The following is a 57,671-nucleotide window of genomic DNA, read 5'->3' on the forward strand; positions in this document are numbered from 1 at the left end:
TATAAATATGTTGAAACAGATTTGCTTATCAAATATTCAAGCTACTTCAATTCCCACTTCCATAGGATATTCAGAATTGTTAATGAAATTAAAGTATAATTTCTCAGATGAACCAAGTCCCGTAGAACGTGCCACAGTTGCAGATTCCTCAAATTCATAATCCCCATCAAGTACTACAACATACCGGTGTTTTCCCAGAAATTCACTGATATCTGGAGATACTATTACCTCACCCGGGGATATTGAATATTCCTCACTGAATATCAATGAGCTTGAAGGATTGAATACCTCAATTGAAATATTGTGTTTCAGATTGTCCTCATTGCTTATCTCAAAAGTCAGTGGGTCGATAGGATACTCTTCATGCCGTTGTTCCTCTTTCTTATAATCGGTCATGTAAACAGCGTAAATCATTTTGTTGTCTACTATATCCCATGAAGGTGCTATTTGATAAGAGTGCGTACCAAGATCAACATAGCATGAAAAAGCATTTTCACCAAAGGAGAATTCAGCCTGATTGGCTGCTACACCATTGGCATATCCACGGTAGTAACCATCCGCTTTGTCAGATTCAAAAATTATAATACTTACATCCTCATCCAATAGCTTGAGACTAAGATTACCATTATCAAGCGCTTGCCTTAGATTGTCGACATTAACTGTTACAGCTTTATACTCATCCCAGTGTGCTTGTGCATCTTCTTCAGCTATAGTATAATCTACATCGTTGATGATTCCATCTTCTCCCAGGAAACTAGCATAGAAAAGCCCCTCAATTGTAAATATGACAAATACAATTGCAATTAAGGAAAGTGCTGTCTTATCAGATGTTATTTTACTCCACTCCACATAAATTTGAAGAAATGTAGTATTCAAAAATATTTAAAACTTTATAGAATAAATTAACTATGTATTATTAATGTTGAAACTATAGACTACTTAAAAAGTAAGAAAAGAAAATGAACTATCCCGCAATTAAGCCGGAAGTTCAAGTTTACCGAAATTCTCTTCGTAACGTGCCTTCATGACATCCCATGTTGGAAGGTCGGTCTGGCATCCGATACTCTGAACAGCAAAAGAAGCAACTGTGGAACCAATCTTACCACAAACTTCCAGTGGGTATCCACGTGTGTAAGCAAGAAGGAAACCGGCTCTGTAAGCGTCACCTGCACCTGTCGGGTCAAGTGCTTTCACGGTAACTACAGGAATTGTTACCTCAGTTCCATTGTTATAAATTTTACTGCCGCTTGCATCGTAAGTTACAATAACTGTTTCGATCATGCTGAGAATATCGTCCATTGATTTCCCGGTCATCTCACAGACACGCTGTATCTCATGCTTGTTTGTAAAGAGAATGTTGGTGTTTTCAAGGATGCTTTCAAGATTTTCCCTAGAATAAGTCACAAGGTCCTGTCCCGGATCAAATGAAACGAACTTTGCCTTTTTAGCAATCCTTGCGTTGTATGTTGAATCTGATGTTGCAAGGTGTACAAAATCAACTTCCGGTGGCTCCAGTTCTTTAAGCTCTATGGATGCTCCCCAGTGGAAATATGTACTCTGGTTGTGCTCCCTGTCAGTGAACACGAAGGCTCTTGTGCTTTTATGCTCAGGGAACCTGTAGAGAAGTGAGAGGTCAACACCGAATTTTTCAAATTCAGCTTCATATCCAGATGAAGCAAAATCTCCTCCCACTGCGGATATAAGCTGAGCATTTCCTCCAAGTATTGCTATTGCAACTGCAATATTGGCAGCTCCACCTCCATAATACTGGTTGTAATCTATTATAGGATGGGATTCATTGTGGACTGCAATATTTTCTACATCAAAAAGGAGATCAATAGCTGCATGCCCTACAACAGTTATTACCCGGTCCATGTTAACACCTTACTCGAATTCCTCTACATCCACAACAGCGAGAGGAACATCTCTTAATGCACGACCAATAACTGATTTTGCAATTCTGGCTGCGTGCTCCGGACTTTCAGCATCAAATACTTTCATTTCAAGAACAAGACCAACAATTGCGGTGTTAGCAGCAATGAAAACACTGGTAATTGGTTCTTCACATGCAGGACAGAAAGTTGTTCCGATGTCTACTTCCACATAATCCAGTTTAGGATTCAGGCGTTTTCCTGCTTCAGAAATTGCAACACCAATTGCATCATCTGCGGATTTTACGTCTCTAACCAACCAGGCGGCTTCAAGTGTAACATGATAATTTGACATTATATCTCTCCAATTTAAACTTCATTTCTTCTTCAATTAAATATAACTTAATAGAACTTATATTTCATATTGTAAACAACACGTCATCGTCGACATCAAACAGGCCAAGTCTTGCTCCTGCGTCAAGCCATGCATGTCCGTAACTGAAACAGACAAGGGCATTGACAGGGTCATCAATTTCAACAAAATGAAGACCATCATTATAGTATGAACTTGCCATATTACGATAATCTCCGGCTACCGTATACATATGAGATTGTGGAATCGGGGCAACTTTGGCCTTTTCCAGAGCTTCCCTTAATAGTCGCTCATATCTCTTAACTTTTTCATTCAGGTCAGCAGCCATATAAGATCACCCTGTTCAACGTAATTCATAGTTATTATCTGTTCGCCCTGAAAAGCTTTTTAAAGAGCTTTCCTCCGCCCTCAGACTCCTCACCGTTTGTGGCTTCAACGCGTGGTGGTCTTGATGGCTGTCTTTTTGGAGGAGGTGTGAAATTTGTGTCCTGAGTCGGAGAATCAACTACCGGAATATCCAGAACATCGTGTTCATGTGATTCCACTGTAGTTGCAGCGGGCACAGGCCTGCGTACCGAAGTTGGAACTACCGGTTCATGACTTTGACCTGCTACTAACTCAGGTGGTGGTGGTGGAGTTGGAGTCCGTGCAGCCTTGAGAACATTGACAGATTCACCACCGTGCTTGGATTTTCTTATTCTGATATCAACAAGCACAGGCCTTTCAATTTCATTGCTAACAAGCATGGCAACACCCGGAGGCAAACGCATGAGTTCTTCCTCAACATAGGAAGTTACACCCTCCAGACCCTTGCTTATAGCCTTAAGGTCGTTGGGGTTTGTGACTTTCATTATAACCTGAGTTCCACACTGAGAGAGAACATTCTTGTCAACTCTTGCAGGTCTCTGGGAAACAACCATCATACCAAGACCGAACTTACGACCTTCTGATGCGATTGTCCTGAGAATGTCAGTACTGGTGGTTTTACTGAAACCTTTTTCAGGAGCATAATTATGTGCTTCCTCAACAACGAGCATACCAGGCGGGATCTGGTTGAGCTTACGTGCCTCAAAAAGACCGGAACAAAGACTGGCAACAATCATGCTCTGAAGTTCGGGAGCAACTCCCTTGAAGTCAATTACTGCAGCTTTTCCTTTCTGGAAAAGTTCGCTTATGGAAGTTGGATTAGGGGATAGGATATTTGTATCCCTTATCTGTTCAAGGGCATTGATAACAATCCACTTTGCCTTGCTTTTATCGTTACCAACCTCAAATATAATATCATCAATCGTGTATGTCTCCATCTCAGCACGTAGTTTCTGAATTGCTTCATATAATATACCAGTGTGTGTGGTTGAGAAATTATCAGGGAAGACCGACGTCAGATCCTTGACAGTAAGATTCATACCATTGAGCCTGAACAACTCATCTGCATCGGGATTGATTGCCTTGCTTGCAGGAGTATATACTGTTACATTTTTCCCGTAACCCTTGGGTTTTACACCAAACCGCTTGAAATCTTCAGGACTGCCTTCACCTTCAACCTTCAAAGATGAATATTCGCTGTGCGGATCTATTATAAGCATTGGAATATTGTGATCAAGCAGCTCTTCCAGCAGCACGGATGCAGTATATGATTTTCCACTTCCGGTTTTTGCCAGGATACTACAGTGTTTCTGAACAAGACTATTGACGCTCAACTGCACTTTAATATTAGTGCCTTCAAGCATACCGATACTCATTTCGTTCCCCGTAAGTCCGAGCACTGATCTTGTAAGTCCCTCGTCTGCTGCAAAAATGGGGCTTCCAGGACTGAAAGGTATCACCGGTGCACGCAGCATTCCGATCTCATCTCTGGAACCGATTATCATTACCTCAGCAACGATCTTGTCATCACTTTTATCTGCACGCTGTCCCTTCATTGCCTCTTCGATAGAAAATGAATCACTGTATCGTTTTATGGCCATTACCTGACCAAGTACCCATGTGTGATCTTTCTCTTCCGACGACGCATCATGCCATACTTTGACGTATGCGCCCCTGTATACTTTGGAACTGTCAAAAACCATTACTTTGAACTCAAAGGTTCCTGTTTCTCCAAAAATAACGCCTACTGAACCTCTTACCATTTTTCATCCCTCAAATTCATGGTCTTCGCTATTATGTTTATTATGTATTATTATATCTTCCCTCAGTCATCAAGCCCTTCAAGGATCTCAGCAGGTGCACCAAGTAGTTCAACAAGGGCTTCTGCTTCGATAAAATGAAGTGATGCGGGAATGACAAGTATATGTAAAGGCTCTCCGAAATCCTCGTCCTTCAATGCATGGGCATATCCTGCCTTTACAACAGGCGCTTCTGAGCCTGCCCTTGCAATACCCACAGCAATGGCATTCTCCATGATACTCTCACCCCTTTTTTCCTCTACCTGAAGAAGCAGGGAAAGAGCCTGGTTCACTGTCATGTAACCTTTATCCTTATCGATGTCGAGGAAAACAAGAGTATGCATATTGTGCTTTTTGTTAAGCTTGATAGTATCATAAGGAGTCTCTGATATTACTGTAACACCGCGACTGCTGGTAAAGGGATGAGGAATTGTCGATGCTTTTCCGAAACGATAGTTCTGAAGGCATGAAAGACCACAGATTGCTGAGGCAATAGATGAGCCGTGTATAAGTTTAGTCTCAATACCCAGGTTCTTTGCACGAAGTCGCAGATCAACGTGGGTTGTGGAAACCATTGTGTCGCCTCCTGTGAGGAAAGCCACGTTCTTATCTTTAGCTTCAGCAAGCCAATCAGGAGATATTTCCACATCTTCCCTTGAAAGAAGGTTTACCTTTTTTCCATAGAGTGATTCAAGTTCTTCCAGTGAACTACCCATCAGTCTTGATGTGTAGAATTCAGCAAATACCATATCAGCATTTTTTATAGCTTCAAGTCCTTTCAGGGAGATATCTTTCTCATCAAAAAGGCCCAGTCCTATGAAAGTAAGCATAGTCCGCAGATATGTCCTAATGGAATAAATGCTTTGAGAATGACATAGAATAATTAAAGAAGCATTAATGTATGTCCAGAGGGACAGCAGAGTGGTTAGTAATGGAAATAAGAGTCGCAATGTTTTTATAGAACCACATACAGTTAGTTTCACTCATACATGGAAATGTAGAATTATACTGATTGAATTTATTTATACTATTGGAGGTCCGAAGTCATGGCAGGATATGGTAATCAACAACAACCAATAATCATCGTTGATCCTAGTAAAGAGCGCACAACAGGAAAAGACGCATTATCAATGAATATCGCTTCTGCAAAAGCAGTTGCAGGTATTGTGAAAACAACCCTTGGTCCAAAAGGCATGGACAAGATGATGGTAAACATCATGGGTGATATCACCCTTACAAACGACGGTGCAACAATTCTTGAGGAAATGGAAATTGAACACCCAACCGCAAGAATGATTGTCGAGGTTGCAAAGACACAGGAAAAGATGGCAGGTGACGGTACCACCAGTGCTGTTGTAATGGCAGGCGCACTGCTTGATAAAGCACAGAAGCTTATTGAGACCGGTGTTCACCCAACGGTCCTTGTAAAAGGTTACGCAATGGCAACCGAGAAAGCTCTTGAGACACTCAAGAATTACGCAGTCACCGTTGAGAAAACTGACAGGGAAATGCTTGAGAAAATTGCAAACACATCCATCACAGGCAAAGCATCTGAAATGGCAAGGGGTCACCTTGCACAGATCTGTGTTGATGCTATCTATGCAATAGAGCATGAAGGAAAGGTCGATGTTGACAAGGACATTGTACTGGCAAAGGAAGTTGGCGGAACTCTTGATGATACCGAGCTTATCAACGGTATTTCAATCAGGAAAGAAGCACTTCACAATGAAATGCCACGCCGCATTGAGAATGCAAAAATAGCTCTTATTGATACTGAACTTGTTTTCGCAAAGACAAACACAACATCCAAGCTCCATGTTGACAGTGCTGAGCAGTTGTTTGACTTCAAGGAACAGGAAAAAGCAAACTTCAGGAAAACCATCCAGAAAATAATTGACACCGGAGCAAATGTTGTATTCTGTTCAAAGAAGATAGAAGATTATGCACTCCACTTCTTCAAGGAAGCTAACATGTATGCAACAAGACGTGTCAAGGATGAGGACATGGAAGTACTTTCATACTCAACCGGTGCAGCTCTTGTAAGGAACGTCAATGAAATCACAGCTGACGACCTTGGATATGCAGAACTCGTTGAGCAGGAAGATGAGCATGAGGAGAAGACCTATATCAAGGGATTCAAAGATGCAAAAACCATGACAATCGTCATAAAAGGCGGTACAGAGCATGTTACTGATAACATTGAGCGTGTATTTGATGATGCCCTCCACGTAGTAAAGTCAGTCTATGAGGACGGTACCATCGTTCCTGGTGGCGGAGCTTCTGAAATAGAGGTTGCACAGGCACTCAGGAAGTATGCAGCTAGTGTTGAAGGCCGTGAACAGCTTGCAATCGGGGCATTCGCTGATGCAATAGAAGAGCTTCCAAAAGCAATTGCTGATAACTGTGGTTTCGACACAATTGATACAATCATTAACCTCCGTGCAAAACACGGAACTGTGAAGAACGCAGGCCTTGATGTGGAGACAGGAGATGTTATTGACATGCTGGAAAAAGGCATTGTTGACCCTCTCAGAGTCAAGACACAGGCGATCAAATCCGCATCAGAAGCAGCACTTATTGTACTTCGTGTTGATGATATGCTTCGTGCAAAGGAACAGGCCATGATGGATGTCAAGCCTGAGCACAACGTACACAACTACGATGCAACAGGTATGCTGTAAAGAGGTTTAACCTCTTTTAATTCTTTTTTGTTTTTTATTCTTTTTTGATTTTAGCTTTATTATCCAGGCATTATTATGCTCTTTTCTGATTAGACCAAATGTCATTTGTAATAAATCGATATGTTGCGGCTAAATTACATATCATCTAAAAAATAGAAATGATTAATCATGATAAATAGCGAAACGTATATATACTATCGATATGTAGTATATCATGATAAATCATGACAGAACACTACTACAACAACAACATAAATCTTAGTAAATTTGCCGGAATGTTGACCGCCTTTGCAGCTGCAATGATGGTATACTATTCACTCATGGCATGATTTATATCCTGCCATGAGAAACTTTTAATTACAATAATTTCTTTCCTCCAAACCCATTTTGGCCAAACTGGGAACTTAAAAAAAACTAATATGTTTTTGTAACTATGTTAATTCATAATCATATCTGATCATCTGAAAGACCATAGAACTTCTTATAATCATCAATTGCTTTTCTAGCTTGCTTCGGATACCTTTCAAGCATACAAGTAAGGAATTCATCCCGTGAAGTGAACTCCTTCATCTGATTGATTATCTTTCTTGCATATTCCTTTGAGATAGGGTTCTGTTTCTGAATCTCAAAAGTTAGACAAAGTGCATCCTGTGGGAAATATTTCCTGCGGATGTATGGTGCTACGGATCCCAGCAGTACATCATGGTCAAGTCTGCTAAAAGCCGGAACACCTATGCTTTTAAGCCGATTGACACCGGTTAAAGCCTCAAGATTTTCTGCAGAGTAGGAATGAATCTCAATGTAGACCTCCGGTTTAAGCTCTTCTACAGCTTCAATGATAGGAATGCCAATTTCTGAAAAATACCTGTCATCCAGTGTTGAGATATAAGTACCATTATTTACAAGCGGAATTACTGCAAGTGTACCTTTTTGCGGAGCTTCTATATTCTCAAGAATATCGGAGGTATCTCTCCATTCCTCACCATGCAGGCCTGCGACAAATAACCTGACAGGTTTTCCTTCTCCAAGTATCCTGTATGACATATTCTCAACTCATTTTTGGCATTTTGGATTATTTTCTAACATTATGTGCGGTTTTCTGTGCGATTATGTATATCTCCTGCCTCTCCGATTCCAGGACATCAAGTATCTTTACGCCAAGAGATTCAACCTTAGCAAGTATGGGTTTACTGTTCTTCTCTTTTCCCATTTTGATGACCTGAAGCAACTTACCGTTGTCCCTGAGCAGCGGTAACACTCTTTCAAGGGCTGCCAGAGAATCCATTGGCTCAAGCGTCATATCACTGAGAATCACATCAACATGCTCAGGTGACATTTCATTAAGAGGAATCTGGAACACATCACCAAACATCACGGTGACATTTTCCTTTTCATTTACAACTTTGCCAAGTTCATAGTCAAAGTCCCTGCTGAACTCCACTCCTTTTACTGATAAGGCTATCTCAGATGCCATCATCAGGAATCCCCCTGCACTGGACCCCAGATCTAGTACACGATCTCCCGGAGATATCACACCTGTTGCATCCTGAATTCTCTTTAGCTTGAAGTAGCCCCGGGGCATATCCAGACCTTCATCGACATCAATCTCAGAATCTGCACTGATGTCCTTTGAGGGTTTTTTGATGACTGTGCCATCAACCCTGACACTCCCGTTGAGTATGGCAGTCTTGGCTCGTCCTCGCGACTTAAAGAGTCCTGTTTCCACAAGATATGTATCCAGTCTCATGGTTCAATTAATAAGGAAACGTACTATTTATATTATAGTTCCACATTGAACGAAAAGTTTCACAAAAGATGCGTTTCTCAGGAACGATACAATGATAAAGAAATTCACCTCCCTCTTCCCGGTATGGGCTATTCTGCTTTCAGTTGTGGCTTTCATCTATCCTTCCATTTTTTCACCATACAAAAGTGCCATAACCCCGCTTCTGGGAGTTGTGATGTTTGGCATGGGCATCACCCTTTCTGCAAATGATTTCCTGCTGGTGCTCAAAAGACCAAAAGTCATTGTGCTCGGAACCGCATTGCAATATATTCTGATGCCACTTCTCGCATTCATAATTTCATACTTACTAAATCTCCCTCTTGAGATTATGGCAGGAATGGTGCTACTTGGAGCCTGCCCCGGTGGAACTGCATCAAATGTGATATGCTATCTTGCAAAAGGAGACGTAGCTCTGTCAATCACACTTACATCGGTTTCCACACTACTTGCATTCATCCTGACACCTGCACTCACATGGCTTTACATCGGACAGGCAGTGCCTGTTGCAGTTGGTAGTATGATGCTGAGTATCGTTAAAATAGTACTTGTGCCCGTGGCACTTGGAATTATCCTGAACACATTCTTTGATAAACATATCGAGCGTTTCAGGCATGCATTCCCTGCATTATCTGTAGCCACAATCGTGTTCATCATTGCAATAATAATCGCCCTGAACAAAGACAGCATCCTCGTTGCCGGAAAACTGGTGATAGTTGCTGTCATCCTTCACAATGGATTCGGGCTTGCCAGTGGTTATGTGCTTTCAAAGAAACTGGGACTTGATGAAAAAGATGCAAGAACAATTGCAATTGAGGTCGGAATGCAGAATTCCGGGCTGAGCGTTGCACTTGCAGTGAAATATTTTTCTGCGCTGGCGGGTCTTCCGGGTGCTCTGTTTAGTATATGGCATAATATATCGGGATCGTTTTTGGCATATAGGTTTAGTAAGTGAGTTTAATTTTTTAAAAACAGGAATTTAAGGATAGGAAACGAACAGTTAAATTCGTTTCCTGAAAATTGAATATCCTACAATTCCACCTATCAGCAAAATAGACAATGATCCAATTGCTATCCAGTTTTTGATAGTACTAGTCTGTTCTGCAGGTACTTCATTTACATCAGAAGTATCATCTATTGTAGATTTTGTTGCTTTTAGTTCATCTTCAACTGTAACTTTCTCAGCAGAAGTACCTACGATTGCAAATGGTGAAAATCCAGGAGTACTTGCCTCAAAATGAACGTATTTATCATCTTCACCTATTTTCTGGGTGTCAAGATAACTCCATTCATCATCAGAATACCTACACAATCTGATAGTAGTCTCAGCAATATCATAATCTTTAATCCACTCTTTCTCAACTTTGAATCCAACAACCGAATTGGCAATATTATCTGAACTTGAAAATCCAGATTTTCCAACCCATATATTGACATTGCAGTAAACTGTATCCGGTGCATTCTCATTCACAAGTGCAGACTTTCCGTTCAGCATCTCAATTGTAGAGAATATCTTGCCCCAGTTCCTTGAAGCCTCGAAATTGATGTATTCGATGGCATTTAACTCATTATTAAATTCATAAGAGGTTACACCACCTTTTGATACAAATTCAGAGAGAACATCCTTGTAAGCAATGTTCTCAAATTCTTCACCGGTGGTTCCACCGCCTCCACCACTGCCGCCGCCTGAAGAACTAGTAGTAGTTGTAGATGAGCCTGCATCTGATTCTTCATCTTCTTCCGGAATGATTACTTCATTGTCTATAGACGAATTTCCCTGTACTATAAAAGGATAATATCTTACAGTACTACTATTAGCTACTCTTAACTTTATATTGTCAGTTATGTTAACTACAGCACCCTTTGATAGGAAAATTGAATCTTCATTTTTCATAACAATTGAATGAGCCGAGTAGCTGGTAATTTCCATATTATTGAAACTACCCCCATCTCTAAATGTTACGAACTGATCCGATATTTGGAACGAACCTTCAACGAAGACACCTTTCTTTTCTCCAGAAACAATGATGTCTTTGAAATGAACTGCTATTAGTGGCACATTTGTATTGTTGCCAATATCGAGTGAATATGTGTAATCGCTAGAGGAGGAAACTATGCCATTATCAAGTTCCTCTCCATCTTTTGTAAGACTTAAAAATATTTCATTGGTGCTTGTATTAATTTCAGTAATATCAAGCACATAGTTTTCCTCAAGAATTAGGGATGAATCAGAATAAATCAAAAAACTATCATCATCGTCTATGAGTAGCTTAGAAAGACAACCGTGTGACAACAAACTTACTTCATCAAGACCATCAATATCTGTGTCATCTGTATAACCTGCAAAGTATTTCTCTGCCATAAAGCCTATTATCTGGAATTCTCCCCAGTCTGAATGTTCGAACTCTATAGATGCGGGTGTACTTGTATAAATGAGGTCACCATCATCGATGTTTCTGCCAGATATATCTGTTAATTCAAGAGTTTCTGTCTGAATACCTTCATCGATATCATAGTAGAAACCTTCGAAGTTAAGAGGAGTCCATGTAAGAAGAGTATCATCCTCAGAAACTGTACCACGGAGTTCGTATGTCTCATTTTCAGATATATTCAATGATGGAGCAAACCTAAGGTCATAATCATCAGCAACTATGAGATATATATTATTCATCAGGTTTATTATACCTCCTCTATATAGAGAGATACTATCCTCATTTTCCATTTCAATCAAGTCAGAACTTATGGAGGTTAATTCCATGTTACCATATGTATTTCCGTCGTAAAGTTCCAAGTAATCTTCAGATATTTGGAATACACCTTCTATAATAACACCGGATAATCCATTATCAGTAAATATTCCATTAAGATGGACAGCAATTGTTGCAACATCGTCAACATCACCAAGGTCAACCTTATAGACATAATCATCATTGCTTGAAACTATGGCACTATCAAGGTTGATATTGCCTTTGGAAAGAACGACATATACACTATTCCCTTTCTCATCGACCTCAACTATATTAAGTGAGTAACCATTTTCAAGTTTAAGAGAAGAAGATTCATTAACAGTTTTCTGTCCATCATTATCAATTAGAATCCTCGATAACTGACCTGATGACAGCATACTTACTTTTTCAACATCATCAATTTCAGTTTCATCGGTGTATCCTGCAAAGTACGTTTCCGCCATGAAAGAGATTAATTGACATGATCCCCAGTCATTATGTTCAAAATCAGTTTCTATAGGTCTAGTCTGGTAAACAATATCCCCCTCTCCAAGAGAACGGTTTATATTGTGAATAGTCATGGTTTCGGAACTGAGTCCTGAGTCAAGATCATAGAAAAAGCCAGAAAAACTTCTTGCATCCCAAGTGTAGATTGTAGATTGTCCAGCGTTTTCATCCCAAATTCTGTTACCAGTGTAATGGGTCTGTGGATAAACTGCGATGGTTGTGACATCAGAATTACCTTCTCCATCACTGTTTGTCACTTTAAGAGTTACATCATAGGAACCGATTGAAGCAAATGTGTATACTGGGTTTTGATCAGTTGAATCAATGATACCGTCATTGTCAAAATCCCAGCACCATGCTGTAGGACTATTTGCTGAAGTATCAGTAAATTCAACAGTGAGAGGAACAGTGCCTTCTACAACATCCGTAGTGAATGAAGCAACAGGAAGATTTGATACTGGTTCATTAACTGTTATGGTCTGAATGGCAATATCGGATTTACTTCCATTAAATACTGTTAAGGAAACACTGTAAGTACCCACATTGGTAAAAACATGAATTGGGTTCTTGTCAGTTGAAATGGATCCATCTCCAAAATCCCATTCATATGCATCAGCATTGATAGAGATGTCAGTGAAAGCTACAGACAAAGGAGTGTAACCGGAAGTTACATTTGAACTGAATGAAGCAACAGGCATCACATCTCCAGTACTCCATGATGCAAGTGGGAGATAATCGATATTATACATGGACCCATATAAAGAATACCTTATATCACAGATACCATCACCGTCCGCATCAGTGCATCTCTGACTGAATCCCTTACCATCAGGCCTTGCCCAGTAGTTGCCTCCAAGATAGGGGCCACCAACGATATTAGTGCCTGCGGTTTTATTAACATTCCATTCATTGATGGTGGGACAATAGGATAAGGGTTCATAAATTCTGTAGTTTGCGGTGTTTTTAAAGAAATTGTTATAGATTATGTTGTCTAGGGAAGAATACACATAGATGCCGTACTCACCGTTGTTTGATACTGAGTTGTCCACTATCTTATTATAAAAGGAACTATACAACTTTATTCCATTGTTTGCATTGTTGGAAGCGATATTTCCTTTCAGCATGTTGTTATTACTGGTATAAAACAGGTATATACCGTCTTCTGAATTGTCTACTGCTCTGTTATTCACAAGTATGTTGTCACTGGAAGAACTTAGCTCGATACCATCAGAATTGTCTTTTGCCGTATTGTTCACAAGTGTGTTATCGTTGGAGTCAACTAGAATTATACCCCAATAACTATTGCTTGTTGCAATGTTGTCTGTTAGTGTGTTGTTAGTAGAATGATAGATACGTATGCCGAACTTGTTGTTTGCTGCTATGTTGTTTGTGAGCGTGATGTTGGTGGAATAGTACGGAATTATACCGTCGTAACTATTGTTCGCTACATTGTTATGTGTCACTATGTTGTTTCTGCAAGAATCCAGATAGATGCCCCATGTATTGTTTACTGCATTGACATTTGTCACCGTGTTGTTGGAGGAATCCAAATATATCCCTGCTTTGGAATGCCCTGTAAACCCACTTACATAAAAACCATCTATTGTCACTCCATCAGCAGTGACATTAAAAACATGATTATCTGCAGATGCAGCAATAACATGCGTAAGCTCGGCTCCGTCTGTTGACATGATATTCAGTTGTTTTGCCACATCAACGTTCTCATGATATGTACCAGGATAAACGAGGATAGTATCACCTGAATTTGCATTGTTAATTGCATCCTGTATTAAAGAATAATTTCCATTTTCAGCACTTACAGTCAAAACAGCTGCATCAACGGGATTTTGCATTAAAATAAAGAAAGTCAAAATAAGAATAGTAACAATTGAGACGTTTTTTAAAAATTTCATTAACTGTACCACCATTACGAAATAGTTTTGCAAAATATAAAAGTACATCGGAATAGATTTTATGCGGTTTGAAATGTTATCCTCAAAATACCCAAAATATATTCATATAACAGATTGTGTGAAATGACAATTGATCGATGACAAAACAAGTTTATACAATGCAAACCGATGCTTCTCCCACATGGTGATGATTTGTTAAAGGCTGTAATATTCGATATGGATGGCGTGCTTGTTGATTCTATGTCAGATCATGCGGAAGCTGTCCAGCATATTTTTGATGAAATTGGCGTTGAAATGGATAAGCAGGATATCTTCGAGAGAGAAGGAGAGAGAACCGTTGACATAGTGAGATTCCTTCTTCAGAAAGGAAGCGCAGACGCATCACAATTTGACATATCGGATATCGTAGAGAGATATATTGAAGAATTTAACAGGATAGCAGAATTCAAGGTTTTTGATGGGATGCCAGAGTGTCTCAGTGGTCTTAAAGATAAATTCAAGCTTGCTGTTGTTTCAGGCTCAGACAGACCAATTGTTCAGGATATTATTCAATCCGAATATCCGGGAATATTCAGGGAACTTGTTACAGCCGATGATGTACAGCGCGGAAAACCAGAACCAGATCCATATCTTAAAGCAATAGAAATGCTCGGGATTTCAAGCCATGAAGCGATCGTAATAGAAAATGCACCAATGGGAGTTGAATCTGCCAAAAAAGCAGGATTATGTTGTATGGCAGTACCCACATACCTTGATGCTGAAAAATTCCATCAGGCAGACATGGTTATTGAAAACCACACCCGCCTTGTAGAGTTCCTGAATGAACTGGAACCGTCTTATGACTGTTCACGGTCGGATTTATCAAAATCGTAATTGCACTTAATTCCACTCTCATCGGAACACAGGTTACATGAAACACATTTTGCGACCTCAATATCACCATTTTTGAACTTTGACACAAGGTCAGGTTCACAAATGAGAGGTCTGCAAAGTGACACCATATCGGCATATCCGTCAGTTAATAGCTGTTCTATGACATACTTTGAGCGTATACCGCCTACAACCATTACAGGAACATCAACCGCTTCCTTTATCATTTTAGAATAGCCCCTGTAATATGCTTCTGCATCAGCAGTGTTTATTTTGGTTCTGAACATCTGCTGCCCGGCTTCTACAATTCCACCGCTGACCTCTATTGCACAGACACCATTTGAGGCAAGGATCTTTGCTATCTCTACACATTCCGGTGCATCAAGAACATTTTTTGTACCCTCAGGGAAACCATCGGTTGCATTAAGCTTGACAAGTATCGGGAACTCATCACCTATCATCTCATGTATCCTGTCAATGATATCAAGGATAACCTGAGTTCTTTTCTCAGTTGAACCTCCCCACCTGTCCTTTCGCCTGTTTGTGTACGGAGAAATAAAATTACTGAGCAGGAAACCATGAGCTGCATGCAACTGAACTCCGTCAAAACCTGCTTCCTTTGCTCTTCTTGCTGCGTTGGCAAAGTCCTCTATGGTCTGAAGCACTTCTTCCTCGGTCATTTCCTCAGGAGTAGTACCATTCCTCTTGTTTGTAACAGCAGATGGTGCCAGTATCACAGGATTGTCGGCGGTCATCATTGTCTGCCTGCCACCGTGAACTATCTGGACAACTATCTTGCTTTCATACTCATGAACTCTTGAGACTATCTTCCTGTAAGGTTCTATGAATTTGTCATCATAGATTCCCTGCTGAAGGTTGTCACTTTTCCCATTAGGATTCACATATGCATATCCGGTTATTATAAGCCCGACTTCTCCACGTGCAAGCTCTTCATACATATCACCAATCCTGTCGGTCGGTGTGCCATCTGACTCTGCCATCCACTCATGGGTAGCGGAACGTACAAAACGATTAGGAACTTCCATATTCCCCAGCATAATAGGTTCGAACAACATGCATTAATATTGATAGCAGGAGCTTATATGCTTTTTCTTAGCTCAGGAACGCTGGTATTTCATTTCTTCAAGCTCTTCCTTCAATGATTCATTGTTGATCCTGTAGATCAGCATTGAAGTAAATATCAAAGCAAAAGCAAGCATGTTAACAGCAAGTGTCAACTGAAGTGAAGTTCCTTCAAGTCCACCGCCACTGCTTCCGTATGAAGAACTTCCGAACATCAGTGGATGTGCTGAACGCCATAACCTGATGGATAAGAAACTCAGTGGAACTGACATAAATCCAATAATTCCAAATACAGCCGCAAGACGTGCTCTCTTTTCAGGTTCCTCAAGTGCCTGACGAAGCATCAGGTAGGCGAGATAGATAAGGAAAAGTGCAAGTGAGGTTGTAAGCCTTGGCTCCCATATCCAGTACCAGCCCCATGTTGCTTTGGCCCATATAGAACCTGTTACAAGTACAAGGAATGCAAAAACCACACCTACCTCGGCGGCAGAATGGGCAACGATGTCCCATTTGCTGCTGTTTCCTTTAAGGTGCATTATACTGGCAATAAAAACAACAGTGAACGCAAGATATGATACCATTGCAATTGGCAGGTGGAAATAGAATATCTTGAAACTGCTGTCAAGTATCTCACCGGCATTCCCTTTCATCTGGGGCACATAGAAAAATATCATCCCGATGGCAATTAACATAACAGGAGCCGTGATAATTGCAAGTATCTTTTCTTTTTTCCCGTCAATGAGCATGATTGTTCCTCTGCCTAATTAAAACTCCTTGTTTAAATGCTTTTCATCCACTTTAAACGATTGTTTGAAACTATTGAAGAGATGAATAAATATAAAAAAATATAAAAAAATGCTATCAGTAAATGGAAGTAATACAAAACATAACAAAAGTATTAAATATAAAGATAATTTATCACAAACAAGTTACTAGATAGAAATAAAATTAAAACTTGTGATACTGCATTTTCAAGAGTCGGGTGTTTAAAATCCAAAAATACGCCGGAGATGCAAATAAACAGGTTGGAGTTAGAAAATATATCAGGAGCATTTATGATGAAAAAATCATTGGGCATTTTACTGGCAGGAATGCTATTAATCGGGGTAGTTGCAATTTCCGGGTGCACAGACACCAATATGGAAGTCGCAGATACAGAAGAAACGACAGCAACAAATGATGAATTGATTGCAGCAGTAGGAACACATGGCGGAGAACCAGAATCTGGTTTTAATCCAATAACAGGCTGGGGTTACAACCATGAACCATTAATCCAGAGCACTCTTTTTAAGAAAGATAGCAATGGAGATCTTATCAACGACCTTGCTACGGATTATACAGTTAGTGATGATGGAATCACATGGATTGTTACAATAAGAGATGATGTAAAATTCCATGATGGTGAAGCACTGACTGCTAAGGATGTTGCATTTACATTTAACACCGCAGCAGATGCCAGTGGAAGTGTGGATCTTTCCATGCTGGAAAAAGCCACAGCCACAGATGATGCTACTATTGAATTCACATTAAGCGACAATCAGGCTACATTTATCAATAAACTTGCAGTTATCGGAATTGTCCCGGAACATGCATACGATGAGAACTATGGTCAGAATCCAATCGGTTCCGGTCCTTACCAGTTCGTACAATGGGATAAAGGACAGCAGGTAATTCTGGAAGCAAATCCTTATTACTACGGAGATGAACCTTACTTCAAAAAACTCACCATTGTGTTCATGGAAGCAGATACTGCTTTTGCAGCTGCTAAATCCGGTCAGATAGACCTGGCAGAAATCCCGGCATCCTATGCAAATCAGGAAGTTGACGGAATGAAAATAGTAGCTCTTGAGTCCATTGACGCTCGTGGAATTAGCTTCCCAACACAGCCAGATACAGGTGAAACATCTGAGGATGGATACGCAATTGGAAACGATGTGACATCTGATGTTGCGATCAGAAAAGCACTGAACATAGGAATTGACAGGCAGACACTGGTAGATGGTGCACTGAACGGACAGGGTGAAGAAGAATTCACAGGTGTTGACAAGCTACCATGGGGAAATGAAGAAGCTATTATTGAAGACGGAAACGTTGAGGAAGCAAAGAAAATATTAAGCGATGCCGGATGGGAAGATACTGACGGTGATGGCATTGTAGAAAAGGACGGCGTTAAGGCTGAATTTACTCTCCTGTACGCTGCCAGTGCACAGGAAAGGCAGGCTCTTGCTGTTGCTGTTTCTGAGGAAGCAAAGGAGCTTGGAATCAATATAATTCCTGAGGGTGCAAGCTGGGACAAAATCGATACCCTTGCTCTTTCAACCCCTGTTGTTTTCGGTTACGGTTCACTTGACCCAACCGACCTGTACCTGAAATACTACAGTGAAAGCTACGACCCTTCAAGTTACAACAACATAATAATGTACAGCAACCCGACCGTAGATTCCTATTTAAGAAACGCAATTACCAGCTCAGACCAGAATATTGCAAATGAGAACTGGCAACTGGCAGCATGGGACGGTGAAACAGGATTCTCTCCAAAAGGCGATGCTACCTGGATGTGGATGGCAACACTTGATTACCTCTATATCATGGATGAGGACCTTGACATAGGAACTCCTAAAATACAGCCACACGGCGCTGATATTTTTGGAAATATCCTGGAATGGAAACGCACGGAAAACTAAATTTGAGGTTTTATGAAACTGAGGATTAATTATCCTCAGTTTAACCTTTTTTAATGATTTAATTGGCTTTTCAAAAATCAAATCCACAATAAATCACACAAAATCACAAACTTGCTGGAATGGATATTGGAGGTTAAAAATTGTGAATTACAAAAAATTAAGTATTTTTATGGGGAAAAAAACCCTCAAATTAGTTTTTCTTTTAATTGTTGTTTGTATGGCCAGTTTCTGGATCGTAGAGCAATCACCCATCGATCCGGTCAGGGCCTATATAGGAGAAATGAGCATTCAGCCGGAACAAAAAGCAAAGCTGGAAGAATATTGGGGTGTAAACACTCCTGCTCATGAAAAGTTCCTTAACTGGGCTGAAAATTTACTAAAAGGAGATCTAGGCACTTCACTGATATACAGGATGCCTGTGACTGAGGTTGTTAAAGAACGGTTTGCTGCTTCTCTTATACTTATGGCTTCTTCATGGCTGCTATCAGGAGTTCTGGGTTTTGCTTTAGGAATACTAGCAGGAATGAAAAACGGAACCCTGATTGACAAAGCAATAAAAGTTTACTGTTATATTCTGCTTGCCGCTCCGACATTCTGGCTGGCATTGATATTCTTACTGATATTTGCTGTGAATTTAGGATGGTTCCCTGTAGGGCTCAGTGTGCCCATAGGTGTTGCAAGTGAAGATGTGACCTTTTTTGACCGCATTCATCATTTGATCCTTCCGACTGTAACCCTGAGCTTACTTGGAGTTGCCTCTATCGCGATGTTCACTCGTGAAAAATTGATAGAGGTCATGGAAAGCGATTATGTGCTATTTGCAAAGGCAAGAGGAGAAACAGGATTTGACCTGATAAAAAGACATGGGATAAGAAATGTTGCACTTCCTGCCATTACATTACAGTTCTTAGGATTCAGCGAATTATTTGGTGGAGCCGTTCTTGTTGAGCAGGTATTCTCATATCCCGGTATCGGTCAGGCTGCTGTTGCAGCAGGTTTAAGATCAGATGTACCTCTACTTTTGGCAATTGTCATCATCAGCGCATTGTTCGTCTATTCAGGAAACCTGATAGCAGATATAATCTATGAATTTGTAGACCCCAGAATAAGACAGCAGGAGAGGAGAACATGAGCACTGCTGTTGCAAATGTTAACAGGGGACTGTTTAAAGGGTTCAACCTGCGCCAGAAAACAATCATGCTGATAAGTTGTCTGTCTTTATTATTACTTTCAATTGTGATTTCCAGTTCATTCATAGACGATAATGCATTGTCAACTGATTTTCAATCAAAGAACCTTGCACCTTCTCTTGAACACCCATTTGGAACTGACTGGATGGGAAGGGATATGTTTGTGCGAACTCTTGGAGGACTGGGATTAAGTATAGTGATAGGAGCCCTGGCTTCATCTATCAGTACTGTTTTCAGTGTGATCTTAGGCTTATTTTCAAGCATAGGTAAAATAGAAGATTCAATTGTATCCTGGCTGGTTGATTTATTCCTTTCAATACCACATCTTCTGTTGATTATTTTGATTTCCATAGGACTTGGAGGAGGAGCAACAGGTGTTATCATAGCTGTTGCATTAACACACTGGACAAGTCTCACACGTGTTGTAAGGGCAGAAATCAAGCAGATAAAAACCCAGGAATACATCCATATATCAAGAAATTTTGGAAAATCCAGATGGTGGATAGCTAAGAAACATATTCTTCCTCACCTGATTCCACAGTTTGTTCTGGGTACAATTGTAATGTTCCCACATGCTATTCTGCACGAGGCTTCAGTGACTTTCCTTGGTTTCGGGCTTTCACCACATCAGCCTGCAATTGGCATTATCCTGTCAGAATCAATGAAATACCTCTCAGCAGGATACTGGTGGCTTGCATTTTTCCCGGGATTATCACTCCTGATCGTCATTCTTGCATTTGACCTGATCGGAGAAAATATGGGAAAGATACTGGATCCTAAAAGAGCACATGAATAAGTGAAAACAAATCGTGAAATGAATCTATCAAATTATTAAAAGAGGTGAAGTATGACAAATACATCTCAAATTCCCGCTGAAAAAAAGGAAAAGCCTGAAGCCCTGTTAAAGGTAAAAGACCTTTCCCTTTCTTTCATTCAATATGCTGCGGGACTAAGGCAAACTGAGCTTAAAGTAATATCCAATTTGAGCATGGAAGCTTACAGTGGTGAGATTCTAGCTGTTGTTGGCTCCAGCGGTTCCGGAAAAAGTCTCCTGGCACATTCTATTTTAGGTATTCTTCCATCAAACGCAAAGCTTAATGGCACTATGGAATATGGCGGCCATGATCTGACCCAAAAAAAGAAAGAGGAAGTCAGAGGTAAGGAAATTGTCCTAATTCCACAATCAACCACATATCTTGATCCTTTGATGAGAATTTCCAGTCAGGTCATTGGTAGTGTTGAAGATAAAAATTCAGATTCCAAAAAGAAGCTTCAGAAAGAGATATTCAAGAAATATGACCTGAAACCTGAAGTAGAAAAGATGTTCCCTCATGAACTTTCAGGAGGAATGATAAGAAGAGTCCTTGTTTCAACTGCTGTGATGAGTTCCTCAAAGATTGTGATAGCAGACGAACCAACACCTGGACTGGATGAAAAGAACCTGAATGAAACTCTGGGATATTTCAAGGATATGGCAAACAAAGGATATGCGGTTATTCTCATAACTCATGATATTGAAGCTGCACTAAAAATCTCAGATAAGATCGCTATTTTTTACGCTGGCACTATCCTGGAGGTTGCAAATGCAGAGGACTTTTCAGGTGAAGGGGAAAAGCTGAGACACCAATACACAAAAGCACTATGGAATGCCCTGCCACAAAACAAATTCCAGGCAATAAAAGGTCATCAGCCGATGCAGGATGAAGTGCTTGAAGGATGTTTCTTTTATGAAAGATGTACTACAAGAGGTGAAATTTGCTCAAAATGTGTTCCTGAGCTAAAGTTGTTCAACGGTGGAATGGTGAGGTGCAATAATGTATCTTAAAGGCAAAAACATCGGTTTTGGCTACAATGAAAACAATCTGATCCTAGAAGATGTGGACATTTCCCTTGGAAGCGGGGACGTTTTAGGACTTGTAGGAGACAGCGGATGTGGCAAATCAACCCTGTGCAGGATACTGGCCGGATATGAGAAGAACTACAAAGGAAAAGTAAGTTTAGACGGAAGCAAAATATCATCAAGCGGATACAATCCCGTACAATTGATCTTTCAGCACCCTGAAAAGGCTGTAAATCCAAAATGGAAAATGAAGGATATCCTGAAAGAAGGCCATGATGTTTCTCAGGATATTCTGGAAGCTTTTGGAATTAAGGAGAACTGGCTGAACAGGTGGCCTAATGAACTTTCAGGAGGAGAGCTTCAGAGATTTGCTCTTGCAAGGGCTCTTGGACCAAAAACAAAATTCCTGATCGCTGATGAGATCACAACCATGGTGGATGCAATCACCCAGGCTCAAATATGGGAGAGCATTTTAGGTATCGTTGAAGAACTGGATATCGGGGTTCTTGTTGTGAGCCACGATAAAAGTCTTATCAACAGATTATGTCATGATGTTTTGTACATGTCAGATCTGAATGGATGCTGAATTTTATTTTATTTTATTTTATTTTATTGTGTGATAGGAATCAATTCTGATAATTCAGAATTCCTAATCCATCACAGTATATTCAAACACAAGTTGTCCAACAACAAAAAATACCAAGTCATACACAACCAGCAACCTGAGCTCCGAAGAAATACTACCAATTCCACCGTCTGCGAGTATCGTCCCGGTTGCCATAACAGCAGGAATTATCACAGGAATAATTAACGGCAGTAGAAGCACCGGAAGCATGATCTCCCTAGCTCTTGTACTTGCTGAAAGTGCTGAAAGCAAGGTTCCAACACTGACAAAACCGAAAGTTCCCAGGAAGATTACAAGTGCAAGTCCCGGAATACCACTGATGTTGTAGTTGAACAAAACGATGAAGATTGGTATCGTAAGCAATTCCACAATGAACATCAGGACAGCATTTGATATTGTTTTCCCGATGTAGATTGAGCTTCTGTCGATAGGTGAGAGTTTCAGTCCTTCAAGACAACCGTTTTCCATCTCACCTGCAAAGGAACGTGAAAGTCCAAGGGTTCCTGCAAAGGTGAAAGCCACCCAGAGAACGCCGGGAGCAAGTTTTCCAACAAGTTCTGTCTGGCTTAGAACATCACCGAATGAGATGCTGAAAATAACGATAACGATAAGCGAGAAGATGAGCATGGAATTGAGCATCTGTTTTGTGCGAAACTCCGACCTGAGATCCTTTGCTGCAATGTAGAGGCTTTTCTTCATAATCTCACCACAGGTACTTTAGACGTTACTAATGCCCTCTGCATCGGTATCCTTTTCCACTATGGAAAGGTATTGTTCTTTGAACTTTTCCAAGCTTTTAATTTCAGTTTTTAGTTTATCGAAGCAAATATCTCCCCTATCCATTATGAGCATGCGGTCGCATAGTTCAAAAGCACGCTCGATGTTGTGGGTTATCATAATCCTTGTAACATCAGAATCTCCGGTACCCATGAGCACACGCTCAAAATTAGCAGCAGCATGCTGGTCGAGTCCAGTATATGGCTCATCCATGAGTAAAATTTCAGGCTGGTGCAAAAGTGCCCTTGCAATTGAAAGCCTCTGTTTCATTCCTCTTGAAAATGAACCGGCACGCTCATCTGAACGCTGAAGGAGATTTACACTTTTCAGAATGGAATCAACTCTTGCATCGATGTTATTATTCTCAATTCCGTACATCCGGGCAAAAAAAACAAGGTTCTCCCTTGCTGTCAGTTCATCATAAAGATAAGTCTCATGAGATATGGCACCTATCATTCCCCTTATCTTTTCAGGATGCTTTTTGGCATCAATTCCATTAACAAGAATACTTCCCCTGGAAGGATTGATGATAGTGGACATTATCTTCAGAAGAGTGGTCTTTCCGGCTCCGTTGGGACCGAATATTGTAACAAACTCACCTTTTTTGATCTCAAGGTTGATATTGCTCAATGCTTTCCTTCGCCCGAAGCTCTTTGAAAGACCGTTAATTGAGATGATACTGTCCATTGGAGCCATTTGAGCTATATTTACAGCTTCAGGTTATATAAATTAACGTTCCGGCCTGCAAATTATCTTTCAAATGCAGGTCCACCAACATCTGCGTTGTTGTTGTAGCCGGCAGTTTCCCAGTATCCTTTGTAAGGCTCATCGGTAACCTCTATTGAAGTAATCCATTTTGCCCATTTGTAGCCGTATTTACTCTCAGCTACAAGCTGTAGTGGAAATCCCCTGTCTGCGGGCAGAGTGATATCATTAAGCTCATAGGCAAGCATTATGTCATTTTCAACAATGTAGTCATAATCAAGGCTCGTGGAATAGCCATCAGCTGAGTAGAATATGACCGTAGTTGCACTGTTGTTTACACCGGTCTCATTAAACAATGTGTCCATGGTTAAACCGGTCCATTTTGCATCAAATCCCCAGCCTTCGACACAGTCCATGCGCACAAATCTTGAAACCGAAGGATATGCAAGCAACTGTTCATAGGTAAAACTCATGGGCTTATCTACCATTCTTCCATAAATCCTGAGTTCGTATGTGTCCTTATCTATGTACTGGGTTCCTTTAATCCCATTATTTCGTTGTTCTGAAATGGGAGTCAGTTCCTTTCCGTCAAAAACAGTAGCTTCATCTGATGTATTGGTTTCTTGCTGCTTCTGCTGTGAATCTTCAGTACATCCACTAACTGAAAGAACCAGAATCAATATACAACTGACTAAAAGTTTAAATTGTCTGAGTTGAACCATGATTTACCCCCTGGCTCAGATACATTCGAGAAGTTCTATTCCTTTGTCACTCAAGGAATATTTGTCCTCTATAAGATTCAGGAATTCCCCATTAATAAGAAACTCTGTGTGATACTTGAACACCTTTTCATCAAGCTCCGTACTTTCCAGTATCTCACCCCTTGTAGCTCCGAACACACCAATTGCCCTGATAAGTTGACGCCTTATGGGATGTGAAGCTGCCTTGTGAGCAAGTTCATGTTCGGCTTTGACCCTTTCTCTTTCTGAAGGCTTTGTATCAAGAAGACTATCGAGATCGTCATCCAGCATTTCCTACTCCTCCTATTTTCATTATGAAATTATAATGTAAAAAGTGTTGTGCAGGAAATACGTATACTCTTTGGTAAAAATCATAAAAGAAAATAAAAAACTTAGAAACTAAGACCCGGAATAGTTAAGAGAAAGAATAATTAAGAGAAAAGAACTCAGATGCTTGCTTTCGCACTTCATTTATATTTAGGAGAATATAAATGCTGGCGGTTGAAAGCAAACAATTTAGTTAATGCAAGAGGGTGCATTTATCTGAGGGGATCGTTGGTGCCAGCATTTATATTAATGTGATATAGCCACTGCTTTTTCTGTTGTGCAGACATGTTTTATCTCCATTTCAGATGTTTTTTGTGACTTTTTTGCGACGATTCCCGGGTCAGCAGGCAGAAATGTAAGACTTCCATTTTTGTATCTCATGGGAGATCCGATTGCCTTGTAATATTCGTTCTTAAGGCTCTGTATTGCCGCTACCACGGTTTCGTTATCATACTTCGAATTGCCAAGGTTTGCAAATGCTACGCCAAGCAGCAGATTATTTGCATGCAAAGCAAGGTGCAATTGCCATGTGTCCTTGTCAACGAACTCATGAATTTTAATATCCATAACCAAATTGCTCTCATTTTCCCTCAATGTCACAATCTCCTTGTAATTGACTGCAATCACTACATTATATGAACTCATATAAAAGTAGTTTGTTATTATATTTAGAATGATGTACATGAATAAAATTAGCATGTACTTAATACTGAACATCATGTTCACAGAATCACTCAAACATGCCCACTGGCAGTGGTTTGTTATACTGAACATTCCTTTTCAGATAAACATCATAATTTTCGCTATCAGTATAGAATACAAAAATATATTCAGTCTTAAAATAAGCCCAGTACTGAGCAAAAGGATTACGTGCATCACTTAGAACTACAGTGACATTGGAATCATAAGTGGAAACATTATACACCGGGTAGTCTACATCTCCCGGAAGACTTGAATTATACAGTAACTGCGCTCTTGTTATGTACGTAGCAGAGGAATCCTGATCACAATAACACTTGTCCACAAATCTTTCTTTATCCACACCAGACCAGTAATTTGAAATGAGTATTTTATATGTGGTCTCATTGAACTCATAAGCTGAAAGAAAGATTCCAGGAGAAATAGGATAAGAATCCTGATAGCTGATTTCGTGACCTTCTGTCTTTTCAAGATCTGAAACCAAAACTGCTTTTGCAAGCGGATTGAAAACGCACCATATGACAAATATTGTCAGTAATTTCCTGTAAAGCGACCTGTGTTCACCTTTTGAACTACCATTAAACCAGCCACCATTTACCTGAAGAAGCGAGCGTATATGAGAATTTACTTTTGAAGATGAATTATTTCTATTACCAAAAACACCATTGTTTTTGTTTGCACGGACACGACCCAGCATAATATAGAACAGCGGTATAAATGATATGACCGTGATCAGGGGATCGAAGAAATCAATTGCACCTATTGTTGACGTTTCTTTTATGAAAGGAAAAAGTGGCCTCATTTTCCAGCTTGTAACATAATCCAGATATATATGGCTCAGTATGGCAGCACCTGAAGCGATAATAAGCATCCGGTCTTTTTCCCGATACCATATATAAATTGTTACAAACAAGGCAAAAATAAGGGAATGCATGAACTCCCTGTGACCCATCATATAGTAGAGAACGTTATACACCTGGTGATTAAGGTGTCCGTCTATTGCAAGGAATAATACATTCAATATGAAATCCAGATCAGGCAGTATTGACATGAAAGCAACTATTTTTATCTGCCTTTTATTTAGTCCTGCAACTGATGCTATCAGTAACCCGATTCCCAGATGTGACAGTGTATTTACCATCCTGTCATCTTCACCCAATATAAAATATGTTACTATTTCTTTTTATATTTTTGGAGGATGCTGGATAATTAAATGTCCAAATGCCAGATTTAACCAATATAAGATCTGACAAACTAGTATTTGCCTAATATTTACCTAAAACTTGCCTAAGGTTTTAGCCATAAGTCTGTGAAACCCATGAATACTTGCTCCGCTTCCAAGATACATCATAGGACATCTTCCGGTGATTATCCTGAGATTTGGATCATATTCCAGGTGATTAACATCACAGGTATCAGTCTTCCAGTGAACCCAGAAATCAATAATTCCCTTTTCAGCCAGCTTCTCAATAACTCTTGCAGGTTCTCGTTTTGTAATGCCTATAACCACACTCCTGACACCATCAGGAACCTCTGGTATATTCTGGATTGAACCTTCAACTGGCTTATCAGAGTAATCAAGCACTGTAACTGCTCTCCCTCTTTTTTTAAGTTCATCAATTGTCCATTTAATGGCAGGTTTTGTACCATCTGTAATAATCAGGAAATTATCCCTTTCCCAGAACTCTTCCTGCTTTGTAAGCATGCTATACTTCCTCTTTTTACTTCCTTGAAAGAAGTTAGATGTCATGATATAAGAGTTCTTGCGAAAAAGCACTAAGGAGATGCTTCAGAATGATAAAAAGGAATAAAGAGCAAAAAATTGAAAAATATATGGCGAAGTTATTATTCGCCAATTAATGTTTACTCTCTTTTGAATACGAAAGCAAGTCCAATAATTGCAGCTATTGGCAGAGCAATTGTTGGGAATTCTGGTATTTCCTCTGTGTTTGGAACATCTGCTGTGACCTTGATGTCAAGGAAACTTGCTGTTCCGCGGTCTCTTCCCTTAATTGCGATAAGGTTTGTACCCTCCAACAGTATGCTGTCATCTACTTCAAACACAAAACTGCCCAAACTTGGACATCCTTCATGTGTCTGCATACCATTTGATACATCCACACCGTTGACAAAAATCTGAACATCGTTGTCAATGGCAACAGAAATCTTCATATTACTTGTGCCTGCAGGAAGATTGAGTTCCTTTCTTACAGCAATATATGTGTTAACTGGCCATTCCGTCTTTACATACTGTTCATCTGTGAGAACACAACCAGAATAGATTGAACCAAAACCTGCAATTCCTGAAGCAAATTCGGAATCATCAAAATTAAAGGTTGTAAAGTCATCTGATTCATCTTTGTCAATGATCTTGTATTTGTAACCAGAATCACCATAAGGGATGACAACTGTGTCTTCAGTAGCCATTGCTGTCATCGACAGTGTTGCTGTGAGAAGAAAAATACTTGCGAGTGAGAGAGCGAAGACTCTCTTTACATTGAAATTCGTTTTTGTTTTCATGCGTACCACCATTCGGACCAGACACCGAAAGAACATGACAGAACTCCATATTGCTTTATGTGCAGATATGCAATATGTCAGAAATTTCTTTCAGCATTGAACCGATCTTGTTGGCTTTAAAATGCGTGAGAAGTATATAACAGTTGTGATATTGTGCACCATATAAAATTACTACAAGAGATATAATAAGAGAAGTTTATCCCAGCACGATTTTATAAATCATACCAATGAGATATATTTAGTATGCAATAGCAGATTTCAACTAAAAATGAATTCAAAATAAAAAGATTGCTTTTTGTGCGAAAGCAGAAAATGGAAGAAAAATTAACTGAATATTTCATCCAGGTCTTTAAGGCAAATATCAACATCGAACTCTTTCAGTTTGTAGAATTTCTTGGCACGGTTATCATTATCCTCAAGTCTCAGGTCACTTTCAACAAAACCGGCTTTTTCCAGCCTTTTCAGGTGAAGCTGGATGACCTGACGTGACAGATCAAGATCCTTTGCCAGATCATATATGTATCTCTCCCTTTCTGAGAGCAGATACAGGAGTTTTAACCTGACCGGATGAGAAATAGCTTCTCCGATAGTTATTATTTGCTGAAGTGTTTTTGTCATCTGAGAACCTGCCGTACTTAGTTCTGTAATCTTAAATAAGAGAACGGATAATTGATCTAAATATCATCAAGTTTATCCTTTATATCCTGAACCATTTTTTTGACGTCCTCTACATCCTTTTCAACCCTGGCAAGACGTTCATTGTTTTCTGAGCCGCCTGAACCGGACTTATTCAGAAGTGTAACTGTCACCCAGACAACTAAAAAGATAATTAATATGTTCAAAAGCAGACCCCATATTCCAAAACCATACATGCCAGTGCCCATCATATCATACATAATTAGTTTCACCCTTAAAAATTTAAAAATTATATTTCTAATAAGGAATATATGGAAAGATGAGTATTACTACTTTTCTACCTTCCACACTTGTTTATTGAATCCTAAAGACACTTATCAGTACCTATAGCCGCAGCCGCCGGAACCACCGTAGCTTCCACCACGCATGCCACGTCCACCCTGATAGTACTGGCCCTGATATGTGGCATCTGCATAGAAGTCTTCGATTACTTCGCCAGTGTAGGCATCTATACGACCCTGTTTTACAGTATCATCTTCTGTGTAAGTAAATACCCACCATCTTCCCATCTGATAGACATTTGATTCTGATATATCCTGTCCGGTTACATCTTCTGCAATAGTAATAGCATCATCTATATTGTCTACTTCAATATCAGCTGCTGCTCCATCAGTTACATATGATCCATAAACCGGGCAGTCTGCATATCCATAACCGTTCATGTATCCATTTGCATATCCGACACATTGTCCAGCCCATCTGGACATCTGTGCGAAGAAAGTAGTGTCATCAGTATCATCTGTTGCTGCGCTTGCCATCCCAATCCCTGCAATTGCCATAATAAGCATTCCAGCAAGGAGGATTGTTGTAGTTTTTTTCATTTTTTACACCTTCCTGTATCGCAGGAATATATCATCCTGCATATGTAGCCTTAACACTACATATGTATGATATACCAGTATTTAAGGATTGTGTTTAACTGCGAACATAAACAGCTTTTTAGCAGTTCTGAAAAGCTCTGGAAAAAACAGAGAAGAAATAAGAGTATACACATTAAATATTATCAAGAAATTAAGATATATGATAAAATTTATTACGACCTATTGTCTATTAACTTGAAAATAATTTAACTTTTTCTAAAATAAAGAAAATGAGCGTTTTAAGAATGGATGAAGAAGAAACCATAGAAGCGTATGCAGTCACAGACTCAAACATTGTCAACAGACTTACTTCATTTTTAGGAATACCATTTATTATTGTATTCGGATGGCTGAATAACAAATATGTAAGCGTTTTTTCAGTGGAACATAACGACCACAGGCTTGTTGTTCTATATTCAGGAATCTGCCCGGTTATAAAAAATGACAGACTTCGAATTACAGGCAAAATGAGTCATGGAGGGAAAATCGGAGTATATGGCATGATAATGACGGCCTATAATATCGAAAATCTGGACACCGGAGACATATACGAAAAAATATGAACCTTATAGGTAAATTAATGTAGAAAAATCCTGCTTTAAATTTCAGAACAACTTTACCTTCTTCCCAATTCCCAGCTCCAGAGCTTTTGTATATACCATATTAGCAGTCACAAGATCCTGTACTGCAAGCCCGGTGGAATCAAATATTGTAATATTATCGTCAGACAGGCGACCTTTTTTAACACCTGCGACAATTTCTCCAAGTTCTGCATGGATGTCTGATTCTGAGATTACTCCCTGCGACAGTGGCACATTCACCTCTCCGGAATGTGATGCCTGTACGATATCATCTACAATTATCCTTGCCTTTTTCATGATAGAGGACTCCAGTTCCTGTTTACCCACAGCATCAGCACCGATGGCATTAATATGTGTGCCTTCATGTATCCATTCAGCTTTTACAACCGGCTCTCTTACAGGTGTTGTTGTAACAAGGACATCGCAGTCACATACATCCTTAATACTCTGCTTTCGCTTAAAGTCGCAGCTGACTACTTTTTTCATATCCTTTTCAAAGGAATCACAATGACCAGTATTTCTGCATGTAATCTTAACTTCCTCGATATCCATTACTTCTGACAATGCAAGCAATTGAGTTCGTGCCTGACCTCCTGTGCCAACCATTCCAACCACATGGGAATCTTTACGTGCAAGATACTTTGCAGCAACTCCGCCTGCAGCACCTGTCCTCATGTCAGTTACATGCGTTCCATCCATTATAGCAAGAGGAGCACCGGTTTCTGTGGAATTGAGGACTATGACGGCCATCACAGTTGGAAGTCCTTTTTCACGGTTATCAGGGTGCACATTGACTATTTTTACACCTGCAATATCCTTTTCTTCCATAAACGATGGCATGGTACGCAGGTCTCCATTGTGATTTTCAAAATAGAGATAGGACTTTGGAGGCATCTGTACCTTTTTAAGTCCATGTTCCCTGAAACCATTTTCCACAGCAGACAGGGTAAGAGGCATATCTATTACATTTTTAACATCAGACTGATCAAGCCACAGAACATCCATTTCTACAACACTCCTTCTATCCAAAATATATGAAATATGTTGGTACGATAGAATAAAATACTGTTCATCCTAATTTTAGTGAATATATATTATATATTATAAGAAATGTAATATAATACGTGATGGAAAAGAATCCAAATGACATTTCAAGGAAAGACATTTCAGAACTTGTGAGTAAAGGAGAAAAACTACTGGAACTGCTGGAAGAAATGCCTGCGAATAACGAGCATGAATACCAGAAAAACCGGAATATTTTCACTTCTGAATATGTAAAATGGTACGCAAAATGTCTTCCACTCATTCGGAGTATGGTACCTGACAAAGCTACCAGATTTGAAAGCCTGTATCACACTAACAAACGTACGGGAATGAACGAATACACATACACTGTACAGGATTATATTCATGGCATCTATTTTAAGGACAGGCCAAAAAGCTATACCGATTCAATTATCACTAAAAGGTTGAAAGAACAGATGTCTATTTTGGAGACATCTGTGGCAAGAAGCAGCGATTTTACATTTGAAATGGAAAGTTTTGTCAAAATAAACCCTATAAATAGAGTGGATTCCTCTTCTATTGTAAAACGAAATAAGTTAATAGACATCGATTTTTTCGATGAGCATTACAATTCCATACGCACGGAAATAAATAGCTGTTTTAAACAGGGTTTTTACATGGCAAGTCTTGAACTATCAAAAAGACTCATAAACAGCCTCCTTGTAGATCTTATAAGAAGCAATTTTCCCCTTGCCGGAGAAGGACACAGATCCCTTTATTATGATTATCTGAAAGAGGACTTCAGGGATACAAATGAATTGATAAAAGCACTTTCTGATAAAAAACAGGATTTCAATATAAACCCTGAAGCTATTGACTATTTGATAGAACTTGTCGCTCCGATGGAACCAAAGAAAAAACCCGAATCTCATAGTTTCGGAGCTAGCCCTAAAAGAGAAAATATTCAGGCTCTTAAAATTGAGGAAACTATGGAACTTATAATCGAAATTATTGATTTTATCAAGAAATAATTCATCCATTTTATTCCAGGAATAGTTATGACAGAGGATAACTTATCGTTAATGGAACTTGAAAATGAGAATCTCGAACTTAAAAAGCGAATTAAAGAGCTGGAACTCTCTTTTGATTCTTTTAAAAAAGACAAAGAAGATGAATTAATCAGGAAAAATGTGCTTCTTGAAGGCTTGCTTAACTCTGTACCTGAGTATGTATACCTGAAAGATGAAAACGGGAAATATATTCTTTGTAATTCAGGAGCTGCAAAATTCTTTGGAAAAACCATTGAAGAGATTATTGGAAAAACAGATTATGATATTGCCAGTAAGAAAGAAGCTGACGTATTCAGGGAAAATGATGAAAAAGTAATCAATAGCAGGAAACAAAACAGAAATGAAGAATGGATAGCTTTTACTGATGGAACAAAAAAACTCTTTGAAACTTACAAAGCCCCTTTGTATACAGATAAAGGTGACTTTATAGGCATCATGGGAATCAGCAGGGACATTACCCTGCAAAGAAAAGAAGATGATGAACTTACCAGAGCGCATGAACAGCTTCTTTCAGTAATGGAAGCGTTTGACGACCCTGCATATGTTGCTGACCCTGTTTCATACGAACTTCTTTTTGCCAACAGGGCAATCAAAAATCAAATGGGAAAAGATATAGTAGGTAAAAAATGCTATAATATACTCCAGAACTCCGATTCTCCATGCTCTTTTTGCACAAACACCCTGATATTTGGCGAGAATATTGGAAAAACCCACATATGGGAAACACAAAATATTAAAACCAAACGCTGGTACCGTTGTATTGATAAAGCAATTGAATGGCCCGACGGACGTATGGTACGATTTGAAGTTGCTGTTGACATACATAAAGAAAAGATTGCACAAGAAGCACTTCAGGAAAGTGAGGAAAAGTACAGAACATACATCAATACTTCACCAAATCCTATTTTTGTTCTTGACTTTAAAGGAAACTTTATAGATGTGAATCCGGCAGCCTGTGAAGTAACAGGCTATTCCGGAGAAGAATTGCTTAACATGAACTATTATAATATGTTCTCTGAAGAGCAAAGAATTCAACGTGAAAATAATTTCAAAAATCTTCAACTTAAAGGAAAGATGTCAGGTGAATACCCATACGTGAATAAGAATGGAGTTGAGTTTTACCTTTCAATAGAAGTTGTAAAAATACCTGATAATCGATTTCTTGCAATGTGCACTGATGTAACAGAAAGGAAAAAAACAGAAGAAGAAATACTTCAGGCAAAGATTAATGCGGAAGCTTCAAACAGGACTAAGACCGAGTTCCTTGCCAATATGAGTCATGAGTTGCGTACGCCGCTAAATTCTGTGATTGGATTTGCAGACATGATGAGAAGTCAGGTGGCAGGAGATATTAACGAAAAGCAGGCAGGATATCTGTCAAACATTTCCCAGAGTGGAAAACACCTGCTTAACATCATAAACGAGATTCTGGATATTTCAAAGATAGAATCCGGGAAAATGAAACTATATAAAGAAGATGTATTGCTTGTAGAAACCTATGCAGAAATCATCGCCACGCTTCAGCATATTGCAAGCAGAAAAGAAATAAAACTTGATGTTTCACCCTGGCCTGAAAATGAATACGCATATGCTGACAGGGCAAAACTAAAACAGATACTCTATAACCTTGTAGGCAATGCTATCAAATTCACCAATGAAGGAGGGTCGGTGATAATAGGAACAAGAAATGATGGGAAATTTATCCACATATCTGTTTCAGACACTGGAATTGGAATTGCACCTGATGGGTTAGAGAGATTGTTCAAACCATTTACACAGCTTGAATCCTTTGAATCTAGAACCTATGAAGGAACAGGACTTGGCCTTGCACTTTCAAAAGAACTTGTAGAGCTACACGGCGGAAAGATTACTGCTGAAAGTGAACCTGGCAAAGGAAGCACTTTTATTTTTACATTGCCATCTGCAAAAACAGCGGATTAATCATAAATATTTATAAACTTTTTTAAGCTCTTTGAAGCTTACATTAAGTTCAAACTGATTCGAAGTTTAAGTAAATGTTTTATCTGTTTAGATTCATTAGACTTATGGGGGCGTGAGGAGTCTATGAAAAATAACAACACATTTGTAGGTATATTAGTACTGTTAACAATCATACTGGTTACTATTGCCACTTTTACACTGGGATGTGCCGAACCACCGGAAATCCCTGACAATGAGTCAGTTCTTACTGAAGAAAACAGCAGTGAGTACATTTACGGGGATGCAACCGTAGAAAACATACAGATATTGATACTTGAATCATTTCCTGTCCAGGTGCATGTGACTGCAACAGGATACCTGCCTGATGGATGCACATCCATAAATGAGAAAACAGTCTCATATGATGAAGAAACAAAGAGTTTTACAGTTGAAATAACAACCATAAGACCGGCAGATGAAATGTGCACTGAAGCACTTGTTCCATTTGAAGAAACAATTGCTCTTGAGGTGTACGGTCTGGAAAAGGGTACCTATACAGTGGATGTAAATGGAATTACCGATGAATTCGAACTTCAGATGGATAATATTCCACAGGAATGAGTACTTCAGCTCATTCCTTTTCTGCCTTTGATGAAAGATTTTCCACATTCCTGATGCAAGAAAGAAGATCCTGCTTTTTGAATATTCCTTTCTGCATTATAAAAGACACATTCTTATCAAGTTCGTCTTTCTCATGAACATCAAGATCCTTTGCAGTACAGACTATTATAGGAATATCAATGGTACTTGGATGCTTCTTTAATTCTTTGATAACATCAAAACCATCTATTACCGGCATCATGAGATCAAGTATAATAACATCAGGAGAGGATTTAAGCGCCTTTTCAATACCTTCTTTGCCGCTTGAAGCCACAATCACGTTGTAGCCTTCCGTTGAAAGCATGGAATCCATGAGTTCCAGCACAGAAGGTTCATCGTCTATGGCAAGTACATTCACCTTTTCAAATGACTTAAGTGTCTTTAGTCTGTCAAGTGATGAAAGAAGTCCTTCCCTGTCAATTGGTTTTACGAAATAATCAAAGGCTCCCCATATCACACCCAGATCCCTTTCATCCACTATGGAAACAATAACGACTGGAATATCCTCGGTTCCTTTTTCTTTTTTAAGATTCCTGAGAACATCCCATCCATCCATTTCAGGCATCATTATATCAAGGGTGATTGCGAAAGGATGAAGTTCCTTTGCAAGTTCAAGAGCCTCTTTTCCATTATCTGCAAAACTGACATTGTAACCTGCATCCCTTAATGTAAAAGAAAGAATTTCCTGAGATTTTTTATCATCTTCAACCACAAGAATGAGTGGACGATAGTTATCTTCATTTTCAATACTTTTGATTCCAGATGTTATTGGACAGACTGCCCCACTTACCTCATACTCTTCAGTAGTTTCACCATTGGATTCAGAGACACAGACAGGAGAACTTGCATCAAAATCAATCGGTATCTCAAAGATGAAAGAAGAACCAGAACCTATCTCACTCTCAACCCATATATTTCCATGATGCTGTTCTATGAAATTTTTAACAAGGACAAGACCAAGTCCCGTACCCTCATAAACCCTGCAGCTTGATGAATCTATCTGGGTGAATGCCTTGAAGAGTTTTTCCTGATTCTCTTTTGATATACCTATTCCATTATCCTTTATTTCGACACGTACACAATCACCCTGCAAAGTTACGTAGATAAAAACAGAGCCTTCGTTGTCTGTAAACTTGATAGCATTACTCAAAAGATTATAGATAATCTGTTTGAATTTTCCTTTGTCTGCATTTATTGTAATTGCATCAGGAACCATGTTGATTTCAAGATTGATATCCTTTTTATGAGCCAGTGGAGAAATAATTGATTTAATCTCATCCAGTGAATCACCTATTTCGAATTTTTCCGGATGAAGTGTCATCTTTCCGGCTTCAATCTTGGAAAGATCAAGAATATCATTGATAAGACTGAGCAAATGCCTTCCACTCTTGGATATATTGCCAACATAGCGTTGTTGTTTATTATTAAGAGAACCAAACGTTTCTTCTGCCAATATATCTGCAAATCCAATAACTGAATTTAGAGGAGTACGCAGCTCATGGCTCATATTAGCAAGGAACTCGCTCTTGGTACGGCTTGCTTCTTCAGCTGTTTTTTTTGCAGCCAGCAGGGCTGCTTCAGCTTCTTTCCTTTCAGATATATCCACTAGAACACCGGCAATATGAAGTGGCTCTCCTTCCTCAGAATACTCAACGACCTTACCTTTGTTGGAGACCCATCTATATTTGCCATCCTTTCCACGTATGCGATATTCACATTCAGCCACATCGGTTGTTTTATTAATAATATTTTCAATTGCTGATGCTGCACATCCCAGATCAGCAGAATGAATTTGCTGTTTCATCCAGTCAAAACTACTACCTATCTCTTCCTCATCAAATCCAATTATGTCTGCATATCTTTTGTTAAAAATAAGATAATCTTCCTTAAGGTTTACATCCCATGAACCCTCATTGCTGCCTTCAAGAACTCTTTTAAGGTGCTGTTCACTTTCCCGGAGAGACTTTTCCATATATCTCCTTTTAAGCACCATTGCCATGAGTGTTGAGTACATATTCAGGGTATCAAAATCATCATCATGCCACTGCCGTGTTCCTTCAACTTCATCCAGACCTACAAATCCTATAAGTTTGCCTTCTGTGAATACCGGGAGAACAAGAACTGATTTTATGTCCTGCATCTCAAGTATTTCTTTTTCAGCAGAAGCTTCGGGAGGTAATGATGAAATATCATTTATGTTTATCATTTCATCATTCTTCAGCCTGGACATCCACCATGGGAACATATCAGCGGGTAAATCCTGTAATTCATCTTTCTGGGCTTCTATACCTTCTGAACACCATTCATGAGTATTGCTCATTGTTCCATCATTTTCATTGAAAACAAAAAGGTAGACACGATTTGCTCCGCAAAGAGTTCCAATTTCCATCAAAGATATGTCTATTGCCACATCAACATCCCCGGGATATGTGAACATTGAAGAAACAGTAAGCATTGTCTTTTCAATGGAATGTTTTCTTTTCAGTAGCTCTTCAGCTTCATTCTTGGAAACGATTTCATTTTGAAGCTTGGAATTCAGGTTATTAACATAGAACACACTTGCAGTTGCAATTATAAGCAAAAACAGTACACCTGCCAGGAAATATTTCATTCTATCAAGTGTTGCCATAAGGTCTATTTGACCCTGATAAGGGCCTTCATTTATTTCCCTCAGGCACTGAAGTACTGAACTGTAATCCTGTGGCACTGTCCAGCCGGCAACATCACCGATCTTGCTGTCAGGCGAGATGGAAGAAGGCATGCTGAGTAATGAAACAGAAACTCTTTCTGAAATCGATTTTGACGTATGGGGACATTTTGCAATTACCCATCCAGGATACAGTCTTGTGCTTACTAAAAAAGGATAATCATCATAATTCTGCGGGTGAACAACTTTGAGCTCATCAAAATCAATTTTATCTTCCATGTACATTCTTTCAAGAATACCGGAAGGAACTATCCCTACATCATAATCCCCATTTAATACTGAATAAACTATTTCCTCCGGGTTATTATTAAAGTCTAAAGATGCAAAATCATTTTCCGGAAAAATACGATGTTCTGTAAATTCCCTTTTTGCAAGCCACCATCCTTCTTTGGAAGGAGTTTCTACCACAAGAAAAGAAAGCCCTGTGGTGTCAGGCAAATTTTCAATATCTTCCCGATCATTCTCAGTAATAATTACACTACCCAGAAAAGATGTTAAGTCCTGTACCACATAATCCGGTGGCAGATATGCAACGGTTTCCATAGTTGCAATATTACTAATTCCATTAGAATACTCAAGAGTAACATATGTTGCCGGATCAACAATTACAAAATCAATTTCATCAGATGAAATTCCTTCCTGCATGGAATCAAAATCCATAGGAACCACATTGAATGTGAACTCCGGCATTTCAGATGACAGGTATGCATCAGTGCCATTAAGTCTTGCAAAAGGCTTGACATGTAACTCGTCTGACAGCACAGCAATAGTGATTGTATCTTCTTCAGCTAAAACTCCCGGACTAATAGTAGTCAAAAGTATGATAGATAAGAAAATGGAAAATGAAATCAGTTTTTTCAACTTTTTCAAGTTCATCTTCACATTCCTCCCTTACAAGAACCAGAAGAGTTAGCTTCACCGGATGGCTTTTCAAGTTTTCCAAGAATACCAAGAAGATCCTCTTTTGAGAATGCACCCTTTTGAAGTATGGTAAAAGCATTGTTGTTAAGATAGTCCGCTTCATCAGATTCTATATCCTTAGCAGTGCACACGATCAATGGTATATTTATTGTCCTTGAATCAGATTTTAATGTTGATATCACATCAAAACCGTTTACATCAGGCATCATCAAATCAACTATCAGGACATCTGGATGAGTTTCAAATGCCTTGTTGATACCTTCCTGACCACCACCGGCAGTAATCACATCATATCCGAATGAACGTATCATCTCGGAAAGCATTTCAACCACCATTGGATCATCATCGATAACCAGAGCCTTAAACGATGTTTTTCCGGACTTTGTAACAAGATCAGAAAGAAGTCCCAGCAAGCGGTCAGAATCGACAGGTTTTGTCAGGTGATCCACAATACCAACAATCATGCCGATATCCTTTTCACCAAGTGATGAAAGAACCACCACTGGAATTGAAGACGTGCAATCGTCTTTTTTCAGGTTTTCCAGTATTTCGGTACCATCCATACCAGGGAGATTCAGATCAAGAGTGATGGCAAAAGGATGTACTTCTTTTGCAATTTCAAGTGCTTCTGCACCATCTTCTGCCAGAATTAACCTGAAACCTGCATCATTTAGCATAAAACTCAGAAGTTCTCTGGAATTCGGATCATCTTCCACCACAAGGATAAGTGGTTCCGAGCCATCTGAATTTTCCGGTTCAAGAATTACCAGATCATCTGCCGAACTTATTGTTGACGTTTGGACGATATCTTCTGAGTTCTCATCTGTAATCAATCTGGCATTTAGATCTTTTTCTTTGAGATTCAGAGGTACTTCAATATAGAATGTCGAACCTTTGCCCTGCTCACTTTCAACATCAATTGTACCACCATGAAGTTTAAGAAGGTTCTTTACAAGAGCAAGGCCAAGACCTGTACCCTCAAACTTCCGTGTACTTGCCGAGTCAAGTTGTACAAATGGATGGAAGAGTTTTTCCTGGTCATCACTGGATATACCAATACCGTTATCTTTGACACTCAGCAAAAGTATCTGGTCTTTCATTGAAATATCTACATGAACTTTACCATTATCAGGAGTAAATTTTATTGCATTGCCAATTATATTGTACATTATTTGTTTCAGTTTGCTCCTGTCGGCGTTTATGAAAATACTCCTGGGTCTCATGTTGAATTCAAGATTAATATTTTTCTTTGATGAGAGTGGTTTCATCATTAGATGGATATCAGATACCAGATCAGAAAAATCAAATATTTCATAGAAAAGTTCCATCTTTCCTGCTTCTATTTTTGAAATATCCAGAATATCATTAATCAGATTCAACAGGTGTTTTCCACTATGGGATATGTTTGCCATAAACCTGCCTTGCTTGTCATTAAGTTCTCCAAAACTTCCGTCAAGCAACAGATCAGAGAAGCCTATGACTGAATTCAGGGGAGTGCGCAGCTCATGGCTCATGGTTGCGAGAAATTCGCTCTTAGTCCTGTTTGCAGCCTCTGCGTTAATCTTTGCATCAATCAGCTCATTTTCAGTTTTCTTTATGTCGGTAATATCTATGAAACTTTCAATGAAGAGTTCACGGCCAGATAGATTAACAATTTCCACAGATTTCAGAATAGGGACTTTTGTACCATCTGAACGTATAATCACACGTTCTGATGTGTCAATGGACTGACCAAGATCAGTAATCGGACAACTACCAATTTGACTGGGACAAATGAATTTATGACACAGACTGCCTATCAGGTCTTCTTTTTTATGCTGAACTATTTCCAGAGCAGTGATGTTAACATCTACTATCTCATGAGTATTGGCATCGATGACAACTACTCCACAATTTATATTGTCTATAATAAGACTCATCCTTTCCTGATTTTCATGTTCCAGTCTTTCTATTTCTTTTCTTTCGGTAATATCACGAATGATAAGCTGGACTATCAAGTCTTTTTTATCCACAAGAGTAGCACTTACTTCAGCATCTATCTGTTCTCCATTTGCTTTTTTTATCTGAATCTCAGCTTTACTGAAGTTATATTTTATTGAATCCCTTATAATTGTATGTAGCAATTCCAGCTGGTCATTATTTACCAGATCATTTAATTCTATGCCAACAATGGCATGATCTGTTACACATGCAAAAGTGCACGCTTTTTCATTAAGATCCTGAATCATTCCATCTTTCACGATAAAAATTGCATCATTGGAATGTTCAAAGAGTAACCTGAACCTGCGTTCTTTATCGCGAAGAAGATCTTCGGATTTCTTGCTCTCAGTAATGTCCCTGAAACTAAGAATTCGGCCAATGACTTTGTCTTTTCCAAATAAGGGGAATGTAGAAACTTCAAAATAAGTATCATTGGTGAATTGTACAATAACAACATTCGTTACTGCAGTCATGTGATATTTTTGCAGCATGGAAAACAGATGATCATAATTGACAATTCTGTCTTTAAGATGATTAAATAGCTTAAGGCCATCTTTCTCAGCAAGTGTGTGTTCCGGAATATCCCATAGTTCAATAAACTTAGATTTGAAATGAGTCATTTTGTAGTTTTCATCTATGACAATGACACCTTCAGAAACAGATTCTATAATTGAAGAAAGAAGACTTTCTCTTGCATTGAGAGTTTCAGCCAGATTATCTATGCTTGAAGCAAGTGATGATATTTCATCATTTCCCGGAATATCTGTACTTTCATAAGATGACAGATCAGTCTCTGCTGAATCTACATTGTTCTTTAGGATGATTAAACGGGAAAGGATGCCATTTTCCAGAAACACAGTTCCCGCTGTTCCATAAAGAATACCTGCAAAAATGATTGCATAAAGAAGATAAGCAAATGTGGCCTTAGCCTTCTGGTGTATTATACGCGGACTGGATATTTCAAGAAGAAGGGCGGGTTCCCCATAAATGTCATTAATCACAGTATATCCAAGAACAGTATTCTCGCTAATTGGTTCAATGTGAATCTTTTCAGGAGTAGTTGTTGACAAATCTATTTTATTAAGAGTACTTTCATCTAAACTGGAACCTTGCAGGACTTTATAGTTCAATGGAGTATTGTGTACATCTGTAAAGAAGTCGGCCATTTCAGGAGTAAAATAATATCCGGTTATAAGCGTACCCATAGAACTGGAATTACTTAATGAATCCTTGATAGGACGTGATGAAAAAATAAGAGGACCTTCAGGCAATATTATAATACCAGAGGGGGCATAGTTGTTAGATTCTGATGGTAATAAGGGATTTTCCCCCGAAAGTATTGAAAGCAATTCTGAGGAAAATTCGGTTTCTGTTTCCTGATAAGAATCATATGTTTTTTTGAAAAGAATATTGTTGGAATTATCAAGAAAGACTATCACATTAAGATGCATTGCTTTCATGTCTTCATTTTCCAGATTAGACTCGACATAAGTAGAATCATTTGTTGACATGAATTCACTTGTAGCCACACTAGAAGCCATTCCCTGAGTCAGCATTTCAAGGTTAAAACTTGCCTGTTCAAAAAACTCTGTAGCTTTATCCATGTTATCCGTAACAGTCTGACGTTCAAGATCGTCAAAACTATGGAAAATAATCGAACCTGCACTGATATACAAAGTAAGAATCAGGAAAAATAGAGTCAAACTGAAAATTATCAATGTCTTAGAGCGTAATTTCATGGCTCAACCTCAAGAACTATTACGCAAAAAGAGGATCAGTTTGAAGTTTCAAGGTGATATTGGATCTTTTCCTTAAAACTGTGGATATCTATTGGTTTGGAAATGTAATCGATGCATCCGGCAGCAATAAAACGCTCATCGTCACCGCGCATGGAATGTGCAGTCAAAGCTATTACCGGAATATCTTTTGTAGCTTCATCTTCCTTTAATCGTGAAAGAACTTCAAGTCCGTCCATTTTAGGCAACTGAATGTCCAGAAGGATCAGGTCAAACTCTTTCTCTTTTACCTTTTCCAGGGCTATGAACCCATCCTCTGCAGGAGTTACTTCATATCCATAGGACTCCAGCAGATCCACAGTGAGTTCCATGTTTACAGGATTGTCCTCAATTACAAGTATGTTGCACATTTTTTCCCTCGAAATATTAGCTCCCGCTTTGCTTTTAATCTTAAAACATCAGCAATATTCAGGGAGAATATTGAAATGTATTTAGGATCTGATACGGGTGATAAATATAATAAATGGATGATAATATTATGTAGTTGGTTACTCTATAAAAGCATATCGCACACCAATATTCACAATTAACATTTTCCAAATGTTGAACTATTTCTTACAAAAAATAACAGAACTGGATGGTGAGAAAATTAATCAGCAATGACGGAGTTTTACATAAGAACCATACAAGAGCTAATTCATATCCAGGTTAAAGATCAATTGAGGCATACTGAATGAAAGATAAAATTACGGACATACACCAGTCACCTTTCAGGATGGTGCTTGCAATAACCGGAGGAGGAACTGAAGCTATCGGAGAACTTCTACGCCATGGCAGAGGTTCGGACACTCTTCTTGAAGCCATTGTGCCTTACAGTAAGGAATCTTTACATGAACTGATAGGGAAAAAACCGGATAGTTATGTTTCTGCTGAAACCGCAAAGGATATGGCAATGTCAGCATATCGCCGTGCATTGCTGCTGGATTCCAGAACTGAAAAAGCAGAACCATTGAACCTGATAGGAATTGGCGTCACATGTAAACTTGCAAAGCAGGGAGATGAGCGTGAAGGCAGGCAACATGAAGTATATTTTGCAAGTCAGTCATACCACAAAACTACTGTATCAGGTGTTTCTTTTGAAAAGAAAGGAAGCAGGGAAGAACAGGAAAGTATTACAGCAAATTTCATCTTAAACAGAATAGCATCCCTGTGTAAACCGGAAAAATATGCAAAAGACGCCAACCTGGAAGATAATACGAAAGATAGAACACTTATTATCGATAAAGAAACTGAAGCCGATGGTGAGACCTCAAAGCTGCTTCTAAATACACTGGAAAGTATTAATTCCGGGAAGAATTCACCACAAAAAGTAAATCTGGGAAAAAATTCCAACAAGCCATGCATTATTATGTCAGGTTCTTTTAACCCATGCCACAAGAACCATATTGAAATGGCAATGATAGCTTCTGAAAAATATGGCATGCCTGTGGATTTTGAAATATCCCTTGCCAATGTTGACAAGCCACCTATTGACTACATATCCCTGAAGGAAAGAGTGGATTCTGTCAGGGTTTGTATACAGGATATGGGAAAGGGGTCGGCAGGAAATATATATCTGAGTAACTCTCCACTTTTTGCTGATAAGGCTATTCTGTTCCCGGATTCTGTTTTTATAATAGGGACTGACACCCTGAACAGGCTCTTTAATGTCAATTATTACAGAGAAGGTGAAGACATGCAGAGTCTTATCGATCATTTCAGGAAGTATAATATAAGGTTCCTGGTTTTCAGGAGAAAGGATGCGCAAATCTGCATTGAGATTGATATCCCGGATATCTGCGATATAGTCTCCTATGATTGCTACAATGATGACGGTACATCATCAACAAAGATACGAAATGAAAGAAATGCAGTTTCAAATAATTCTACAGGCATCGTATATTGAAGGGCACCCTCTCATGTCATTCGTTTTTATAATATCTGCATTCACTGCTTTTGCAAGTTTATGAACAATGGCCTTTGATTTTGCTACACATTCAGCGTCCATATCATTCCAGTTACCGGATGATATGTTGTCAAGTGTCTTCTTCAGCATTAAAATTTCATCTTTTGATACGCATTCATTACTGTCTACACAGTAGTCATTTTCTTTACTCAGGTTCTTTAAATTACAGAGTATGGCATCCAGCCTGGAGCTTGTGAGCTCTTCATTAAACCTGTGCTCAGACGGATTTACATTTTCTCTCTGATAATGAACTTCCGCCAGGAACAGGAACCTGTCACATTCGTAGAACCAGTCTCTAACGTCATATAATAAATTCATACCCACACTGTGTAATGTATTGACATCCATAATATAAAAGAGTATGGAAGTAACAATGTTACTTATTTAATGACATGTTAGCAACATATAAACAGAAAAATATAATTCCTGAAAACTATCTCTAAAGTATATAAGAACATTAGCTAAATTCTGATAATTAAAGGTCTTCACTATTTATCAGGAAATATGAGCACCAGAGTTTCTCATCCCTGTAACTGAGCATACTTATTCTTTCCCTTGTCATTATATCAAATAATTTTTCTATACCCGGCGGATAGGATCCCATTGGATTAAGGGGCACAAGAGGTTCACCGTCAACCATTTCCACATAATACAGATCAGAACTAAAATTCCGTATAAAACTAATGTCATAAGCAATAAAAACAGCAATTATGTCCTGCATTAAAACAGGAGGAGTAAAATGTTCCAGATCCCTTTCTGTCAGCTCTGTGAGAGTGTTGTCCATGAATATGAATAAACCATATGCAATAAAAGTAATTTGTTACGGCTAATGCAAATATACATAGCTCTGTTGGAATAGTCTGAAAGTTACAACGTGAATAATACAATCAAAAACCGAATTATTGTAACTATACGTTTTGTTGTATATTTCAAATTTGAAATATCAAATAGCACGCACTTAAATAAACCATAAGAAAAAAACATAAAATGATTACACATGATTAGTCCTAATTTGTAAGCCATACATAAGTATGAACAGTCACACATTTCAAGAATAAGAGTATGAATATGTAATCATAAACTCAAAGTTCAACTAACATCAGTTGAATTGGCAATAATACAAAAACATACCAGTATGAAAAAAGAAAATCAGTAGGTGTTGCGGTTGCGACCCTGTTCTATAGACATTTTCAGGACTTCTGGTTCCCGGGACCCCAGCATAAGGCGCTTCCCATTTCTAAATTCAATCATCAGACCCTTGTTACCACTTATATTGTAGGCTTTGCCGTTTCGACCATACCTTATACCCCACCCACCATAATCCCTGAGTGGTCTATATCTCACAGCTTCAGCGGACAGTATATCGCTGAAAGGAAAATGCCTGAATGAAAGATGGAATGGGAAAAACTTCACGTAAAGACCGCTGTTGCGCACAACAACCACAAGACGGATGGACAGCATGAAAATAGGGAAAATAACTCCCATACCAATAAGGATTGCTATCATTCCTTCATCAGATGCAGGATTGCTGCCAAAAGGGCGGCCATACACAAGCTGTTCTATAGCGCCGTACCATGTCATCCCTGTGGTCACAAGTAATAATGCCAGTAACCATATTTGCCTGAATTTCTGTACTTCCCTGAATATGACAGAGTCTGCAGAACCATCGTAAGTCATCAACAAAAATAAGAAACTGAAAATATATAATCATTGTTAATATTCTGACCCGTGAGGAGAGCAAAATGTATTCTATCATCTACACCACAACTTCAAGCAAAGAGGAAGCAAAAAATATTGCCAGGGAACTTGTGGAAAACAAACTTGCGGCCTGTGTCAATATACACGCCATTGATTCTGTTTATGCATGGGAAGACAACGTTGAAGAGGATATGGAGTTTGCACTCTCAATAAAGACTTTAACTTCAAAAACACAGGATATAACCAATCATATCAGAAAGCTGCATAGCTATGAACTTCCTGCAATCATCTCATGGAAAATAAACGGGGAAGCTGAATACCTGAGATGGATATCCGAGAGCGTTGTGTAAGACGATTAAAGAAAAAAATGGAAAATATGAAAAACAAAATACATGAAAATGAATCAATGCAGAGAAACTGCATCAATTCAAAAAACTAAGTTCTTTTTATTCCGTTTTCTGCTGGATGATAGTCCTTACAGGGAATGGAATCTCAATACCTTCTTTTTCAAATTCAGCATTGATTTTAGTGTTGACTTCGTTTATTACAGTAAATTTTTCTCCGGGATGAGTTACCCACATTATCATGGCAAAGTCAAGGCTGAAATCGCCGTGATTATCGAACCTGACATAAGGTGCAGGATCATCCAGCACAAAATTGACATCTTTTGCAATGCCAGTCAGAATTTCCCTGACTTTCTCTACATCAGAACCATAAGCAACACCTATTGTCACTTTGACCATCATTGTCTCTTCAGGAGAAGTGTAATTTGTTATTTTGCTGTTGGCAATTATGTTGTTAGGGATTACAATCATGTTGTTATAGAGGTTCTTGATTCTGGTACTGCGTATACCTATTTCCTGTACTATGCCTATCTCACCGTCATCAATTTCTATCCTGTCCCCGGGCTTGAATGGCTGGTCAAAGTAAATCGAAAGACCACCGAAAAACTGGGAAATTGTATCCTGTGCTGCAAAAGCAACTGCCAGACCCACAATACCTGCTGATGCAAAAAGTGGAAGAATGTCCGCATCCCACACACCTTTCAATATTGCAAGGACTCCGAAGAAGACAATTAGCACATCAAGTATATTCTTGAATAGGGGAAGAAGCTCATCATCCATCCGGGTGTCTGTTTTTCTGACAAGATGAGAGAATACATACTTGAAGAGTATTTTATCTATTTTTAGCAGGGCAAAAATCCATAAAATACCCAGGACTGTTAGCAGAAGACCCATAATAATTTCTATGGCGGCATTTCCAGGGAGCACAATTTCTGCAGCTATGAAAGCTCCCACAAATGCAACTGTATAGAATATCGGTTTTTTAAGAGCATCAACAATTAGGTCGTCACAATCATAACTAGTCTTTGCAGCGTAATGAAGGAAGACCTTTTCAAATAAAAGATCTGCAATAAAAGCCAGTATTACAGATGCAACTATTACAATTGTTGCAGCCGCAATATCCGAACCAAAAATACCGGATTGTGACTGCACGAATTGATTAATGTAAACAGGGATTGTGTTGTTCAGAAACATGCTGCTTGGTTTGAATAAAATATATATAAACTTTTTTAAACATACAACAGGTTTAGAGAGTGGAATACCAGCAAGAAGGATAATATAGGGAACTGCAAATAATGCGGATAATGAAAGAACGCAATTCTGATGTCGCAGTCACGTGGATAGAGAAAGGGCTTAGTGAGAAGGACCCTGAAAAGAAACTACATTATTTTGGTCTGGCACTTGAGCTTGATCCGAAAAACCCGGTGGCACTCAACAACAAGGGCATGCTACTGTATAAGAAAGGGAAATTTCACGAAGCTATTGAGTGTTATGATAAAATACTCAAACAGTACAACATGTCCAGGTATCTTCCTGCTCTTTATAACAAAGCCCTGGCATTAAAGAAAATGGAACGTTTTGAGGCTGCACTTACTTTTATGAACAGGGCACTGAAACAGCAGCCAGACAATGATAAGATTAAACTGCATGTCGAAAACCTTACACTAATTGTTGAAGGAAAAGAAGAAATAAAACCACGTAAAGAAACTCAGATTTCAATAGAGAAACTTGCTGTTAACCAGGTTTACGTCCAATGGGAACCTCCTGCAGTAAGTACACTGCTTGCATATGAAATGAAATGCAGCCAGAAGGATATAAAATACTACAAAGGATTCGGGGAAGATCTTGTAAAGGAAAAGATTATTCAGGACAAACTCAACAGAAGAGCATATTGCTGTGGAACATGCCGATACCATAAAAATGAACTCTGCCAGCACAAGGACACTAAAGCAATGTCGATTTCTCTAAATGCCATATGCAGGAACTTCAGGCCAGAATAAGAATGGATAAAAAATAGAAAATTAAAAGCAAAAATAAATTGAAAAGGGTATCATAGGACACCCAGATCTGTCAGACGCTCAGGAAGATACCTGTCCGTCACAAAATCCAGACCTTTTCCTGCAAAGGCCTGCTGTTCGGCTTTTTTGTTAATTTCAAGCTGGAGACTTATCTGCTCTTTCCAGTAATCGCTGGCAAACCTTGGATCTGTAAGCTCACTTCTCAGGGCTGCAACGTCCTTGTCTGTAAGCTTATCAGTGGACAGTTCATATTCCACAATATCAGAAGGTTGAACACCAACAAACTGAGCACCCGGTGTTGCCATATGCTCTGAAAGATGAGCACTTTTAATAGCACCATAAGCCACCGATGCAAAGATACGATATGACCATGGGTCACCATCAGTAAAGACTACTACAGGAATATTCATCTCCTCATTCATCCTCTTGATGATACGACGCGTGGAACGTGCAGGTTGCCCTTTCAGGTGCACAAGAATGGCATCATTTCTTTCATCAAAACCATTCTCAATAAGCCTGGCATACATACCACCAGTCTCAACGGCAATGATGAATTTTGCATCCGTATCAAGGAATTCGATATTTTCAACGTTGAACGGAATCTGATAACCACTTTCACCTATGTCTTCCTGACAATGAATCACACGGTCTCCACGCTTCGTTTCTTCACGCAGACGGATAGGACCGAACATTGTTGCACCGTCTTCCTCAGGACGCATGTGGAAATATTCCCTCTGAAGACCGGAAATAATCTCAAGATCCTCGATGAGCCTGTCACTTTCAGGCTGTTCACGGAATTTTGCTATATCCCAGTTCTCTGAGATATAATACAACTCTCTTAAAGTAGACCCTCTATTCTGCCCCAGGTGGTTTTTCACCAGGAAATCTATAACATGGCTGGTTTTCAATAACTGGAAAGCACCTTTTACAGTCTTTGCGCTTCTTTCGGTTTCCCTGTCACCATAAACCCATACATCACTATCTTCACTGTATTCTATGTTGGCTTTTGTACGACTGGGAAGAGATACACTCGGAACTACCTCATCAGTAAATTGATCATACAGTTCACCTGCAAGACCGAGTAAACGGCCTCTTGCAATCTCATCATGTTCTTTTTTCTGCGTAGAAAGATTATCTGCCATTTATTTACCCCCTGATAGCTTTTGCACCGGTAACAACTTCTTCATCAAGACCCTCCACTATCAAAGTGGGTAATTTTGCTATCTCAGCTTCACTGAGTGTTGCTACAGAGTAACTGAGGACTTTAGACGCACCTGGTGAAACACTTAGCTTCCATATATAATCAAAATCACTACCCATGCTTATCACCTTGGGCTGCGGCACTGCATTTTCGATTTCAAAAGGCACCATATCATGTACATTGAAATTTTGTTTTTTACTGGTGTAATTCTTAGCCCTGATAGAGATCTTTGCACCACCATTACCATCAGGTTCTACTATCCTGTCTACCAGAAGATTGCCCATGACCTTTGCAACCACAGGATTTATGTCAGGAACATCGCGTTCAAGAGTTTCAGCAAGTTTGCTGGCCATTTTTGGCAGCACCTTTGTGATAATAACCTCTTTTTCACGCCTCTTTTTGAGATCATTACGTTTGTTAAGATACCTGTTCATCTTTCTGGCTACTTCTTTAATGGCAAGCTCTATCTCATCCCTTATTTCAGGAATTTCTGCCACAGCATCCTTGGATTCGGAAGTGAAAGGAACATTGGTTGATGCTACGTGAACTAAAATAACCACAGGACCTGTTGGAAGTCCTCCGCCTGGCTGGCTCAGACCATACTGCTTCCACTTAACAGACTCAATCGCATGAGTGATAACACATCCACCTTGCTGATACAGGAGCGGAACCCTGTTGGCAAAACGCATGATATCCACACGGTCGTCTTTTTGGAGTTCACCACCAAAGGCGATACCAACTTCAACAATAAAAGGATTACCTGAGAATACAGATGCGGTTCTGGTGGTTGTGGCTATGAAATCAACACTGAACTCCTTCTCAAGTCCTTTGTAGATAAGTTCCTCACCAATAGGAGAAAGACAATCTGTAGGTGGAGCCATTATCTTTACCCTGGAGAATGCATCCAGCAATTTACGGGACTGGTCCCTTGTCATCTCATGCGGATCAAGTTCCGGGTCAAGTCCGGAGGCCTTGCATATTTCTTCTGCGGCAAGATGACCAATCTTTGAGAATGAGTAACGCAGGAAGGGGGAAAGCTTCTGTCTTTCAGTATACCTCAGCATTTTCATCAGAGTACCAAGCTCAATACCATGCGGATGAGGCAGTATCTCTTTTGCAGGAACCGGAAGTTTGTCCGTGGCCCTTTCAAAAGTTTCCTGGTTTCCATCCGGTTCAATCAGGGTAATTCTTGCATGAGGATTCACGATTGCAGTGGCTTTCAGATACTCATAGATGGACTGGCGTCTTCCCTTTACATAGGAAGCTTCCATTTCCATTTCAATGCGAGTACCATGTGGCCTGTCCCAGTCTACCACATCATCCCTGATAATCTCAGGATCGTTGGTACTGGTGTTTATCATTAACTCGTAATAGTGTGCAGGTTTTCCATGACCTATTTTAGACGTAATCTTTGTATGGTGACCTGATGTCAGTTGTGAATAAAGCACCGATGCCGATATACCTATACCCTGCTGTCCACGACTTTGTTTTAGAGCGTGGAACCTTGAGCCGTAGAGGAGTTTTGCAAAGACCTTTGGAATCTGCTCCTTGATGATACCAGGCCCGTTGTCTTCCACGATGATTACCACGTTGTCTTTGCCCGAGCGTTCTATATGAAGGAAAATGTCAGGAAGTATTTCTGATTCCTCACATGCATCAAGGGAGTTATCCACTGCTTCCTTGACCGTTGTTATTAGACTGCGCGGGGCTGAATCAAAACCCAGAATTTGCCTGTTCTTTTCAAAGAACTCTGCAACGCTTATTGATTTCTGGTTTTTGGCAAGTTCTTCTGCAATTGGATTATCCATAAAAGTATCTTCCTCGTCCGTTATTGGTCACTATCCCTTGTGACCAGAAAACAATAACCACGAATATATAAAAATGTTTTTTCAGGATCATGGATACGTCTTTTCCATGATCCCAGGTTTTGAGCAAATTATGCTACTTACAGTGATTGCATATAAATTAAAAGTGAAGTGAAATCTATTTCAGCTCTGCACCCACAATTGTCTGGGTTGCGGTTACTGATTCTGTTTCACGTATAAGATCGACTATGCTGTTAAGATTGCCAAGGTCATCAACCTCAATAATCACAACAAAGTCATATTCTCCAAAAACGTGATAGATGTCCTTTATACCTTCTATTCTGTTGAGTTCGTTAAAAGCTGTCCTTTCACTACCTGGCAGCACATTAACCATAGTTACGCCTATTACCATTTTATCACTTAGACAGAAGTAGGATACAAAGTATTTAGAAGTTTTCAATAATTCATTTGAGCCTCAGAAAAGCAGAAAATATCTAATAAATATAATCGACATCAAGAGCCATGTTTCAAAAATCACCTCATCATAATGATGAGTATGAGAATAATCTTTATATACTAAGAATATCATACTAGGAATTGATGAGCGGGTTATCCTCTTTTTGACAATAACCCCCACTCCCCAACCCGCTCATACTCCACTCCACTTTTCTGATACATAATATTAAAAATCAATCAGCTTGGGCTTTGTTTTTAAATATCCTCCAACCATTAGGGAAAAATCAATAATTATGACCGGATTTGTATGAACAAGCATACATATGAATACTGCTGATTTATAAAAATAACAGAGTACTTTTTTCTTTAATGTTGCACAATTCATACAGAATAATACAACAATCCAAACAAAAGTAAATGATGATATTTCATCCATGCAGCAAATTTCATTTGAAAACAGACATTACAAATCAATCGTTTATCTTATGGGGAATAATACATCTAGAGCTTTAGAATATGAAGCCTGTAAAATACAAATCAATAAACGACACCATCCAACTTTACATAAAATAGTATTCAATTATAAATACAGAAATGATAAGATATAATTTAAAGTTGATTATTACATACGAATAATATAAAACATACATTAGAGAATATACCATAAAATATATTCAATTGATAGCAAATCCGCAGCCACGTGATAATCAACAGAAATATCAAAGATACAATCAGTCAATCAATCACGATTAAACCCAAAAAACTCAGAAATCAAATAATGTTTTTTGTGGTTTTGCTGCGACTTCCTTTTTGGCCGGTGCTGTTACTTCATCCTTCTTAGAGGAGTCATTCCCAAAAGCAGAATCTAATGAAGTATTATTAGAAGCTGGCAACTTATCAAAACTAAGTTGAGAAGGATCTTTCTTTGGTGCAGATTTTTGAACAAAAAATTCAGGTTCATCTGTGGGAATGAAAGCCTGACGCTTATACTGTGCATCATCATACAATGCCTGAAGCTTTTTTGTGACCTTCTTTGCCCCCAGCAGATGGAGCATTTCATCCATATCCAGCCCAAGAACAGCCACAACATCAGCAGCATATTCATCTTCCAGAATAAGACGTGAATACATACCTGCCACCTCAAGACGTGAATAACGCATTGATTCATTGCAATGAGAACCAATTTTAACAGCAATATTGTTCCTCATATTGCGCCTGGAACGCATTTGTCCCATCTTACGCCACAAAGATGGTGGCTGATATTTTACAAAACCTCCACGCACCCTGGTTTTAGAAACCACAGTCCCACCAGTCATAAGCATGCCTGCATAACGCCACATGCGATAGTTCTGGCGCCTGCGTACGCGTCCGAGGAAACGATCCGAGCGGGAAAGATAGGAATACACGGCAATAATATCAGGAGTGAGAGATTCCTCACCTTTGCCGGTGTATTGGTATGGAAGATTTTCATCAACCCAGTGAATAAGATCCTCAGGAGTTTCATCGAGGTTATATGTTGCCTCCAGTGCGGAGGAAACATCCTTGCCTTTGAATATCCTTCCAACCACTTTGAATATGGACTCTTTGTTATCACGTTCAGACGTGGAAATATCCTCAATATTGATCTCGGTACGCCCCATTGCAATGGCCTGGAGATCATTGACAGCACTTCTGAAATCACCATCCGCAGATTCAGCTATTTTCTCAATAACACCCACACCGCACATGATACCTTCCTGCGATGCAATTTTCTTTAATGCCGGAACCATAGAACGGGATTGTACAGATCCAAATTTAAGTTCAAGACATAAAGAACGTACAGTAGATGAAAGACCGTAAACATCATTGGCTATCAGGATAATAGGCTGACTGGCTTTCTTTATAACATCAACTATTGCACGTGCCCCGCCGCGGTCACTGTTACCGTGCAGATTATCAGCTTCATCAAGAATTATGAGTCTCTTATCAGACGTACCTGTAAGTGTTTTCATCGTAGATGCAGAACCTGCAACCTTTTCAATAACACCTGCAGTTCTCTGGTCACTGGCATTAAGCTCAATGACTTCCCAGTTCATATCCCTGGCAAGAGCATGTGCAGACGAGGTTTTACCAATACCGGCCTGACCGTGCAATATTACTGCTCTTTTTTCAGGAGTGCCATATTCCCACTGCTCTCCCCAGTTCCTGAGATCATCTATCACTTTCTTGTGGCCAACTACATCGCCCAGTGAGACTGGCCTGTACTTCTCTGCCCATTCCATCTGCACAGTCATGTTATTACCCAATATTCAGGAAAAGTAATTAATGTTTGCACCACTTTGTTGTTCTGATTGATATTATTGATGGTAGAGGTATCATCCATGGGATCGAAAAGTACAGAAAATCTCCTGGGCCTTATAGAAAAAAGGGCATTAAAGAATCGGGCAAGAGTTGCCATAGGAGTACGCAACCCAAATCCCAAAATGCTGAAGAGTGCCAGGGATGCACACGTTGCAGGGTACGCACATGTGATGCTGGTGGGCAACAAAAAAGAAATCGAAGAGATAGGAACCGATCTTGAGATAGTTGGAACAAACGATCCAGAAAGAACCATCGGAGACCTGCTTAAATCCAGATATGTGGATGCTGCAGTTAGAGGTACGGCAGGAGCATCGCAAACATTATCACACCTCAAAAAGATACTGAATCAGGAAAACCTTCACAGAATCGCATTGTTACAGACAAATGAAGGAACACCTTTTTTCATAGCGCCTGTAGGAATAGATGAAGGAAATGAACTGGCTGACAAAATTGATTTTATCAAACTTGGCGTGGAGTACATAAGAAGATTCAACATTGAGCCAGTCGTAGGAATCCTTTCCGGCGGGAGACTTGGAGATCTTGGACGTAACAGCCGTGTTGACCAGACGCTTGCTGAAGGAGACTTCATTGTAAATAGAATAAGAGAACAGGGAATAGAGGCAAAGCATTATACTATTCTAATTGAAGATGCAATTAAGGAGGCAAACTTCATACTGGCCCCTGACGGGATTTCAGGAAACCTGATATTCAGAACTCTTGTATTTCTGGGCGGAGGATACGGGTTTGGAGCACCGGTACTAATGGATGATTATGTATTTGTTGACACATCCAGAGTAGGCGGTCACTACACTAAGGCAATAATGCTTGCCAGTGCACTGGTTGATAAAGAAGATACGAATACTAATGACCAGTGACAACAATAATTTATACAGGATGCATACAATCTAATTTATTAAATACTTATTAAATTCATTTTATTCCATAGCAATAGTATTGCAACAATTAATAGTGCATAGGGAATGAGAGATATGGAAGCTGTACTGATAAAAGGAAAAACAATTGCTTCTGCATGGTCTCAGCTGATCCGCGAGATCTATGAGAAGGGAGAGGAACATAAGCCGGACTATAAGACAATGACAAAGAGAGTTCATGCCACCATATGTATTGAAGACGTGAACAATAATCAGGTTAGTCCTGCTGTACCCTTTGGAGAGAATCTTATAGCTAAATACAAGGAAGAACTTACAGAAGAATACGCAGACTGGTACAGTTCTCTTGAAGACGATGATAAGAGAAAATTTGACTACTGCTATGCCAAACAGTTATTCAGATACGGACAGGCAGCATATGACAGTGTAAATGCAAATGTAAGCAACCTGCGCCCAGGATCAAGGAGACATGTGGGCGTACTCTGGGAAAATGAAACACATATTCCTAAATTTGAAGACCAGCCCTGCTGGATTGCCTACAAGCTGGAACTATTGAATGACACGCAGGTGAGAATATACCTGCTTTACAGATCATGGGACGCTTTCGGAGGATTCCCGGCAAACATCCCGGCTATTGTCGAAGGATTTAAAAAAGTGTTCAAAGAACATGAACTTGACATCGAAATCGAATCACTTATTGCAACAGGATGGGATACACACATCTACGACACTGACTTACAGGCAGTGGAAAAAATATTCAAAACAAATGAATTATGCCCATTATGTAAGTGCATAACTCCAAAACATTCATTCATCCAAACCACTAAAGGTAAGGCTTGCCCGGAATGTAAGAAATCCATGTAATCTTACATTCATATTCTTTTTTAATGATCAAACATCCATCCTGATATCTCAATAACATGTTCATTGCTTTAGTGTAACGTCTTTTGATCTCGTATTTATATAACAATCATACACAATAAGCAACAATCATAATTTTTAAAATATATATTAGTTAATTATATATGTATGAAATATGCATACATTAATGTGATTCCACTAATCCGAGTTTCAGGGAGAGACATATCATGAAAAGACTTACTATCAGCATGTCCGATGAGCTTTTTGACAAACTGGACGTAATTGAAAACAAAAGCCTGTTCATCAGAAAGCTTATAGAAAGAGAACTTGACGCAGTGGATAATTTCTCTTCTGAAGAAGTTATTCCCTGGAGCGAAGGATTCAGTATTCTCAAAAAAGATGTTAATACAATATTCAGCCGACTTGAACAAATGGAAAACAAACTTGCAGGAATAAGCCCTGCACAAGAGAATGAACCTTTGATTCAGGAATCTTTAAACCCTCTTTTACAGGAAACTTCTGAACAAATACATGAACCACAGGATAATCTTGCACAGAATATTATCAGTCATGAAATTCCGGAACCTGTTGAACAAGTACTCGCTGAGGACATCGGCACTCAGAACATAAATGAAAATATTGGTGAAAATCATCCGGATATACCTGCCCCGGTTATGAATGGTACCGATATCAACATGGAAGATATGCGTGAAAATACCGGCAATGAACTTGAGATGGAGAGTTTCAAAACTGAAGATATGGGAATGATTGAAACAGAAATCCCTGAACCAGCAGTAGCAACAAATATCCAGGAAACTGCCAACAATGCACCATCGATTGAAACCACTGAGCAGAACTTCAATCCGATGGAAAATATCAGCGTAGAGGAACAGATAACTCCGAAAGAAAGTACAGTTTTAGTTGAAAATACGGAAGAAACATTTAACCCATCTATACCTGAAATGAAGAGGGAAAGTTCAGTAGATGCTGAAATTCCACACGAGCATAAACTCTCAGAACTGGTTGCAGAAAAAATACATAAGGAAACAGAAGTTGAAAACACTTCTTTAAAAGAAGCTGAAAAAAATCCTTTATTCATGCCCCCTGAAGGAGAAATGCAACAAACAGAGTTCCAGATGCCAGAATTGAAGCCACCGGAGCAAGAAATGACACAACAGGAATTCCAGATGCCTGAATTGAAACCACTGGAGCAAGAAATGACACAACAGGAATTCCAGATGCCTGAATTGAAACCACCGGAGCAAGAAATAGCACAATCAGAGTTCCAGATGCCAGAATTGAAGCTGCCGGAGCAAGAAACGACACAACAGGAATTCCAGATGCCAGAATTGAAACCGCCGGAGCAAGAAGCAGAACAACCGGAGTTCCAGATGCCAGAATTGAAACCGCCGGGGCAAGAAGCAGAACAACCGGAGTTCCAGATGCCAGAGTTTAAGCCACCGGAACAAGAAGCAGAACAACCGGAGTTCCAGATGCCAGAATTGAAACCGCCGGGGCAAGAGGCAGAACAACAGGAATTCCAGATGCCAGAATTGAAACCACCGGAGCAAGAAGCAGAACAACCGGAGTTCCAGATGCCAGAGTTTAAGCCACCGGAACAGGAGCTGGGACAAACGGCATTTGCGATGCCGGAGCTAGAAACATCAGGATCACCAGCAATGCCAGATACAAATGAAGCTGAGTTGGTTATGCCGGAAATGAAAGCACCTGAAATGCCGCCTATTGCCGGAGAATCGATGCCACCATTTAATACAGGAACAGAAGCTGCACCTGAAATACAAACTGAAACAGCTCAGATGCAAGCATCAAAAGTTTCA

53 protein-coding genes (1 of these 53 only partly in view) are annotated in these 57,671 nt (G+C 39.3%); 18 read left to right on the top strand and 35 right to left on the bottom strand.

The annotated features are described in order from the left end of the window. Positions 1 to 36: 36 nt before the first annotated feature. The 6 genes from METTI_RS01790 to dph5 form a co-directional block, all read right to left on the bottom strand. Positions 37 to 849, bottom strand: coding sequence for a hypothetical protein (locus METTI_RS01790; protein WP_023844098.1), 813 nt, complete (start codon positions 847 to 849; stop codon positions 37 to 39). A gap of 126 nt (positions 850 to 975) precedes the next feature. Next, a complete protein-coding gene (locus METTI_RS01795; RefSeq protein WP_023844099.1) occupies positions 976 to 1,875 on the bottom strand; it encodes a carbohydrate kinase family protein in 900 nt (299 codons plus the stop codon). 9 nt (positions 1,876 to 1,884) lie between these two features. Further along, complete coding sequence (locus METTI_RS01800) at positions 1,885 to 2,226, bottom strand: DUF555 domain-containing protein (protein ID WP_023844100.1); 342 nt, start codon at positions 2,224 to 2,226, stop codon at positions 1,885 to 1,887. Between the two features lie 64 nt (positions 2,227 to 2,290). Next, entirely contained in the window at positions 2,291 to 2,572 is a 282-nt protein-coding gene (locus METTI_RS01805) for a DUF357 domain-containing protein (protein WP_023844101.1), read from the bottom strand. A 34-nt stretch (positions 2,573 to 2,606) separates the two neighbouring features. Then, positions 2,607 to 4,373, bottom strand: a complete 1,767-nt coding sequence (locus METTI_RS01810; protein WP_023844102.1) for an ATP-binding protein — start codon at positions 4,371 to 4,373, stop codon at positions 2,607 to 2,609. A gap of 62 nt (positions 4,374 to 4,435) precedes the next feature. Further along, positions 4,436 to 5,239 (bottom strand): diphthine synthase, encoded by an 804-nt coding sequence (gene dph5 / locus METTI_RS01815; RefSeq protein ID WP_023844103.1) that lies wholly within the window; start codon positions 5,237 to 5,239, stop codon positions 4,436 to 4,438. Positions 5,240 to 5,455: 216 nt separating this feature from the next. Here dph5 and thsA point away from each other — a divergent pair, with 216 nt between their 5' ends. Next, positions 5,456 to 7,090, top strand: a complete 1,635-nt coding sequence (gene thsA, locus METTI_RS01820) for a thermosome subunit alpha (protein WP_023844105.1) — start codon at positions 5,456 to 5,458, stop codon at positions 7,088 to 7,090. A 447-nt stretch (positions 7,091 to 7,537) separates the two neighbouring features. Here thsA and METTI_RS01825 read toward each other — a convergent pair whose 3' ends face one another. Further along, positions 7,538 to 8,134 (bottom strand): DUF2119 domain-containing protein, encoded by a 597-nt coding sequence (locus METTI_RS01825; protein ID WP_023844106.1) that lies wholly within the window; start codon positions 8,132 to 8,134, stop codon positions 7,538 to 7,540. A gap of 28 nt (positions 8,135 to 8,162) precedes the next feature. Further along, positions 8,163 to 8,837, bottom strand: coding sequence for an SAM-dependent methyltransferase (locus tag METTI_RS01830; RefSeq protein WP_023844107.1), 675 nt, complete (start codon positions 8,835 to 8,837; stop codon positions 8,163 to 8,165). A gap of 91 nt (positions 8,838 to 8,928) precedes the next feature. On the opposite strand from METTI_RS01830, the gene METTI_RS01835 reads away from it, so the two are divergent. Next, positions 8,929 to 9,828: a bile acid:sodium symporter family protein gene (locus METTI_RS01835; RefSeq protein ID WP_023844108.1), complete on the top strand. Its 900-nt coding sequence runs from the start codon at positions 8,929 to 8,931 to the stop codon at positions 9,826 to 9,828. 45 nt (positions 9,829 to 9,873) lie between these two features. Here the strand turns inward: METTI_RS01835 and METTI_RS14955 are convergent, their stop codons facing one another. Beyond that, positions 9,874 to 14,019, bottom strand: a complete 4,146-nt coding sequence (locus METTI_RS14955) for an S-layer protein domain-containing protein (RefSeq protein WP_023844109.1) — start codon at positions 14,017 to 14,019, stop codon at positions 9,874 to 9,876. Positions 14,020 to 14,187: 168 nt separating this feature from the next. Between METTI_RS14955 and METTI_RS01845 the strand changes: the two genes are divergently transcribed. After that, positions 14,188 to 14,892: an HAD family hydrolase gene (locus METTI_RS01845; protein ID WP_023844110.1), complete on the top strand. Its 705-nt coding sequence runs from the start codon at positions 14,188 to 14,190 to the stop codon at positions 14,890 to 14,892. Here METTI_RS01845 and METTI_RS01850 read toward each other — a convergent pair. Together METTI_RS01850 and METTI_RS01855 are read right to left on the bottom strand one after the other, a co-directional pair. Then, positions 14,856 to 15,965, bottom strand: a complete 1,110-nt coding sequence (locus tag METTI_RS01850; protein ID WP_023844111.1) for an NADH:flavin oxidoreductase — start codon at positions 15,963 to 15,965, stop codon at positions 14,856 to 14,858. The two genes, METTI_RS01845 and METTI_RS01850, sit on opposite strands and share 37 nt — an antisense overlap. Before the next feature lie 42 nt (positions 15,966 to 16,007). Continuing rightward, positions 16,008 to 16,718 (bottom strand): cytochrome c biogenesis protein, encoded by a 711-nt coding sequence (locus METTI_RS01855; RefSeq protein WP_023844112.1) that lies wholly within the window; start codon positions 16,716 to 16,718, stop codon positions 16,008 to 16,010. A 312-nt stretch (positions 16,719 to 17,030) separates the two neighbouring features. Between METTI_RS01855 and METTI_RS01860 the strand changes: the two genes are divergently transcribed. The 5 genes from METTI_RS01860 (at position 17,031) to METTI_RS01880 (ending at position 22,272) form a co-directional block, all read left to right on the top strand. Next, the gene (locus METTI_RS01860) at positions 17,031 to 18,656 is read left to right on the top strand and encodes an ABC transporter substrate-binding protein (protein WP_156916301.1); all 1,626 of its coding nucleotides are present in this window, start codon (positions 17,031 to 17,033) and stop codon (positions 18,654 to 18,656) included. 217 nt (positions 18,657 to 18,873) lie between these two features. After that, positions 18,874 to 19,788: an ABC transporter permease gene (locus tag METTI_RS01865; protein WP_245596056.1), complete on the top strand. Its 915-nt coding sequence runs from the start codon at positions 18,874 to 18,876 to the stop codon at positions 19,786 to 19,788. After that, entirely contained in the window at positions 19,785 to 20,642 is an 858-nt protein-coding gene (locus tag METTI_RS01870) for an ABC transporter permease (protein ID WP_023844115.1), read from the top strand. Before METTI_RS01865 ends, METTI_RS01870 begins: the two co-directional genes overlap by 4 nt. Before the next feature lie 51 nt (positions 20,643 to 20,693). Continuing rightward, positions 20,694 to 21,671, top strand: a complete 978-nt coding sequence (locus tag METTI_RS01875; RefSeq protein WP_023844116.1) for an oligopeptide/dipeptide ABC transporter ATP-binding protein — start codon at positions 20,694 to 20,696, stop codon at positions 21,669 to 21,671. Next, positions 21,661 to 22,272, top strand: coding sequence for an ABC transporter ATP-binding protein (locus METTI_RS01880; RefSeq protein WP_023844117.1), 612 nt, complete (start codon positions 21,661 to 21,663; stop codon positions 22,270 to 22,272). The genes METTI_RS01875 and METTI_RS01880 overlap by 11 nt, the downstream gene beginning before the upstream one ends. Before the next feature lie 63 nt (positions 22,273 to 22,335). Here METTI_RS01880 and METTI_RS01885 read toward each other — a convergent pair whose 3' ends face one another. The 11 genes from METTI_RS01885 to METTI_RS01935 all read right to left on the bottom strand — a co-directional run bounded on the left by METTI_RS01885 (position 22,336) and on the right by METTI_RS01935 (position 29,596). Further along, a complete protein-coding gene (locus METTI_RS01885) occupies positions 22,336 to 23,010 on the bottom strand; it encodes a heme exporter protein CcmB (RefSeq protein ID WP_023844118.1) in 675 nt (224 codons plus the stop codon). Positions 23,011 to 23,028: 18 nt separating this feature from the next. Then, entirely contained in the window at positions 23,029 to 23,784 is a 756-nt protein-coding gene (locus tag METTI_RS01890; RefSeq protein ID WP_023844119.1) for an ABC transporter ATP-binding protein, read from the bottom strand. A gap of 53 nt (positions 23,785 to 23,837) precedes the next feature. After that, entirely contained in the window at positions 23,838 to 24,515 is a 678-nt protein-coding gene (locus tag METTI_RS01895) for a molybdopterin-dependent oxidoreductase (RefSeq protein ID WP_023844120.1), read from the bottom strand. 15 nt (positions 24,516 to 24,530) lie between these two features. Continuing rightward, positions 24,531 to 24,824 carry a hypothetical protein gene (locus METTI_RS01900; RefSeq protein WP_023844121.1) on the bottom strand — a complete coding sequence of 98 codons (294 nt, stop codon included), beginning with the start codon at positions 24,822 to 24,824 and terminating at the stop codon, positions 24,531 to 24,533. A gap of 282 nt (positions 24,825 to 25,106) precedes the next feature. Further along, positions 25,107 to 25,505 (bottom strand): hypothetical protein, encoded by a 399-nt coding sequence (locus METTI_RS01905; RefSeq protein WP_156916231.1) that lies wholly within the window; start codon positions 25,503 to 25,505, stop codon positions 25,107 to 25,109. An 85-nt stretch (positions 25,506 to 25,590) separates the two neighbouring features. Then, complete coding sequence (locus METTI_RS01910; RefSeq protein WP_023844123.1) at positions 25,591 to 26,718, bottom strand: metal-dependent hydrolase; 1,128 nt, start codon at positions 26,716 to 26,718, stop codon at positions 25,591 to 25,593. A 117-nt stretch (positions 26,719 to 26,835) separates the two neighbouring features. Next, positions 26,836 to 27,264, bottom strand: coding sequence for a hypothetical protein (locus tag METTI_RS01915; RefSeq protein WP_023844124.1), 429 nt, complete (start codon positions 27,262 to 27,264; stop codon positions 26,836 to 26,838). Between the two features lie 158 nt (positions 27,265 to 27,422). Next, complete coding sequence (locus METTI_RS16045; protein WP_048135037.1) at positions 27,423 to 28,079, bottom strand: PEF-CTERM sorting domain-containing protein; 657 nt, start codon at positions 28,077 to 28,079, stop codon at positions 27,423 to 27,425. Positions 28,080 to 28,403: 324 nt separating this feature from the next. Then, positions 28,404 to 28,697, bottom strand: coding sequence for an ArsR/SmtB family transcription factor (locus tag METTI_RS01925; RefSeq protein ID WP_023844126.1), 294 nt, complete (start codon positions 28,695 to 28,697; stop codon positions 28,404 to 28,406). Between the two features lie 56 nt (positions 28,698 to 28,753). Further along, on the bottom strand, positions 28,754 to 28,975 hold the full coding sequence (locus tag METTI_RS01930) for a hypothetical protein (protein WP_023844127.1): 222 nt from the start codon (positions 28,973 to 28,975) through the stop codon (positions 28,754 to 28,756). A gap of 117 nt (positions 28,976 to 29,092) precedes the next feature. Next, positions 29,093 to 29,596 (bottom strand): PepSY domain-containing protein, encoded by a 504-nt coding sequence (locus METTI_RS01935; RefSeq protein ID WP_023844128.1) that lies wholly within the window; start codon positions 29,594 to 29,596, stop codon positions 29,093 to 29,095. Positions 29,597 to 29,865: 269 nt separating this feature from the next. On the opposite strand from METTI_RS01935, the gene METTI_RS01940 reads away from it, so the two are divergent. Then, positions 29,866 to 30,198: a hypothetical protein gene (locus METTI_RS01940; protein WP_048135039.1), complete on the top strand. Its 333-nt coding sequence runs from the start codon at positions 29,866 to 29,868 to the stop codon at positions 30,196 to 30,198. A gap of 42 nt (positions 30,199 to 30,240) precedes the next feature. Here METTI_RS01940 and ala read toward each other — a convergent pair whose 3' ends face one another. After that, positions 30,241 to 31,221, bottom strand: coding sequence for an alanine dehydrogenase (gene ala, locus METTI_RS01945; RefSeq protein WP_023844130.1), 981 nt, complete (start codon positions 31,219 to 31,221; stop codon positions 30,241 to 30,243). Between the two features lie 122 nt (positions 31,222 to 31,343). Between ala and METTI_RS01950 the strand changes: the two genes are divergently transcribed. The 3 genes from METTI_RS01950 (at position 31,344) to METTI_RS01960 (ending at position 34,832) form a co-directional block, all read left to right on the top strand. Then, positions 31,344 to 32,252 carry a hypothetical protein gene (locus tag METTI_RS01950; RefSeq protein ID WP_023844131.1) on the top strand — a complete coding sequence of 303 codons (909 nt, stop codon included), beginning with the start codon at positions 31,344 to 31,346 and terminating at the stop codon, positions 32,250 to 32,252. 27 nt (positions 32,253 to 32,279) lie between these two features. Beyond that, on the top strand, positions 32,280 to 34,232 hold the full coding sequence (locus tag METTI_RS14960; protein WP_023844132.1) for a PAS domain S-box protein: 1,953 nt from the start codon (positions 32,280 to 32,282) through the stop codon (positions 34,230 to 34,232). Between the two features lie 123 nt (positions 34,233 to 34,355). Beyond that, positions 34,356 to 34,832 carry a hypothetical protein gene (locus METTI_RS01960; protein ID WP_023844133.1) on the top strand — a complete coding sequence of 159 codons (477 nt, stop codon included), beginning with the start codon at positions 34,356 to 34,358 and terminating at the stop codon, positions 34,830 to 34,832. A gap of 10 nt (positions 34,833 to 34,842) precedes the next feature. Here the strand turns inward: METTI_RS01960 and METTI_RS14965 are convergent, their stop codons facing one another. The 3 genes from METTI_RS14965 to METTI_RS01975 are packed head-to-tail and all read right to left on the bottom strand — an operon-like array spanning position 34,843 to position 42,625. Further along, on the bottom strand, positions 34,843 to 38,454 hold the full coding sequence (locus METTI_RS14965) for a response regulator (RefSeq protein ID WP_023844134.1): 3,612 nt from the start codon (positions 38,452 to 38,454) through the stop codon (positions 34,843 to 34,845). 2 nt (positions 38,455 to 38,456) lie between these two features. Then, a complete protein-coding gene (locus METTI_RS14970) occupies positions 38,457 to 42,218 on the bottom strand; it encodes a response regulator (RefSeq protein WP_023844135.1) in 3,762 nt (1,253 codons plus the stop codon). 35 nt (positions 42,219 to 42,253) lie between these two features. After that, on the bottom strand, positions 42,254 to 42,625 hold the full coding sequence (locus tag METTI_RS01975) for a response regulator (RefSeq protein ID WP_023844136.1): 372 nt from the start codon (positions 42,623 to 42,625) through the stop codon (positions 42,254 to 42,256). A gap of 323 nt (positions 42,626 to 42,948) precedes the next feature. On the opposite strand from METTI_RS01975, the gene METTI_RS01980 reads away from it, so the two are divergent. Next, a complete protein-coding gene (locus tag METTI_RS01980) occupies positions 42,949 to 44,160 on the top strand; it encodes a nucleotidyl transferase family protein (RefSeq protein ID WP_023844137.1) in 1,212 nt (403 codons plus the stop codon). Here METTI_RS01980 and METTI_RS01985 read toward each other — a convergent pair. From METTI_RS01985 to METTI_RS01995, 3 genes are all read right to left on the bottom strand, one after another. Next, positions 44,131 to 44,568 carry a hypothetical protein gene (locus METTI_RS01985; RefSeq protein ID WP_023844138.1) on the bottom strand — a complete coding sequence of 146 codons (438 nt, stop codon included), beginning with the start codon at positions 44,566 to 44,568 and terminating at the stop codon, positions 44,131 to 44,133. The two genes, METTI_RS01980 and METTI_RS01985, sit on opposite strands and share 30 nt — an antisense overlap. A gap of 127 nt (positions 44,569 to 44,695) precedes the next feature. After that, complete coding sequence (locus tag METTI_RS01990) at positions 44,696 to 45,004, bottom strand: hypothetical protein (protein ID WP_023844139.1); 309 nt, start codon at positions 45,002 to 45,004, stop codon at positions 44,696 to 44,698. Between the two features lie 365 nt (positions 45,005 to 45,369). Continuing rightward, positions 45,370 to 45,897: a DUF6141 family protein gene (locus tag METTI_RS01995; protein ID WP_023844140.1), complete on the bottom strand. Its 528-nt coding sequence runs from the start codon at positions 45,895 to 45,897 to the stop codon at positions 45,370 to 45,372. A 65-nt stretch (positions 45,898 to 45,962) separates the two neighbouring features. On the opposite strand from METTI_RS01995, the gene cutA reads away from it, so the two are divergent. Continuing rightward, entirely contained in the window at positions 45,963 to 46,268 is a 306-nt protein-coding gene (gene cutA, locus METTI_RS02000) for a divalent-cation tolerance protein CutA (RefSeq protein ID WP_023844141.1), read from the top strand. Between the two features lie 96 nt (positions 46,269 to 46,364). Here the strand turns inward: cutA and METTI_RS02005 are convergent, their stop codons facing one another. After that, the gene (locus tag METTI_RS02005; protein ID WP_023844142.1) at positions 46,365 to 47,456 is read right to left on the bottom strand and encodes a mechanosensitive ion channel family protein; all 1,092 of its coding nucleotides are present in this window, start codon (positions 47,454 to 47,456) and stop codon (positions 46,365 to 46,367) included. A gap of 110 nt (positions 47,457 to 47,566) precedes the next feature. Between METTI_RS02005 and METTI_RS14975 the strand changes: the two genes are divergently transcribed. Continuing rightward, positions 47,567 to 48,262, top strand: a complete 696-nt coding sequence (locus METTI_RS14975; RefSeq protein WP_169729092.1) for a tetratricopeptide repeat protein — start codon at positions 47,567 to 47,569, stop codon at positions 48,260 to 48,262. A gap of 50 nt (positions 48,263 to 48,312) precedes the next feature. On the opposite strand, the gene METTI_RS02015 is transcribed toward METTI_RS14975, so the two are convergent. From METTI_RS02015 to METTI_RS02035, 5 genes are all read right to left on the bottom strand, one after another. Further along, entirely contained in the window at positions 48,313 to 49,422 is a 1,110-nt protein-coding gene (locus tag METTI_RS02015; protein WP_023844144.1) for a DNA topoisomerase IV subunit A, read from the bottom strand. Positions 49,423 to 49,426: 4 nt separating this feature from the next. Continuing rightward, entirely contained in the window at positions 49,427 to 51,289 is a 1,863-nt protein-coding gene (locus METTI_RS02020) for a DNA topoisomerase VI subunit B (protein WP_023844145.1), read from the bottom strand. A 175-nt stretch (positions 51,290 to 51,464) separates the two neighbouring features. Continuing rightward, the gene (locus METTI_RS02025; protein WP_023844146.1) at positions 51,465 to 51,698 is read right to left on the bottom strand and encodes an Lrp/AsnC ligand binding domain-containing protein; all 234 of its coding nucleotides are present in this window, start codon (positions 51,696 to 51,698) and stop codon (positions 51,465 to 51,467) included. Between the two features lie 270 nt (positions 51,699 to 51,968). Further along, the gene (locus METTI_RS15990; protein ID WP_048135044.1) at positions 51,969 to 52,178 is read right to left on the bottom strand and encodes a hypothetical protein; all 210 of its coding nucleotides are present in this window, start codon (positions 52,176 to 52,178) and stop codon (positions 51,969 to 51,971) included. A 328-nt stretch (positions 52,179 to 52,506) separates the two neighbouring features. Beyond that, the gene (locus METTI_RS02035; RefSeq protein WP_023844147.1) at positions 52,507 to 54,015 is read right to left on the bottom strand and encodes a replication factor C large subunit; all 1,509 of its coding nucleotides are present in this window, start codon (positions 54,013 to 54,015) and stop codon (positions 52,507 to 52,509) included. Positions 54,016 to 54,102: 87 nt separating this feature from the next. On the opposite strand from METTI_RS02035, the gene mtxX reads away from it, so the two are divergent. The 3 genes from mtxX to METTI_RS02050 form a co-directional block, all read left to right on the top strand. Continuing rightward, complete coding sequence (gene mtxX / locus METTI_RS02040; protein ID WP_023844148.1) at positions 54,103 to 54,957, top strand: methanogenesis marker protein Mmp4/MtxX; 855 nt, start codon at positions 54,103 to 54,105, stop codon at positions 54,955 to 54,957. 105 nt (positions 54,958 to 55,062) lie between these two features. Further along, entirely contained in the window at positions 55,063 to 55,836 is a 774-nt protein-coding gene (locus METTI_RS02045) for a thymidylate synthase (RefSeq protein WP_048135046.1), read from the top strand. A gap of 224 nt (positions 55,837 to 56,060) precedes the next feature. Further along, positions 56,061 to 57,671, top strand: the 5' portion of a protein-coding gene (locus METTI_RS02050) for a hypothetical protein (RefSeq protein ID WP_048135048.1). It continues 225 nt past the right edge of the window; only the first 1,611 of its 1,836 coding nucleotides appear in the window; its start codon is at positions 56,061 to 56,063; its stop codon lies beyond the right edge, outside the window.

The organism is Methanolobus tindarius DSM 2278, from assembly GCF_000504205.1.
GTDB classification, from domain to species: domain Archaea; phylum Halobacteriota; class Methanosarcinia; order Methanosarcinales; family Methanosarcinaceae; genus Methanolobus; species Methanolobus tindarius.

What these genes read in the sequence shown, in the direction of transcription:
- METTI_RS01795 (WP_023844099.1), bottom strand. Translation starts at nt 1,875, where the DNA reads ATGGACCGGGTAATAACTGTTGTAGGGCATGCAGCTATTGATCTCCTT.
- METTI_RS01800 (WP_023844100.1), bottom strand. Translation starts at nt 2,226, where the DNA reads ATGTCAAATTATCATGTTACACTTGAAGCCGCCTGGTTGGTTAGAGAC.
- METTI_RS01805 (WP_023844101.1), bottom strand. Translation starts at nt 2,572, where the DNA reads ATGGCTGCTGACCTGAATGAAAAAGTTAAGAGATATGAGCGACTATTA.
- METTI_RS01810 (WP_023844102.1), bottom strand. Translation starts at nt 4,373, where the DNA reads ATGGTAAGAGGTTCAGTAGGCGTTATTTTTGGAGAAACAGGAACCTTT.
- dph5 (WP_023844103.1), bottom strand. Translation starts at nt 5,239, where the DNA reads ATGCTTACTTTCATAGGACTGGGCCTTTTTGATGAGAAAGATATCTCC.
- thsA (WP_023844105.1), top strand. Translation starts at nt 5,456, where the DNA reads ATGGCAGGATATGGTAATCAACAACAACCAATAATCATCGTTGATCCT.
- METTI_RS01825 (WP_023844106.1), bottom strand. Translation starts at nt 8,134, where the DNA reads ATGTCATACAGGATACTTGGAGAAGGAAAACCTGTCAGGTTATTTGTC.
- METTI_RS01830 (WP_023844107.1), bottom strand. Translation starts at nt 8,837, where the DNA reads ATGAGACTGGATACATATCTTGTGGAAACAGGACTCTTTAAGTCGCGA.
- METTI_RS01835 (WP_023844108.1), top strand. Translation starts at nt 8,929, where the DNA reads ATGATAAAGAAATTCACCTCCCTCTTCCCGGTATGGGCTATTCTGCTT.
- METTI_RS14955 (WP_023844109.1), bottom strand. Translation starts at nt 14,019, where the DNA reads ATGAAATTTTTAAAAAACGTCTCAATTGTTACTATTCTTATTTTGACT.
- METTI_RS01845 (WP_023844110.1), top strand. Translation starts at nt 14,188, where the DNA reads ATGCTTCTCCCACATGGTGATGATTTGTTAAAGGCTGTAATATTCGAT.
- METTI_RS01850 (WP_023844111.1), bottom strand. Translation starts at nt 15,965, where the DNA reads ATGTTGTTCGAACCTATTATGCTGGGGAATATGGAAGTTCCTAATCGT.
- METTI_RS01855 (WP_023844112.1), bottom strand. Translation starts at nt 16,718, where the DNA reads ATGCTCATTGACGGGAAAAAAGAAAAGATACTTGCAATTATCACGGCT.
- METTI_RS01860 (WP_156916301.1), top strand. Translation starts at nt 17,031, where the DNA reads ATGAAAAAATCATTGGGCATTTTACTGGCAGGAATGCTATTAATCGGG.
- METTI_RS01865 (WP_245596056.1), top strand. Translation starts at nt 18,874, where the DNA reads ATGGCCAGTTTCTGGATCGTAGAGCAATCACCCATCGATCCGGTCAGG.
- METTI_RS01870 (WP_023844115.1), top strand. Translation starts at nt 19,785, where the DNA reads ATGAGCACTGCTGTTGCAAATGTTAACAGGGGACTGTTTAAAGGGTTC.
- METTI_RS01875 (WP_023844116.1), top strand. Translation starts at nt 20,694, where the DNA reads ATGACAAATACATCTCAAATTCCCGCTGAAAAAAAGGAAAAGCCTGAA.
- METTI_RS01880 (WP_023844117.1), top strand. Translation starts at nt 21,661, where the DNA reads ATGTATCTTAAAGGCAAAAACATCGGTTTTGGCTACAATGAAAACAAT.
- METTI_RS01885 (WP_023844118.1), bottom strand. Translation starts at nt 23,010, where the DNA reads ATGAAGAAAAGCCTCTACATTGCAGCAAAGGATCTCAGGTCGGAGTTT.
- METTI_RS01890 (WP_023844119.1), bottom strand. Translation starts at nt 23,784, where the DNA reads ATGGCTCCAATGGACAGTATCATCTCAATTAACGGTCTTTCAAAGAGC.
- METTI_RS01895 (WP_023844120.1), bottom strand. Translation starts at nt 24,515, where the DNA reads ATGGTTCAACTCAGACAATTTAAACTTTTAGTCAGTTGTATATTGATT.
- METTI_RS01900 (WP_023844121.1), bottom strand. Translation starts at nt 24,824, where the DNA reads ATGCTGGATGACGATCTCGATAGTCTTCTTGATACAAAGCCTTCAGAA.
- METTI_RS01905 (WP_156916231.1), bottom strand. Translation starts at nt 25,505, where the DNA reads ATGAGTTCATATAATGTAGTGATTGCAGTCAATTACAAGGAGATTGTG.
- METTI_RS01915 (WP_023844124.1), bottom strand. Translation starts at nt 27,264, where the DNA reads ATGCTTACAAAGCAGGAAGAGTTCTGGGAAAGGGATAATTTCCTGATT.
- METTI_RS16045 (WP_048135037.1), bottom strand. Translation starts at nt 28,079, where the DNA reads ATGAAAACAAAAACGAATTTCAATGTAAAGAGAGTCTTCGCTCTCTCA.
- METTI_RS01925 (WP_023844126.1), bottom strand. Translation starts at nt 28,697, where the DNA reads ATGACAAAAACACTTCAGCAAATAATAACTATCGGAGAAGCTATTTCT.
- METTI_RS01930 (WP_023844127.1), bottom strand. Translation starts at nt 28,975, where the DNA reads ATGTATGATATGATGGGCACTGGCATGTATGGTTTTGGAATATGGGGT.
- METTI_RS01935 (WP_023844128.1), bottom strand. Translation starts at nt 29,596, where the DNA reads ATGAAAAAAACTACAACAATCCTCCTTGCTGGAATGCTTATTATGGCA.
- METTI_RS01940 (WP_048135039.1), top strand. Translation starts at nt 29,866, where the DNA reads ATGAGCGTTTTAAGAATGGATGAAGAAGAAACCATAGAAGCGTATGCA.
- ala (WP_023844130.1), bottom strand. Translation starts at nt 31,221, where the DNA reads ATGGATGTTCTGTGGCTTGATCAGTCTGATGTTAAAAATGTAATAGAT.
- METTI_RS01950 (WP_023844131.1), top strand. Translation starts at nt 31,344, where the DNA reads ATGGAAAAGAATCCAAATGACATTTCAAGGAAAGACATTTCAGAACTT.
- METTI_RS14960 (WP_023844132.1), top strand. Translation starts at nt 32,280, where the DNA reads ATGACAGAGGATAACTTATCGTTAATGGAACTTGAAAATGAGAATCTC.
- METTI_RS01960 (WP_023844133.1), top strand. Translation starts at nt 34,356, where the DNA reads ATGAAAAATAACAACACATTTGTAGGTATATTAGTACTGTTAACAATC.
- METTI_RS14965 (WP_023844134.1), bottom strand. Translation starts at nt 38,454, where the DNA reads ATGAACTTGAAAAAGTTGAAAAAACTGATTTCATTTTCCATTTTCTTA.
- METTI_RS14970 (WP_023844135.1), bottom strand. Translation starts at nt 42,218, where the DNA reads ATGAAATTACGCTCTAAGACATTGATAATTTTCAGTTTGACTCTATTT.
- METTI_RS01975 (WP_023844136.1), bottom strand. Translation starts at nt 42,625, where the DNA reads ATGTGCAACATACTTGTAATTGAGGACAATCCTGTAAACATGGAACTC.
- METTI_RS01980 (WP_023844137.1), top strand. Translation starts at nt 42,949, where the DNA reads ATGAAAGATAAAATTACGGACATACACCAGTCACCTTTCAGGATGGTG.
- METTI_RS01985 (WP_023844138.1), bottom strand. Translation starts at nt 44,568, where the DNA reads ATGGATGTCAATACATTACACAGTGTGGGTATGAATTTATTATATGAC.
- METTI_RS01990 (WP_023844139.1), bottom strand. Translation starts at nt 45,004, where the DNA reads ATGGACAACACTCTCACAGAGCTGACAGAAAGGGATCTGGAACATTTT.
- METTI_RS01995 (WP_023844140.1), bottom strand. Translation starts at nt 45,897, where the DNA reads ATGACTTACGATGGTTCTGCAGACTCTGTCATATTCAGGGAAGTACAG.
- cutA (WP_023844141.1), top strand. Translation starts at nt 45,963, where the DNA reads ATGTATTCTATCATCTACACCACAACTTCAAGCAAAGAGGAAGCAAAA.
- METTI_RS02005 (WP_023844142.1), bottom strand. Translation starts at nt 47,456, where the DNA reads ATGTTTCTGAACAACACAATCCCTGTTTACATTAATCAATTCGTGCAG.
- METTI_RS14975 (WP_169729092.1), top strand. Translation starts at nt 47,567, where the DNA reads ATGAAAGAACGCAATTCTGATGTCGCAGTCACGTGGATAGAGAAAGGG.
- METTI_RS02015 (WP_023844144.1), bottom strand. Translation starts at nt 49,422, where the DNA reads ATGGCAGATAATCTTTCTACGCAGAAAAAAGAACATGATGAGATTGCA.
- METTI_RS02020 (WP_023844145.1), bottom strand. Translation starts at nt 51,289, where the DNA reads ATGGATAATCCAATTGCAGAAGAACTTGCCAAAAACCAGAAATCAATA.
- METTI_RS02025 (WP_023844146.1), bottom strand. Translation starts at nt 51,698, where the DNA reads ATGGTAATAGGCGTAACTATGGTTAATGTGCTGCCAGGTAGTGAAAGG.
- METTI_RS15990 (WP_048135044.1), bottom strand. Translation starts at nt 52,178, where the DNA reads ATGGATGAAATATCATCATTTACTTTTGTTTGGATTGTTGTATTATTC.
- METTI_RS02035 (WP_023844147.1), bottom strand. Translation starts at nt 54,015, where the DNA reads ATGACTGTGCAGATGGAATGGGCAGAGAAGTACAGGCCAGTCTCACTG.
- mtxX (WP_023844148.1), top strand. Translation starts at nt 54,103, where the DNA reads ATGGGATCGAAAAGTACAGAAAATCTCCTGGGCCTTATAGAAAAAAGG.
- METTI_RS02045 (WP_048135046.1), top strand. Translation starts at nt 55,063, where the DNA reads ATGAGAGATATGGAAGCTGTACTGATAAAAGGAAAAACAATTGCTTCT.